Annotated in this window: 47 protein-coding genes, 1 tRNA gene and 2 pseudogenes (1 of these 50 running past the window's edge); 38 read left to right on the top strand and 12 right to left on the bottom strand. The window is 66.4% G+C overall.

Translation table 11 applies throughout. The features are described from left to right. Positions 1-262 precede the first annotated feature (262 nt). The 3 genes from AB4Y98_RS14185 to parE form a co-directional block, all read right to left on the bottom strand. The gene (locus tag AB4Y98_RS14185; protein WP_442244572.1) at positions 263-1,759 is read right to left on the bottom strand and encodes a S10 family peptidase; all 1,497 of its coding nucleotides are present in this window, start codon (positions 1,757-1,759) and stop codon (positions 263-265) included. Between the two features lie 98 nt (positions 1,760-1,857). Further along, a complete protein-coding gene (locus tag AB4Y98_RS14190; RefSeq protein WP_394195698.1) occupies positions 1,858-2,436 on the bottom strand; it encodes a GNAT family N-acetyltransferase in 579 nt (192 codons plus the stop codon). Positions 2,437-2,690: 254 nt separating this feature from the next. Further along, the gene (gene parE / locus AB4Y98_RS14195) at positions 2,691-4,580 is read right to left on the bottom strand and encodes a DNA topoisomerase IV subunit B (RefSeq protein WP_025878894.1); all 1,890 of its coding nucleotides are present in this window, start codon (positions 4,578-4,580) and stop codon (positions 2,691-2,693) included. A gap of 160 nt (positions 4,581-4,740) precedes the next feature. Between parE and AB4Y98_RS14200 the strand changes: the two genes are divergently transcribed. The 10 genes from AB4Y98_RS14200 (at position 4,741) to truD (ending at position 12,635) form a co-directional block, all read left to right on the top strand. Continuing rightward, on the top strand, positions 4,741-4,974 hold the full coding sequence (locus tag AB4Y98_RS14200; RefSeq protein WP_025878895.1) for a hypothetical protein: 234 nt from the start codon (positions 4,741-4,743) through the stop codon (positions 4,972-4,974). A 401-nt stretch (positions 4,975-5,375) separates the two neighbouring features. Then, complete coding sequence (locus tag AB4Y98_RS14205) at positions 5,376-7,040, top strand: CTP synthase (protein ID WP_025878896.1); 1,665 nt, start codon at positions 5,376-5,378, stop codon at positions 7,038-7,040. 88 nt (positions 7,041-7,128) lie between these two features. After that, positions 7,129-7,959: a 3-deoxy-8-phosphooctulonate synthase gene (gene kdsA, locus AB4Y98_RS14210; protein WP_012510652.1), complete on the top strand. Its 831-nt coding sequence runs from the start codon at positions 7,129-7,131 to the stop codon at positions 7,957-7,959. After that, the gene (locus AB4Y98_RS14215) at positions 7,956-8,303 is read left to right on the top strand and encodes a hypothetical protein (RefSeq protein ID WP_442244573.1); all 348 of its coding nucleotides are present in this window, start codon (positions 7,956-7,958) and stop codon (positions 8,301-8,303) included. The genes kdsA and AB4Y98_RS14215 overlap by 4 nt, the downstream gene beginning before the upstream one ends. After that, a complete protein-coding gene (locus AB4Y98_RS14220; RefSeq protein WP_442244574.1) occupies positions 8,303-8,635 on the top strand; it encodes a hypothetical protein in 333 nt (110 codons plus the stop codon). The genes AB4Y98_RS14215 and AB4Y98_RS14220 overlap by 1 nt, the downstream gene beginning before the upstream one ends. A 97-nt stretch (positions 8,636-8,732) precedes the next feature. Next, positions 8,733-10,025 (top strand): phosphopyruvate hydratase, encoded by a 1,293-nt coding sequence (gene eno, locus AB4Y98_RS14225; protein WP_442244575.1) that lies wholly within the window; start codon positions 8,733-8,735, stop codon positions 10,023-10,025. Positions 10,026-10,029: 4 nt separating this feature from the next. Further along, positions 10,030-10,380, top strand: coding sequence for a cell division protein FtsB (gene ftsB, locus AB4Y98_RS14230; RefSeq protein ID WP_025878900.1), 351 nt, complete (start codon positions 10,030-10,032; stop codon positions 10,378-10,380). Beyond that, positions 10,377-11,075, top strand: coding sequence for a 2-C-methyl-D-erythritol 4-phosphate cytidylyltransferase (gene ispD / locus AB4Y98_RS14235; RefSeq protein WP_442244576.1), 699 nt, complete (start codon positions 10,377-10,379; stop codon positions 11,073-11,075). The genes ftsB and ispD overlap by 4 nt, the downstream gene beginning before the upstream one ends. Positions 11,076-11,109: 34 nt before the next feature. Then, positions 11,110-11,607: a 2-C-methyl-D-erythritol 2,4-cyclodiphosphate synthase gene (ispF, locus tag AB4Y98_RS14240; protein WP_442244577.1), complete on the top strand. Its 498-nt coding sequence runs from the start codon at positions 11,110-11,112 to the stop codon at positions 11,605-11,607. Further along, on the top strand, positions 11,604-12,635 hold the full coding sequence (gene truD, locus AB4Y98_RS14245; RefSeq protein ID WP_363731134.1) for a tRNA pseudouridine(13) synthase TruD: 1,032 nt from the start codon (positions 11,604-11,606) through the stop codon (positions 12,633-12,635). The genes ispF and truD overlap by 4 nt, the downstream gene beginning before the upstream one ends. A gap of 172 nt (positions 12,636-12,807) precedes the next feature. Here truD and AB4Y98_RS14250 read toward each other — a convergent pair whose 3' ends face one another. Beyond that, on the bottom strand, positions 12,808-13,347 hold the full coding sequence (locus tag AB4Y98_RS14250) for a Smr/MutS family protein (RefSeq protein ID WP_032976509.1): 540 nt from the start codon (positions 13,345-13,347) through the stop codon (positions 12,808-12,810). A gap of 209 nt (positions 13,348-13,556) precedes the next feature. Between AB4Y98_RS14250 and surE the strand changes: the two genes are divergently transcribed. The 4 genes from surE to AB4Y98_RS14270 are packed head-to-tail and all read left to right on the top strand — an operon-like array spanning position 13,557 to position 16,426. Beyond that, positions 13,557-14,336, top strand: a complete 780-nt coding sequence (gene surE / locus AB4Y98_RS14255; protein ID WP_089240247.1) for a 5'/3'-nucleotidase SurE — start codon at positions 13,557-13,559, stop codon at positions 14,334-14,336. Further along, on the top strand, positions 14,333-15,010 hold the full coding sequence (locus AB4Y98_RS14260; protein ID WP_025878906.1) for a protein-L-isoaspartate(D-aspartate) O-methyltransferase: 678 nt from the start codon (positions 14,333-14,335) through the stop codon (positions 15,008-15,010). Before surE ends, AB4Y98_RS14260 begins: the two co-directional genes overlap by 4 nt. 19 nt (positions 15,011-15,029) lie before the next feature. Then, positions 15,030-15,644: a YqaA family protein gene (locus AB4Y98_RS14265; RefSeq protein WP_100464718.1), complete on the top strand. Its 615-nt coding sequence runs from the start codon at positions 15,030-15,032 to the stop codon at positions 15,642-15,644. Next, positions 15,641-16,426, top strand: a complete 786-nt coding sequence (locus AB4Y98_RS14270) for a peptidoglycan DD-metalloendopeptidase family protein (protein ID WP_032976511.1) — start codon at positions 15,641-15,643, stop codon at positions 16,424-16,426. Before AB4Y98_RS14265 ends, AB4Y98_RS14270 begins: the two co-directional genes overlap by 4 nt. Positions 16,427-16,641: 215 nt before the next feature. Here AB4Y98_RS14270 and AB4Y98_RS14275 read toward each other — a convergent pair whose 3' ends face one another. After that, entirely contained in the window at positions 16,642-17,016 is a 375-nt protein-coding gene (locus AB4Y98_RS14275) for an Mth938-like domain-containing protein (RefSeq protein ID WP_442244578.1), read from the bottom strand. Between the two features lie 12 nt (positions 17,017-17,028). Next, on the bottom strand, positions 17,029-17,334 hold the full coding sequence (gene yhbY / locus AB4Y98_RS14280) for a ribosome assembly RNA-binding protein YhbY (protein WP_025878910.1): 306 nt from the start codon (positions 17,332-17,334) through the stop codon (positions 17,029-17,031). Positions 17,335-17,398: 64 nt separating this feature from the next. On the opposite strand from yhbY, the gene rlmE reads away from it, so the two are divergent. From rlmE to AB4Y98_RS14370, 18 genes and pseudogenes are all read left to right on the top strand, one after another. Next, positions 17,399-18,031 carry a 23S rRNA (uridine(2552)-2'-O)-methyltransferase RlmE gene (gene rlmE / locus AB4Y98_RS14285; RefSeq protein ID WP_312110565.1) on the top strand — a complete coding sequence of 211 codons (633 nt, stop codon included), beginning with the start codon at positions 17,399-17,401 and terminating at the stop codon, positions 18,029-18,031. A 66-nt stretch (positions 18,032-18,097) separates the two neighbouring features. Further along, positions 18,098-20,035: an ATP-dependent zinc metalloprotease FtsH gene (gene ftsH, locus AB4Y98_RS14290; RefSeq protein ID WP_162292006.1), complete on the top strand. Its 1,938-nt coding sequence runs from the start codon at positions 18,098-18,100 to the stop codon at positions 20,033-20,035. A 98-nt stretch (positions 20,036-20,133) separates the two neighbouring features. Then, the gene (locus AB4Y98_RS14295) at positions 20,134-20,319 is read left to right on the top strand and encodes a hypothetical protein (protein ID WP_100464731.1); all 186 of its coding nucleotides are present in this window, start codon (positions 20,134-20,136) and stop codon (positions 20,317-20,319) included. A gap of 576 nt (positions 20,320-20,895) precedes the next feature. Continuing rightward, on the top strand, positions 20,896-21,792 hold the full coding sequence (gene folP, locus AB4Y98_RS14300; protein ID WP_363731148.1) for a dihydropteroate synthase: 897 nt from the start codon (positions 20,896-20,898) through the stop codon (positions 21,790-21,792). Further along, positions 21,792-22,745 (top strand): tRNA (adenosine(37)-N6)-dimethylallyltransferase MiaA, encoded by a 954-nt coding sequence (gene miaA / locus AB4Y98_RS14305; RefSeq protein ID WP_442244579.1) that lies wholly within the window; start codon positions 21,792-21,794, stop codon positions 22,743-22,745. Before folP ends, miaA begins: the two co-directional genes overlap by 1 nt. 95 nt (positions 22,746-22,840) lie before the next feature. Next, on the top strand, positions 22,841-23,116 hold the full coding sequence (gene hfq, locus AB4Y98_RS14310) for an RNA chaperone Hfq (protein ID WP_025878916.1): 276 nt from the start codon (positions 22,841-22,843) through the stop codon (positions 23,114-23,116). A gap of 14 nt (positions 23,117-23,130) precedes the next feature. After that, positions 23,131-24,441 carry a ribosome rescue GTPase HflX gene (hflX, locus tag AB4Y98_RS14315; RefSeq protein WP_312786608.1) on the top strand — a complete coding sequence of 437 codons (1,311 nt, stop codon included), beginning with the start codon at positions 23,131-23,133 and terminating at the stop codon, positions 24,439-24,441. A 96-nt stretch (positions 24,442-24,537) separates the two neighbouring features. After that, positions 24,538-25,032 carry a CinA family protein gene (locus tag AB4Y98_RS14320; protein WP_025878918.1) on the top strand — a complete coding sequence of 165 codons (495 nt, stop codon included), beginning with the start codon at positions 24,538-24,540 and terminating at the stop codon, positions 25,030-25,032. 35 nt (positions 25,033-25,067) lie between these two features. Then, positions 25,068-26,741, top strand: a pseudogene (gene ubiB, locus AB4Y98_RS14325) (2-polyprenylphenol 6-hydroxylase); the annotation flags it as partial. Positions 26,742-26,941: 200 nt separating this feature from the next. After that, a complete protein-coding gene (gene lexA, locus AB4Y98_RS14330) occupies positions 26,942-27,577 on the top strand; it encodes a transcriptional repressor LexA (protein ID WP_025878920.1) in 636 nt (211 codons plus the stop codon). 201 nt (positions 27,578-27,778) lie between these two features. Then, positions 27,779-28,816 (top strand): recombinase RecA, encoded by a 1,038-nt coding sequence (gene recA / locus AB4Y98_RS14335; protein ID WP_025878921.1) that lies wholly within the window; start codon positions 27,779-27,781, stop codon positions 28,814-28,816. Between the two features lie 110 nt (positions 28,817-28,926). Beyond that, positions 28,927-29,418 carry a recombination regulator RecX gene (gene recX / locus AB4Y98_RS14340; RefSeq protein ID WP_223494783.1) on the top strand — a complete coding sequence of 164 codons (492 nt, stop codon included), beginning with the start codon at positions 28,927-28,929 and terminating at the stop codon, positions 29,416-29,418. 105 nt (positions 29,419-29,523) lie between these two features. After that, positions 29,524-32,172, top strand: a complete 2,649-nt coding sequence (gene alaS / locus AB4Y98_RS14345) for an alanine--tRNA ligase (protein WP_223494784.1) — start codon at positions 29,524-29,526, stop codon at positions 32,170-32,172. A 148-nt stretch (positions 32,173-32,320) separates the two neighbouring features. Beyond that, entirely contained in the window at positions 32,321-32,524 is a 204-nt protein-coding gene (gene csrA / locus AB4Y98_RS14350) for a carbon storage regulator CsrA (RefSeq protein ID WP_025878924.1), read from the top strand. A 78-nt stretch (positions 32,525-32,602) separates the two neighbouring features. Next, positions 32,603-32,695 (top strand) — tRNA-Ser (locus AB4Y98_RS14355). A 96-nt stretch (positions 32,696-32,791) separates the two neighbouring features. Continuing rightward, the gene (locus tag AB4Y98_RS14360) at positions 32,792-33,175 is read left to right on the top strand and encodes a nuclear transport factor 2 family protein (protein WP_442244580.1); all 384 of its coding nucleotides are present in this window, start codon (positions 32,792-32,794) and stop codon (positions 33,173-33,175) included. 60 nt (positions 33,176-33,235) lie between these two features. Then, positions 33,236-37,966, top strand: coding sequence for an ATP-dependent helicase (locus AB4Y98_RS14365; RefSeq protein WP_442244581.1), 4,731 nt, complete (start codon positions 33,236-33,238; stop codon positions 37,964-37,966). Positions 37,967-38,136: 170 nt separating this feature from the next. Then, complete coding sequence (locus AB4Y98_RS14370; RefSeq protein WP_223494788.1) at positions 38,137-38,619, top strand: LuxR family transcriptional regulator; 483 nt, start codon at positions 38,137-38,139, stop codon at positions 38,617-38,619. A 57-nt stretch (positions 38,620-38,676) separates the two neighbouring features. Here AB4Y98_RS14370 and aceE read toward each other — a convergent pair whose 3' ends face one another. Continuing rightward, the gene (aceE, locus tag AB4Y98_RS14375; RefSeq protein WP_312787204.1) at positions 38,677-41,349 is read right to left on the bottom strand and encodes a pyruvate dehydrogenase (acetyl-transferring), homodimeric type; all 2,673 of its coding nucleotides are present in this window, start codon (positions 41,347-41,349) and stop codon (positions 38,677-38,679) included. A gap of 272 nt (positions 41,350-41,621) precedes the next feature. On the opposite strand from aceE, the gene AB4Y98_RS14380 reads away from it, so the two are divergent. The 4 genes from AB4Y98_RS14380 (at position 41,622) to AB4Y98_RS14395 (ending at position 47,853) form a co-directional block, all read left to right on the top strand. Continuing rightward, positions 41,622-42,137: an RNA polymerase sigma factor gene (locus AB4Y98_RS14380; RefSeq protein ID WP_312787206.1), complete on the top strand. Its 516-nt coding sequence runs from the start codon at positions 41,622-41,624 to the stop codon at positions 42,135-42,137. After that, positions 42,134-43,171, top strand: a complete 1,038-nt coding sequence (locus AB4Y98_RS14385) for a FecR family protein (RefSeq protein WP_312108653.1) — start codon at positions 42,134-42,136, stop codon at positions 43,169-43,171. Before AB4Y98_RS14380 ends, AB4Y98_RS14385 begins: the two co-directional genes overlap by 4 nt. Before the next feature lie 141 nt (positions 43,172-43,312). Next, complete coding sequence (locus tag AB4Y98_RS14390; protein ID WP_442244582.1) at positions 43,313-46,246, top strand: TonB-dependent receptor; 2,934 nt, start codon at positions 43,313-43,315, stop codon at positions 46,244-46,246. Between the two features lie 11 nt (positions 46,247-46,257). Further along, entirely contained in the window at positions 46,258-47,853 is a 1,596-nt protein-coding gene (locus AB4Y98_RS14395) for an alkaline phosphatase D family protein (protein WP_442244583.1), read from the top strand. 55 nt (positions 47,854-47,908) lie between these two features. Here AB4Y98_RS14395 and AB4Y98_RS14400 read toward each other — a convergent pair whose 3' ends face one another. The 4 genes from AB4Y98_RS14400 to AB4Y98_RS14415 form a co-directional block, all read right to left on the bottom strand. Then, complete coding sequence (locus tag AB4Y98_RS14400; protein ID WP_442244584.1) at positions 47,909-50,017, bottom strand: phosphocholine-specific phospholipase C; 2,109 nt, start codon at positions 50,015-50,017, stop codon at positions 47,909-47,911. Positions 50,018-50,027: 10 nt separating this feature from the next. Next, complete coding sequence (locus AB4Y98_RS14405; RefSeq protein WP_442244585.1) at positions 50,028-52,406, bottom strand: TonB-dependent receptor; 2,379 nt, start codon at positions 52,404-52,406, stop codon at positions 50,028-50,030. Between the two features lie 117 nt (positions 52,407-52,523). Beyond that, positions 52,524-53,450 carry a c-type cytochrome gene (locus AB4Y98_RS14410; RefSeq protein WP_208082816.1) on the bottom strand — a complete coding sequence of 309 codons (927 nt, stop codon included), beginning with the start codon at positions 53,448-53,450 and terminating at the stop codon, positions 52,524-52,526. Continuing rightward, the gene (locus AB4Y98_RS14415; protein ID WP_442244586.1) at positions 53,447-54,793 is read right to left on the bottom strand and encodes a c-type cytochrome; all 1,347 of its coding nucleotides are present in this window, start codon (positions 54,791-54,793) and stop codon (positions 53,447-53,449) included. The genes AB4Y98_RS14410 and AB4Y98_RS14415 overlap by 4 nt, the downstream gene beginning before the upstream one ends. Positions 54,794-54,976: 183 nt before the next feature. On the opposite strand from AB4Y98_RS14415, the gene AB4Y98_RS14420 reads away from it, so the two are divergent. After that, positions 54,977-56,128 carry an alpha/beta fold hydrolase gene (locus AB4Y98_RS14420; protein ID WP_394198270.1) on the top strand — a complete coding sequence of 384 codons (1,152 nt, stop codon included), beginning with the start codon at positions 54,977-54,979 and terminating at the stop codon, positions 56,126-56,128. A gap of 3 nt (positions 56,129-56,131) precedes the next feature. Here AB4Y98_RS14420 and AB4Y98_RS14425 read toward each other — a convergent pair whose 3' ends face one another. After that, complete coding sequence (locus tag AB4Y98_RS14425) at positions 56,132-57,271, bottom strand: MFS transporter (protein ID WP_312108345.1); 1,140 nt, start codon at positions 57,269-57,271, stop codon at positions 56,132-56,134. 187 nt (positions 57,272-57,458) lie between these two features. Here AB4Y98_RS14425 and AB4Y98_RS14430 point away from each other — a divergent pair. Then, positions 57,459-57,671, top strand: a pseudogene (locus AB4Y98_RS14430) (alpha/beta hydrolase) (it continues 483 nt past the right edge of the window).

Raw genomic sequence — 57,671 nt, forward strand, 5'->3', positions numbered from 1 at the left:
CGAAGGCGGGGTGGGTCCGGTTGCGGGGGTGTCCGCGGCATGGATGCCGCGGCCAAGCCCCCAAGGGTGAGGGCGCTTTGCTTGCGAAGCACTGCTTCGCAAGCGCCCGAACGCACAGCCGCCAGCGGCTGGGCCGGTCTGGGGGTTTACGGCGTCCCCCGCAACCGGGCCCACCCCGCCAACCCACGGAAAGCCAGCTTTTGACGTTGCCGTTGCCGTTGCTGTCAGCGGGTGCCGGGCCGCAGGCCCGGCCGACAACCCCTCAGTTGCGCTGGAACAACGCCTGCACGTCCCTGCGGAACGCCGCCTGGCTGTCAGCCCGGCTGTAGAACATGTGCCCACCCGGATAGCTGCGCACCTGCACGCGGTCCGGATTGCTGCCCATTGTCGGCATCTGGTCCACCGTCAGGATCGAGCCCATGAACGGGCACGACAGATCATTCCAACCGTGCACGATCAGCACCTGCAGATGCGGGTCGATAGCAACCGCCTGGCGCAGCTGTGTCACCGCACCCTCGCGCAGGTCGCCATTGCGATCCCACAGACGGTTCACGTCGTAGTTCAGTGCCTGGTAGCGCGCATCCACCTTCCAGCCGACCTCGCGGGTAACGAAGTCGACCATCGCCGTGGTGGTCGGGGCGATGATGCTGTCCAGCAGCGGATCGTTGGCGCGCTGCTCCGGATCGTTCGGGAATGGATCGAATGCAGTGACGTTGGAGTCGTAGCGGCTTCCCAGCGTGCCCTTGTCGCGGAACACCTCGCGCAGGTAGGCCTGGGTTTCCAAGCGACCGCCGGCGCGGCGCACGAACTGCGGGTCCAGGCCGGTCAACTCGGCCACCCGGCGCAGCATCACCTCGGTCGCCTGCGGATCGCTGCGGCCCTTCATCAACGCGGTGGCGTAGTCGCCGCGGGTGTACTCGACCACCTCGCGCATCGCCGCGTCGGTCAGCTTGCCCTGGCGCTCCAGGTGCGCGGCAGCGATCGACGGCAGGGTCTGCATCCACGCCATCGGCGAGACATCGGCGTTGTCTTCCAGCGTCGGGCTCAGGTACGGCGACACCAGCACCAGGCCGTTCATCGCCACGCCCAAGCGCGTCTGCAGGAAGTGGGTGATGCGCGGGCCGCGATAGCCGCCATAGCTCTCGCCGGTCAGGTACTTGCGCGAGGCCATGCGCTGGTTGCGCAGCAGCCAGTCGTAGATCGAACGCGACAGGTACTCGATATCGGCGCTGGGGTTGTACAGCTGCTTCTTCGCTTCGTCATCGCCGATGCGGGCACGGCTGAAGCCGGTTCCCACCGGATCGATGAACACCAGGTCGGTGAAGTCCAGCCAGGTGCCGGGATTGTCGTGCAGCTTCGCTGGCGCCGATGCGCTGTCGCCTTCCGACCCGAAGGTCACCACCTTCGGGCCGATGGCACCCAGGTTGAGGTACACAGAAGAAGCGCCGGGGCCGCCATTGAGAGCGAAGGTCACCGGCCGGTCCTTGCCCGGCATCGTGTAGGCGGTGAACACCACATCGGCTATCACCTTGCCCTTCGCATCGCGTACCGGCAGGGTGCCGACGGTGGCGGTGTAGTCGAGGGTGCGCCCAGCCAGGCGCATGCTCTGGCGAGCCGACGCATCGGCCGGCAGGGGCGCGGCTTCGGTCTTTTCTTCTTTCGTTTCGGAGGCGCCGTCAGCAGCAGGCGCGGCCAGCACGCAGGCAGGGGCGATCAGCAGGCCGACGCAGAGCGCGGCAGAGTGCAGCAGGAACTTCATGGCACCGGAACGGCAGCGGAAGGGACTCCGATGCTAGGGCGGGGTGCCGCGTACCGTATGTGTCCAAAGGCATGGGCCAGCGTTGCGGCCTGATCCGGTCAAGCGGAGGTGGCACCTCGCACAGCGTCGTCGGCCAGCAGCCCATACACGGCCGAGTCCGCCAGCTCACCGCGGATGCGCCAGCGCTGCCGCAGCAGGCCTTCGCGGTGGAAGCCCAGGCGTTCGAGCACGTGTGCCGAGGCGTGGTTGCGTGGATCGATCTCCGCTTCCACCCGGTGCAGTTGCAGGGTGTTGAACAGATAGGCCAGCACCTGCTGCAGCGCTTCATGCATGTAGCCGTGGCCCTGCCTGCCAGGTGCCAGCAGATAGCCGATTTCGGCACGTGCCGCGTCCCGATCCAGCGCAAACACCACGCAGATGCCCAGCAGCGGGCCGTCCACCGATTCGCGCAGGGCCAACTTCAATTGCGTGCCGGTAGCCTGTGCAGCCAGGTCGTCGTCGATCTGCGCGCGTGCTTCGGCGGGGCGCGTCCACGCTGCGTGGTTCCACCAGTGCATCACGTCCGGGTCGGACTGCAGGGCGAACAGGGCCACGGCGTCATCGCGGCGGATGGGGCTCAGCACCAGGCGCGCGCTGTGTAGCGGCAGCCCGGGGAACAGCAGCGAGTTGGCGGGCAATGGGGTCGTCCACGCGAATGAGCGCGCATTATGGACCCGCAGGGTTTGCCGATGGCGGCGGATCCATCGACCCAGCAATGCCGGCCGCTGGCCGGCAGCGTGGAGAGGTCTGGTAGTGCCGGCCGCGGGCCGGCAACCCAGGTATCCCGATGGTTCACAGAAAGCAGCCGGCCAGCGGCCGGCACTACCACACGTGCGGGGATCGCCCAAGGTCGGGGCCGTCGCCACGGCCCCGCGCAATCACGCGCCGGGAATCAGACTTCCAGCGAAGCCAGATCGCCCTTGCTCTCCAGCCAGCCCTTGCGATCAGACGCACGCTTCTTGGCCAGCAGCATGTCCATCAGTGAATGGGTCTGCTCGCCATCGTCGATGGTCAACTGCACCAGGCGACGGGTGTCGGGATGGATGGTGGATTCACGCAGCTGCGGCGGATTCATCTCGCCCAGGCCCTTGAAGCGGGTCACGTTGATGGCGCCCTTGATCTTCTCGCGTTCGATCTTGTCCAGCATCGAGCGCTTTTCTTCCTCATCCAGGGCGTAGAACACCTGCTTGCCCACGTCGATGCGGAACAGCGGCGGCATCGCCACGAACACGTGGCCGGCATCGACCAGCGCCGGGAAGTGCTTCAGGAACAATGCGGTCAGCAGTGTTGCAATATGCAGGCCGTCGGAGTCGGCGTCGGCCAGGATGATCACCTTGCCGTAGCGCAGGCCGCTGATGTCTTCCTTGCCCGGGTCGCAGCCGATGGCCACCGCCAGGTTGTGCACTTCCTCCGAGGCCAGCACGCTGTTGGAGGACACTTCCCAGGTGTTGAGGATCTTGCCGCGCAGCGGCAGGATCGCCTGGAAATCCTTGTCGCGGGCCTGCTTGGCGCTGCCGCCTGCCGAGTCGCCCTCGACCAGGAACAGTTCGGTGCGCGACAGGTCCTGGCTGATGCAGTCGGCCAGCTTGCCGGGCAGGGCGGGGCCCTGGGTGACCTTCTTGCGGACAACCAGCTTCTCGGTTTTCAGGCGCGCGCTGGCGCGCTCGATCGCGATCTGCGCGATCTTCTCGCCCAGCTCCACGTTCTGGTTCAGCAGCAGGCTGAACGCATCGTGCGCGGCACCTTCGACGAAACCGGCGGCCTGGCGCGAGGACAGGCGTTCCTTGGTCTGACCGCTGAACTGCGGGTCGGTCATCTTCAGCGACAGCACGAACGACACGCGGTCCCACACGTCTTCCGGGGCCAGCTTGACGCCGCGTGGCAGCAGGTTGCGGAAGTCGCAGAACTCGCGCAGCGCTTCGGTCAGGCCGGTGCGCAGGCCGTTGGCGTGGGTGCCATGCTGTGCGGTGGGAATCAGGTTGACGTAGCTTTCCTGCACCAGCTCGCCTTCCGGCAGCCAGGCCACGGCCCAGTCCACGATCTCGGTGTCTTTCTTCAGGTTGCCCACGAACAGATCAGCCGGCAGCGACTCGCGATCGCCCAGCTCCAGCTTCAGGTAATCGCGCAGGCCGTCTTCGTAGTACCAGGTGTCGACCTCGCCGGTGGCTTCGTCTGTCAGCTTGACGGTCAGGCCCGGGCACAGCACGGCCTTGGCGCGCAGCAGGTGCTTGAGCGCGCGCACGGCGAACTTGGGCGTATCGAAGTACTTCGGGTCCGGCCAGAAGCGCAGGCGGGTACCGGTGTTCTTCTTGCCGACGGTGCCGACCACTTCCAGCGGCGAGGCGCGGTCGCCGTTGCGGAAGGTGATGCGGTGTTCGGCACCGTCGCGCTTGATGTGGATTTCCACCAGGGTCGACAGCGCATTGACCACGCTGACGCCGACGCCATGCAGGCCGCCGGAGAAGGTGTAGTTGTTGTTGTTGAACTTGCCGCCGGCATGCAGGCGGGTAAGGATCAGCTCGACGCCCGGGATCTTCTCTTCCGGATGGATGTCCACCGGCATGCCGCGGCCGTCATCGCTGACCTCCACACTGCCGTCCTTGAACAGGGTGATCTCGATCGAGCGGGCATGGCCGGCGAGGGCCTCGTCCACCGAGTTGTCGATCACTTCCTGCGCCAAGTGGTTCGGGCGCGCGGTGTCGGTATACATGCCGGGGCGGCGCTTGACCGGGTCAAGGCCGGACAGGACTTCAATATCGGCGGCGTTATAGCGGGCGTTCATCTGTCTTCGAAAGCGTGGAGCGACGGGCAAGTGTGCGGTCTGGACCGGGAATTTGCACGCCTGCGGTTCAGCCTCGTTGGCGGGGAGGGGGTAAAATGGCAACCGCTGGAACCGAACACCGGCGCCCCCCACATCCGAGCCATACCGCGAGGAGGACTCCATGAAGAAGTTGCTGACCATTGCGATCCTGGCTGCCGCCGCTGTTGCAGTGCCGATGGTGCTGGCGCAGAACGCCGGCCAGCCTGCTCCGCAGCAGGGTGACCAGGCCGACAAGGCGCAGTCTGAAGCCGAGGCCAAGGCCAAGCGCCGCGCGCAGGCCAATGCCGAGATGAAGGCCAAGGGCCAGCCGGTGCCGCAGCAGGAAGAAGAGGAAGAGGCACGCAAGAAGAAGTAATTCTTCTGCCCCTCCGAAGCCCTTCCCGCAAGGGTTTCACCCTTGAACGCCCCGCCCAGCGGGGCGTTTCTTTTTGCCGATGGCGTCATCTGCCCCTTGGGTTGGCGGCCATCTATCTGTAAACTATGGCTTTCCGGGAGTAAGTGCGTGTCCACCATTTGCGAATGGGCTGGCACGGCCAAGCGTGGCCTCCAGCAAAGCGGGTCGCAGGTGACGGTCGAAGTGACCGGCACGGCCGCCCCGACCTCGCAGGGTGGTTCCCCGTTGGCGCTCGGCGCCGGCCAGGCCCGCACCTCCCTCGCTGCTCCAGCGAACCGGAAAACCCCCTTTCTGCTCCACGCCCGCCCCCCGGGCAGGCGTGGCGCTGCCGTTTTCCATTTCCAGACAGGATGCTTGCAGCCATGACTCCCTTGATTTTCGTAACCGGCGGCGTGGTGTCCTCGCTCGGCAAAGGTATTGCCGCCGCGTCACTGGCCGCCATTCTCGAAGCGCGTGGCCTGAAGGTCACGATGATGAAGCTCGATCCGTACATCAACGTCGACCCGGGCACCATGAGCCCGTTCCAGCACGGTGAGGTGTATGTCACCGACGACGGCGCCGAAACCGATCTCGACCTGGGCCACTACGAGCGCTTCGTGCGCACCCGCCTGAGTCGCAAGAACTCGGTCACCACCGGTCGCATCTATGAGGAGGTGATCCGCAAGGAGCGCCGCGGCGACTACCTGGGCGCGACCGTACAGGTCATTCCGCACATCACCGACGAGATCCGTCGCTGCATGGACGAAGCCACCGAGGGCTTCGACGTGGCCCTGGTGGAGATCGGCGGCACCGTCGGCGACATCGAGTCGCTGCCGTTCCTGGAGGCGATCCGCCAGGTACGCACCGAGCGTGGCCCGGAAAAGGCACTGTTCATGCACCTCACCCTGGTGCCGTACATCGCCGCCGCGGGTGAGCTGAAGACCAAGCCGACCCAGCACTCGGTGAAGGAGCTGCGCTCGATCGGCATCCAGCCGGACGTGCTGCTGTGCCGTTCGGAACAGCCGGTACCGGATTCGGAGCGTCGCAAGATCGCCCAGTTCACCAACGTCTCCGAGCGCGCGGTGATCAGCGTGCCCGACGTCGATGTGCTGTACCGCATTCCGATGGGCCTGCACGCACAGGGCCTGGACGAGATCGTCATCAACCAGCTGAAGCTGGCCGACAAGGCCGGTCCGGCCGACCTGTCGATGTGGGAAGACGCCGTCGATGCCACCCTGCATCCGCTGGATGCGGTGACCATCGCCGTGGTCGGCAAGTACATCGACCACCAGGACGCCTACAAGTCGGTCGGCGAAGCGCTCAAGCACGGTGGCCTGCGCCAGCGCACCAAGGTCACCCTGAAGTGGCTGGAAGCGCAGGACCTGGAAGGCAGCGACATGTCCGCGCTGGCCGATGTCGACGGCATCCTGGTGCCGGGTGGTTTCGGCGACCGTGGCTTCGAAGGCAAGGTGCTCACCTCGCAGTACGCCCGTGAGCACAAGGTGCCGTACTTCGGCATCTGCTACGGCATGCAGGCTGCGGTGGTCGACTACGCGCGCCACGTGGTGGGCCTGGAAGACGCCAACAGCACCGAGAACGATCGCCAGTCGCCGAACCCGGTGATCGGCCTGATCACCGAATGGCGCACTGCCACCGGCGACGTGGAAAAACGCGACGACAAGAGTGACCTGGGCGGCACCATGCGCCTGGGCCTGCAGGAGCAGCGCCTGAAGCCGGGCACGCTGGCCCGCGAGCTGTACGGCAAGGACGTGGTCGCCGAGCGCCACCGCCACCGTTACGAGTTCAACAACCGCTATCGCACCCAGCTGGAAGACGCCGGCCTGGTGATCGCCGGCAAGTCGATGGACGACACCCTGGTGGAAGTGGTTGAACTGCCGCGCGACCAGCACCCGTGGTTCCTGGCCTGCCAGGCGCACCCGGAATTCCTGTCCACCCCGCGTGATGGCCACCCGCTGTTCATCGGCTTCATCCGTGCCGCGCGCGAGCGCAAGGCCGGTGGCAAGCTGCTGCAGGAAGTGCGCGCCTGACTTGTCATGGGGGCCGCCGGCCCCCATCTTGCTCGCTTCAACCCCAGCGCACCGGCACTGCCGGTGTAGCGGACAACAAGGAAACGCCATGAAACTGTGTGGATTCGAGGTCGGGCTGGACCAGCCCCTGTTCCTGATCGCCGGCCCCTGCGTGATCGAGTCGATGCAGCTGCAGCTGGATACCGCCGGCAAGCTGAAGGAAGTGACCGACAGGCTCGGTGTGAACTTCATCTTCAAGTCCAGCTTCGACAAGGCCAACCGCACCTCCGGTACCGCCTTCCGTGGCCCGGGCATGGAAGAGGGCCTGAAGGTGCTGGCCGAGGTCAAGAAGCAGATTGGCGTGCCGGTGCTGACCGACGTTCATGAATACACCCCGATGGATGAAGTGGCCTCGGTGGTGGACGTGCTGCAGACCCCGGCGTTCCTGGTCCGCCAGACCGACTTCATCCGCAAGGTGTGCTCGGCCGGCAAGCCGGTCAACATCAAGAAGGGCCAGTTCCTGGCGCCGTGGGACATGAAGCCTGTCGTCGAGAAGGCCAAGGCCACCGGCAACGAGCAGATCATGGTCTGCGAGCGTGGCGCCAGCTTCGGCTACAACAACCTGGTCAGCGACATGCGTTCGCTGGCGGTGATGCGCGATACCGGCTGCCCGGTGGTGTTCGACGCCACCCATTCGGTGCAGTTGCCGGGCGGGCAGGGCACCAGTTCCGGTGGCCAGCGCGAGCATGTGCCGGTACTGGCGCGTGCCGCGGTTGCCGTGGGCATCTCCGGCCTGTTCGCCGAAACCCATCCGGACCCGTCCAAGGCGCTGTCCGACGGCCCCAACGCGTGGCCGCTGGACCAGATGGAAGCCCTGCTCGAGACCCTGATGGAGCTCGATGCGGTGACCAAGAAGCACGGCTTCTCGCGCTTCGCGTGAGCCAGCACCCGCAGGCGGCGCTGGAGATCCAGCGTCGTCGCCGGCACTGGCGGCAGTGGCCGTGGGGTCCGATCGCACTTGGCCTGGCTTTGCTGTCGGTGTCGGGTGTATTCGCCATCGGCATGCTGTTCGGTGCCGGCATGCGCCCGTCGAGTGCCGGCGGTCCGGTGGTGAACCTGTTGCCCTTCGTCATCGCCTTGGCGGTGGCTGAAGCGCTGACCATTTCCGCAGGGTTTTTCGCCGCGGTGCTCGGCTGGCGCCTGAACCGGGGCAGGGTTGCCGCTGCACTGGCGATGGTTTTGCTGTCCCTGTGGGCGGGCATCCTGCTGCACGATCTTCTTTGATGAATACGACGCCTGAACCCTCGCGCAGCTGGCCGTGGGGCCTGATCGCCCTGTTGCTGTCGGTGCTCGCCTGGGGCGGCTTGCTCGTGGGCGTGCTGGCCTTCGCCGCCAGCTTCCGTCCGCCGGGGGATGGCAACAACGGCGTGCAGGCCATGCAGTACTGGATGCTGGGCGCGCTGGTCACGCTGGTGCTGTCCTTCGTGGGCAGCCTGGTGGCGATGGTGATGGCCTGGCGACGTCGGCGCGGGCCGGTGTGCGCGGCCATTGCCGGTGGCCTGCTGGTGATGCTGGTATCGCTGGTGATGATCGTAATCGGGTCCAGCTGGGGCTGATGCCCATCACGCCATTTGGCAAGTGAGGGGTAGCCGGGGATAATCACGCGGCATTCGTTTTTGTCGCCCCCTCTCCATACAGGTAACCGGCCCGACCATGAGTACGATCCGCAGCATCCATGCCCGTGAAATCCTCGACAGCCGTGGCAACCCCACGCTGGAAGCCGAAGTCACCCTGGAGGACGGTTCGTTCGGTCGCGCCGCGGTTCCCTCCGGCGCATCGACCGGCACCAAGGAAGCGGTGGAGCTGCGTGACGGCGACAAGACCCGTTACCTCGGCAAGGGCGTGCGCAAGGCCGTCGACAACGTCAACGGCGCCATCGCCAACGCACTGAAGGGTTTGGAGGCTACCGACCAGGCCGGCCTGGACCGTCGCCTGATCGATCTGGATGGCACCGAGAACAAGGGCCGCCTGGGCGCCAACGCGCTGCTGGGTGTTTCCATGGCCGCCGCGCATGCCGCTGCTGCCTCCAGCAAGCAGGCACTGTGGCAGTACCTGGCCGGCAAGACCGGTGCGACCCCGTCGCTGCCGGTGCCGATGATGAACATCATCAACGGCGGCGCGCACGCCGACAACAACGTCGATTTCCAGGAGTTCATGGTGCTGCCGGTCGGCTTCACCTCGTTCTCCGAAGCGCTGCGTGCCGGTACCGAAATCTTCCATTCGCTGAAGTCGGTGCTGAAGGGCCACGGCCTGAGCACGGCGGTGGGCGACGAAGGCGGCTTCGCGCCGGACTTCCGCAGCAACGTCGAAGCGCTGGACACCATCCTCGAAGCCATCGGCAAGGCCGGCTACACAGCCGGTGAAGACGTGCTGCTGGGCCTGGACGTGGCCTCCAGTGAATTCTTCGAGAACGGCAAGTACAACCTGGTCGGCGAGAACAAGCGCCTGACCTCCGAGCAGTTCGTCGACTTCCTGTCTGACTGGGCCGCGCAGTACCCGATCATCACCATCGAAGACGGCCTGGCCGAGAACGACTGGGCGGGCTGGAAGCTGCTGACCGATCGCATCGGCAACAAGGTGCAGCTTGTCGGCGACGATCTGTTCGTCACCAATCCGAAGATCTTCCAGGAAGGCATCGATTCGGGCACCGCCAATGCGATCCTGATCAAGGTCAACCAGATCGGCACCCTCAGCGAAACGCTGGAAGCGATCGCCATGGCCGACCGTGCCGGTTACGCCGCCGTGGTCTCGCACCGTTCGGGTGAAACCGAGGACACCACCATCGCCGACATTGCGGTGGCTACCACCGCTACCCAGATCAAGACCGGCTCGTTGTGCCGCAGCGATCGCGTGGCCAAGTACAACCAGCTGCTGCGCATCGAGGAAGCCCTCGGCGCCGGCGCGCGTTACGCTGGTCGTGACGCGTTCGTGTCGCTGAAGCGCTGAGCCGATGCGCGACTGGCGCTGGCTGCTGTTGTTGCTGGCCCTGCTGCTGGCATGGCTGCAGTACCGTTTCTGGTTCGGCCCGGGCAATTCGGGTGAAGTGATGATGCTCGAAGCCCAGGTCGCCAACCAGGAGCGGGACAATGACGGTCTGCAGCAGCGCAATGACGCGCTTGCTGCCGAAGTGAAGGACCTCAAGGAAGGCCAGTCCGCCATCGAAGAACGCGCGCGCAGCGAGCTGGGCATGATCAAGCCCGGCGAGAAGTTCTATCGCGTCGTGGAAGATGCACCGACGCGTCCGGCGCAGCCTGCGCCGGTTGCGGCCCCGGCCGGTGACCATCCGGCGGACGTGCCATGAGCGCGGCGATCTGGGTGGTTGTTCCGGCCGCAGGGCGCGGCACGCGTTTTGGCGCGCCGTTGCCCAAGCAGTACCTGCAGGCGGGCGGGCAGACCCTGCTCGCCCACACCCTGGACGCACTGCTGGCACACCCGGCCGTGGCCGGGGCGATGGTGGTGATCGGTGCGGACGATGCCGACTGGCCGGGCTGGATCGAATGGGCCGGAAAGCCGGTGCTGACCTGCACCGGTGGCGCCACCCGCGCCGCCTCGGTGCTGGCGGGGCTGCAGGCCCTGCCGGACAGCGTGCGTGCCGATGAATTCGTGCTGGTGCATGATGCGGCGCGTCCGAACCTGTCGCAGGCCGATCTTGGCCGCCTGCTGGAAGTGGGCCGCACCGATCCGGTCGGCGCCATCCTGGCCGCGCCGGTACGCGACACGCTCAAGCGTGCTGGCGACGATGGCGGCATCGATGGCACCGAGCCACGTGAGCGCCTGTGGCGTGCACTGACGCCGCAGCTGTTCCGCCGTCACCAGCTGATCCGCGCACTGTCCGAGGCCGCTACCGCCGGTGTCGATGTGACCGACGATGCCATGGCCATGGAGCGCCAGGGCCAGCGCCCGCTGCTGGTGGAAGGCAGCGAGGACAACTTCAAGGTCACTACGCCGGCCGATCTCGATCGTTTCGAATTCGTACTCTCCCGCCGCGCCGGCTGACCGCCCGCGCGGCCCTGCTGCAAGGGCTGCATCCATGAGCACCTCCCCGTTCCCGCCCGTCCGTATCGGCCAGGGCTACGACGTCCATGCCTTCGCTGAAGGCGACCACATCATGCTCGGTGGCATCGCGGTGCCGCACAGCTGCGGCGTGATCGCCCACAGCGACGGCGACGTCATCCTGCACGCGTTGTGTGACGCCATGCTCGGTGCGATCGCGCTGGGCGACATCGGCCAGCACTTCCCGCCCACTGACGACCGCTGGAAGGGCGCGGACAGCAGCGAGTTCGTGCGCCATTGCGATGGCCTGCTGCGCGAGCGCGGCTGGCGTGTCGGCAACACCGACATCACCGTGATCTGCGAACGGCCCAAGGTCGGCCCGCATGCGCTGGCCATGCGCGAGCGCATCGGTGAACTGTTGCAGCTGCCGTTGGATGCGGTGAGCGTCAAGGCCACCACGTCCGAGAAGCTGGGCTTCACCGGCCGTGGCGAAGGCATCGCTGCGCAGGCGGTCGTGCTGCTGGTGGCCGCATGATCCCGTTGCCGCTCGCGTTTGGTGCGCCGCTGCTGCAGGCGCGCATCCGCACCACGCCGGAAGATTTCCAGGTCGATGAGTTGCCCGCTTTCGAAGCGACCGGTGAAGGCGAGCATCTGCTGCTGCATATCCGCAAGCGTGGCGCCAATACGGTGCACGTGGCCAAGGTCCTGGCCAAGTGGGCGGGCCTGCCGGAAATGGCGGTCAGCTACGCCGGCATGAAGGATCGCAACGCGGTCACCACCCAGCGTTTCAGCGTACATCTGCCCAAGCGCGTCGCGCCCGATCTGGCCGAGCTGGCCAGTGACGAGATCGAGGTGATCGACTCCACCTGGCACAACCGCAAGCTGCAGCGCGGTGCGTTGGCGGGCAACCGCTTCAGGCTGGTGCTGCGCGATGTGCAGGGAGATGCAGCGGCAATCGACGAACGCCTTCAGCAGATCGCCACGCGCGGCCTGCCGAACTGGTTCGGCGAGCAGCGCTTCGGGCGCGATGGCGGCAACGTTCCCGCTGCGTTGGCGATGTTCGGTGGCCGTCGCATGCGCAAGGACCAGCGTTCGCTGCTGTTGTCGGCGGCGCGTTCGGCCTTGTTCAACCGCGTGCTCGCTGCACGCGTGGAGCAGGGCAGCTGGGACCAGCCGCTGCAGGGCGAAGTGTGGATGCTGGACGGCAGCCGCAGCGTGTTCGGCCCCGAGCCCTACAGCGACGTGCTGGCCGAGCGCCTGGCACGTTTCGACATCCACCCCAGTGCTCCGTTGTGGGGCGAGGGTGAACTGCGTAGCAGTGACGCGGCCCGTGAGCTGGAGTTGGCGGCGCTGGATGATGACGAATCCAAGGCGCTGCGCGCCGGCCTGGAAGAGGCTCGGCTGAAGCAGGAGCGGCGCGCGCTGCGGCTGCGTCCGGCGCTGCTGCAGCACCAGTGGCTGGCCGATGATGTACTGGAGTTGTCCTTCGCGCTGCCGCCGGGCTGCTATGCCACCGCGGTCCTGCACGAGCTCGGCCAGGTCGAAGACGCTTCGCAGGCCTGACGGAAATGGTGGCGGAGGCGAAGAGCATCCACGCAGGCGTGGATCCACTTTCCTCCGCCCGCCACAGTAGATCCACGCCATGCGTGGATGGGCCGTCAGTAGATCCACGCCATGCGTGGATGGGCCGTCAGTAGATCCACGCCATGCGTGGATGAATCCCACCGGCAGAACGTCAGCGCCGCGCCAGCAGCACCAGCATGGCGCCGGTGCCGCCTTGCCCGGTCGGGGCGGAATGGAACGCCAGCACGTCGTTGCGCAGGCGCAGCAGCCGGTCCACCAGGTTCTTCAGCACCGGCGCACTGCCATCGGACTGCAGGCCCTTGCCGTGGATGATGCGCACGCAGCCGTACTCGTGGGCGTGCGCCTCCAGCAGGAACTGGCGCAGCATCATCTCGGCCTGCGCGGCGGTGGCGCCGTGCAGGTCCAGTTCGTCCTGCACCGAGTACTGTCCGCGCTTCAGGCGCTGGAACAGGCGTGGCGGCAGGTTGTCGCGCCGGTAGCTGGCAACGTCGCCCGCTTCCAGCGGGGCGTTGTCGCGCAGCAGCCGGGCGAACTCACCGGCGGCTTCTGCGTCGTCGCGCTCGGCCATGCGCGCGCGCGGTCTGGGCCGCGGCGCGGCAGGCGCGGGCTCCACTTCCTTGCGCAGCGGCGTCACTTCGCCGATGGCTGCACGGAACAATGCAGCCGGATCTTCGTCTTCAGGGTGCGACATGCGCACAGGTTAAACCGCCTGCGCGGGTCTGCCTATGACCGTTGGATGTCGCCCGTGACCGCAGACAGGGTAGGACCCAGCGCCCGCTTGCGGCACAATAGTCGGCGCACTTGCGGAGCTGCCGCCTCCCTGGAGGAGACGGGCGGGCTTCGCCCACGTTGCAAGGTGACGGGATCGAATTCTTGGAAAATCAAGCGGTTAAATCGAAGATGCGCATCCTGGTCAGCAATGATGACGGTGTCGACGCGGCGGGCATCCGGATGCTTGCATCCGTGCTGCGCGAGGCCGGGCACGAAGTCACGGTGGTCGCACCCGACCGCGACCGCTCCGGCGCCAGCAATTCGCTGACCCTGGATCTGCCGATCCGGCTCAAGCGCATCGACCACTACACCGTGTCGGTGGCCGGCACGCCCACCGACTGCGTGCACCTTGCGCTGACCGGCCTGCTCGAATTCGAGCCTGACATTGTCGTGTCCGGTATCAACAATGCCGCCAACCTCGGCGACGACGTGATCTATTCCGGCACCGTCTCGGCAGCGATGGAAGGTCGTTTCCTCGGTCTGCCCGCTGTTGCGGTGTCGCTGGTGACCCGCAATCACGACCCCAAGCATTTCGAGACGGCGGCGCGTGCCGCAGTGGAGATTGTTGCCCGCCTCAAGGCCGATCCGCTGCCGGCCGACACCATCCTGAACGTCAATGTGCCGGACCTGCCGTGGAGCGAGGTCAAGGGCTTCGAAGTCACCCGCCTGGGTAACCGCCATCGCGCCGAAGGCTGCATTGCGCAGAAGGACCCGCGCGGCAACGAGGTGTACTGGATCGGTCCGGCCGGCCGCGAGCAGGATTCCGGCCCGGGCACCGATTTCCATGCGGTGCGCACTGGCCATATTTCGATCACGCCGATCCAGGTCGACCTGACCCGCTACCAGGCGCTGGAAAAGGTCGCCAGCTGGGTCGGCGGCCTCACCGCCGCGCTGGACCAGCCGGCATGAGCCCACGCCTGCGCCTGCAGCCGGAAGCGGTCGGCATCGGCATGACATCGCAGCGTGTGCGTGACCGCTTGGTCGACCGCCTGCGCGAAGCCGGCATCGTCGACGAGTCGACGCTGAACGCGATCCGGGTGGTGCCGCGCCATCTGTTCATCGATGAGGCCCTGGCCTCGCGCGCATATGAAGACACCGCGCTGCCGATCGGCCACGGCCAGACCATTTCACAGCCGTGGGTGGTCGCGCGGATGACCGAGGCCGTGTTGCAGGTGGCGCCGAAGAAGGTGCTCGAAGTGGGCACCGGCTCCGGCTATCAGGCCGCAGTGCTTGGTGCGCTGGGGTTGGAGGTCTATACCGTCGAGCGCATCGGTGACCTGCTGCGGCAGGCGCGCAAGCGTTTCCGCGCGCTGGGCATGAATATCCGCACCAAGCACGACGACGGCCGCGTGGGCTGGGCCGAGCATGGCCCGTTCGACGCCATCGTGGTTACCGCCGCCGCACCCGCACTGGTCGATGCCCTGGTCGAGCAGCTGGCCGCAGGTGGTCGCTTGGTAGCCCCGGTCGGTGGCGCGGGCGCACAGTCGCTGGTGCAGCTCGACCGCAAGGACGACGGCAGCATCGAACAACGCGTGCTGGCGCCGGTCACCTTCGTGCCGCTGCTGTCTGGCATGCTCGATTGAATCCACGGAGCAGGGTTGCATGAAGATTTTCGGGCCGCTGTACGAGCGGGCGATGAAGTGGGCCGCGCATGAGCGCGCGCCGACCTATCTGATGGTGCTGAGCTTTTTCGAAGCCATCATCTTCCCGGTGATGCCGGAAGTGATGCTGGCGCCGATGTGCGTGGCCCAGCCCAAGCGCGGCTGGTGGTTCGCCACCCTCAGCCTGGCTGGCTCGATGGTTGGCGCGGTGATCGGTTACGCGCTGGGCCACTACGCGTTCGAAGCGGTCAAGCCGATGTTCGAGGCGCTGGGCATGCTGCCGGCGATCGAGCAGGGCATCGCTACCGTGCAGGCCAAGATGGTGGAATCGCCCTGGGCGGTGTTCACTTTCCTGGTGCTGGGTGGTTTCATGCCGATTCCGATGAAGGTCTTCACGTGGGCATCGGGTATCGTCGGCGTGCCGATGCCGCAGTACCTGTTGAGCATGTTGATCGGTCGTGGCAAGCGCGTGTTCGTGCTGGCTGCGGTCATCCGTATCGGTGGTGCGCGCGCCGAAGCAGCGCTGCGCCGATGGATTGAACCGCTGGGCTGGATCGCCACCGCGTTGGTGGTGGTGCTGATCGCCTGGCTTGTATGGAGGTCGAAGTTCGCATGAGTGCAGATCGTCTGAGCAAGGGAGTGCGCATCGGCGCGCTGGCGTTGCTGGTATCCACCCTGGCCGCCTGTGGCACCGCCACCGTGGTCCGGCCCAGTGGCGGCGGCAGCAGTGGCGTCAGCACGCCGAAGACGTCGGTGCCCAAGCCGGGGCAGACGGTGGTCGTGCGCAAGGGCGACACCATCTATGCGCTGGCCCGCATCCACGACATCACCCCGGCCGACCTGATCGCCTGGAACAACCTGGACAACCCGTCGACCATTTACCCGGGGCAGGTGATCCGCCTGTATCCGGCCGGTTCCGGTGGCGGCCGTGCGCCGACCACCGTGGTCACCGCGCCGCGTCCGGCTGGCAGCACGTCTGGCGGCAGTACCGCGCCGACGCCGGGTCCGGCTGGTCCGGTCAAGAGCAACATCGCCTGGCGCTGGCCGGCCGATGGCGCAGTCGTGGGCCGCTACGTGGCCGGCGATGCGACCAAGCAGGGCGTGGACATCGCCGGCACCAGCGGCGCGCCGGTGAAGGCCACGGCCAATGGCGTGGTGGTGTATTCCGGCGCCGGCCTGGTCGGCTATGGCGAGCTGATCATCATCAAGCACAGTGACCAGTGGCTGTCGGCCTACGGCCACAACCGCAAGCGCCTCGTCAATGAAGGGCAGAGCGTGAAGGCCGGCGAGCAGATCGCCGAGATGGGCCGTACCGGCGCCAACCGGGACATGCTGCACTTCGAGATCCGCTACAACGGCAAGCCGGTCGACCCGCAGCAGTATCTGCCGGCGAAGTAACCGGCCGCTCTTTTTCCGGGCGGATCCCCGGCCCGGCGCAGCGCGCCGGGCGTTCACCGAGGGCGCGTCCCATGGGCCGCAAGCGCCCTCGGCTCACCCGCTACAACGGCAAGCCGGTCGACCCGCAGCAGTATCTGCCGGCGAAGTGACCGGACATTCGCCCGCCTTGCGGGCGGATCACGGGAGCGCCGGGCCATGCCCGGCGGCGTGGGGCCTCAGCCTTCCAGGATGAAGGCGGCCGCTACCTTGCGGCCTTCGCCGGCAAGGATGTTGAAGGTGCGCGCGGCAGCTGGATTGTTCATCACTTCCAGGCCGATACCACGCGACAGGCAGGCGGCAATGACAACCGCCGGCGGAAACGCCTGGCGCTCGCCGGTGCCGAGCAGTATCAACGCCGGCTTCAGTGCCAGGATCGGCTCCAGGTCCGCCACCTGCAGCGCCGCGACGTCGGTCACCGGCCACTGCTCGACCAGCTGGTCCGGGGTCAGGAAGAAGCTGTTGCCCAGAACGCGATCATTCACCCGTGCCGAGCGACCGTCAGCGGCGCGCAGGCTGTAGGCGTAGTCGGGCAGTTCGTGGTTCAGCTGCATGGCAGGGTCCGATCAGCCGCGCGGCAGCACGATCTGGCGGTGTTCCTTGCTCGGGCGATACAGCACGGCCACATGGCCGATACGCTGCACCAGCGCGCTGTCGGTAGCCTGCACGATCTCGCCGATCATCACGTCGCGGGCGTCACGGTCTTCGGCGGCAACCTTCACCTTGACCAGTTCGTGGCGTTCCAGCACTTCGTTCAGCTCGGTCAGGAAGGCCGGAGTGACGCCCTTGCCGCCGGTCTGCAGCAGGGCCTTCAGGTCGTGGGCTTGGCCGCGCAGGAAACGGGTCTGGGAAGGGGTCAAGGCAGTGGGCATGCAGAAAACACGGTTGAATGGGACGATCAGGGTATCATGGCGACCCCATCAGCCCCTATTTCCAATGGCTACCCGCAGCAAAAGCAGCCAGCGCTGGCTCAAGGAACACTTCTCCGATCCCTTCGTGAAGAAGGCCCAAGCCGAAGGCATGCGCTCCCGTGCGGCCTACAAGCTTGAAGAACTGCTCGAACGTGACCGGCTGCTGAAGCCGCACATGGTGGTGGTTGACCTCGGCGCGGCCCCGGGCGGCTGGTCTCAGCAGGTTCGGAGGCAGATCGGCGATACCGGCCGCGTGCTGGCCCTGGACATCCTGGACATGCCGCCGCTGGCCGGCGTCGAGTTCCTTCATGGTGACTTCAGGGAAGAAGCCGTCCTATCGGAGTTTGAAGCCATGCTCGGGGATCAGCCGGTAGACCTTGTGCTGTCGGACATGGCCCCCAATAAGAGTGGTGTGGGCGCGGTCGACCAGCCGCGGATGATGCACCTGGCGGAGCTGGCCATGGATTTTGCCGACAACCACCTCAAGACTGGTGGGGCATTCCTGATCAAGCTGTTCCAGGGCGAAGGCTTTGACGACTACGTGCGCGACATGCGCCGCCGGTACGACAAGGTCTCCATCCGCAAGCCGGAGGCCTCGCGCAAGCGCTCTCCCGAGGTGTATGCCTTGGGTCAGGGAAAACGCGCCCACATGAAGTAAGCTCGACCCCGTAAGTTCGACCCCAACGCAACGCCAGCACTAAGAGGAACACCGGAGCCAATGAGGATGAACGACTTGACCAAGAACCTCCTGCTATGGGTGGTCGTCGCCGTCGTGCTGATGGTGGTCTTCCAGAGCTTCTCGCCCAAGACCTCGGGGGCCGGGGCGCAGGGCGCTTCGTACTCGCAGTTCCTGGACCAGGTGGACACCGGCAACGTGCAGAAGGTCGCCTTCGGCGGCGATACGCGCGGTGGCACGAGCCAGATCACCTACACCACCCGTGGTGGACAGTCGTCCACCATCACCGCGCCGTTCGATCGCGACCTGATCAACGTGCTGCGCACCAAGAATGTCGAGATCGTGCAGGAAGAGCCGTCCAGCGGCATCTCCCTCGGCGCGATCCTGATGAATTTCCTGCCGGTCATCCTGATCATCGGCTTCTGGCTGTTCATCATGCGGCAGATGCAGGGCGGTGGCGGCGGTGCCAAGGGCGCGATGTCCTTCGGCAAGTCGCGCGCCAAGCTGCAGGGCGAAGACCAGATCAAGGTCACCTTCGCCGACGTTGCCGGCTGCGACGAAGCCAAGGAAGAGGTCGGCGAACTGGTCGACTTCCTGCGTGACCCGTCCAAGTTCACCAAGCTCGGCGGCAAGATCCCGCGCGGCGTGCTGATGGTCGGCCCTCCGGGTACCGGCAAGACGCTGCTGGCCAAGGCCATTGCCGGTGAAGCCAAGGTGCCGTTCTTCTCGATCTCCGGTTCGGACTTCGTGGAAATGTTCGTCGGCGTCGGCGCCAGCCGTGTGCGCGACATGTTCGAGCAAGCCAAGAAGCACGCGCCGTGCATCATCTTCATCGATGAAATCGACGCCGTCGGTCGCCACCGTGGTGCCGGCCTGGGCGGCGGTCATGACGAGCGCGAGCAGACCCTGAACCAGCTGCTGGTCGAGATGGACGGTTTCGAAGGCGGCGAAGGCGTGATCGTGATCGCCGCCACCAATCGTCCGGACGTTCTGGACCCGGCGCTGCTGCGTCCGGGCCGCTTCGACCGCCAGGTGGTGGTCGGTCTGCCGGACGTGAAGGGCCGCGAGCACATCCTCAAGGTGCACATGCGCAAGTTGCCGCTGGCCGACGACGTCGTGCCGATGGTGATCGCGCGTGGTACTCCCGGCTTCTCCGGTGCGGACCTTGCCAACCTCTGCAACGAGGCAGCCCTGTTCGCCGCCCGTGGCAACGAGAAGGAGGTCCGCATGGACCACTTCGATCGTGCCCGCGACAAGATCCTGATGGGTGCCGAGCGCCGCTCGATGGCCATGAGCGAGGAGGAGAAGACCCTCACCGCTTACCACGAAGCCGGTCACGCCATCGTCGGTCGTTTGGTGCCCGAGCATGACCCGGTCTACAAGGTCACCATCATCCCGCGCGGCCGTGCGCTGGGTGTGACCATGTACCTGCCGGAAGGCGACAAGTACTCGATCAACCGCGTGGCGATCAACTCGCAGCTGTGCTCGCTGTATGGCGGTCGCGTCGCCGAAGAACTGATCTTCGGGCCGGACAAGGTCACCACCGGCGCCTCCAACGACATCGAGCGTGCCACCAAGATGGCCCGCAACATGGTCACCAAGTGGGGCCTGTCGGAGACCCTTGGCCCGATCGCCTACGGTGAAGAGGACGATGAAGTGTTCCTCGGTCGTTCGGTCACCCAGCACAAGAGCGTATCCAACGACACTGCGCGCCGCATCGATGAGGAAGTGCGCAGCATCCTGGACAAGGCCTATGCCCGGACCACGGAGCTGCTGACCGCCAACGTCGACAAGCTGCATGCGATGACCCAGCTGCTGCTGCAGTACGAAACCATCGACGCGCCGCAGATCGACGCCATCATGGAAGGGCGCGACCCGCCGCCGCCGATGGGTTGGACCAAGTCGAGCAAGGACGATGGCGGCAATGACAAGGGTGGCGACGCCCGTCCGCTGCCGCCGATCGCCGGTCCGGCCGAATCGATCTGACGGCCTGCCGTACGCAATGCAAGACGAGGCCGGGGCAACCCGGCCTTGTTGTTTCCGGGCCCCGGCCCATCCGATCCCGACAGTCCGCTGGAGTCCGCATGTCCGCCCCCAAGCCTGAACCGATTTCCCACACTGCCGAGATGGTGATCGCCACCGTGGTCGGCGTCGCCGTCGGCCTGACCGTGGACAATCTGCTGCTGGGCTGTGGCGTGGGTATCGCAGTGGGCATCCTGCTGAGCATCATCAAGACGCTGTACGTGGACCGGAAGCGTCGGCGCAAGTAGGGTTCTGCGGCCGGGCTGCGCCCGGCACCCACGGTAGTGCCGGCCGCTGGCCGGCAACCTCAACAGCAACAGCAACAGCCGGCATTCCGTGGGATGGCGGGGCGGTGTCGGATTGCGGGGACGCCGTGAACCCATCCTTGGGGGCTTGGCAGCCGCATTCATGCGGCTGACACCCCGCAATCCGACACCGCCCCGCCTTCGACAATTTCCCGCTGCTGTTGGGCCGCTGTTGGTAGGTGTCGAGCTTGGTCGACACGGTAGATCCACGCCATGCGTGGATGCTCTTCGTTCAATTGTCGAGATACTCGATTCCTATGGAGATTCATCCACGCACGGGGTGGATCTACCGGCCACCGGGAAACTGTCGAAGGCGGGATGGGTCAGGTTGCGGGGGTGTCCGCGGCATGGATRCCGCGGCCAAGCCCCCAAGGATGGGTTCACGGCGTCCCCCGCAACCGGACCCACCCCGCCATCCCACGGAAACCCGCTGTTGCTGTGGCTTGCGCCCTGGCCTCTGCGGGTGCAGGGCGCAGCCCTGCCGCCGTAAACTAACCTTCGTTGCCTGCAGGATTGACCATGTTCGACATCTCGCCCCAGCTCGATTGCGCCGGCCGCATCCTGCGCCTGGACCGTGCCCGGGTCATGGGTATCGTCAACGTCACCCCGGATTCGTTCTCCGATGGTGGTGCCCATGACACCAGCGAGGCGGCGGTCGCGCATGGCCTGAAGCTGGTGGAGGAGGGCGCCGACCTGCTCGACATCGGCGGCGAATCGACCCGTCCGGGCGCGGCACCGGTGTCGATCGACGAAGAACTGCGTCGTGTCGTGCCAGTCATCGAGCAGCTGGCAGCGCGCACGGCGGTCCCGATCAGCATCGATACCTTCAAGCCGGAGGTGATGCGTGCCGCGGTTGCTGCAGGCGCCGGGATGATCAACGACATCTTCGGCCTGCGCCAGGACGGTGCGCTGGAGGCGGCGGCGGACGCAGGCGTGCCGGTGGTGCTGATGCACATGCAGGGCGAGCCGGGTCACATGCAGGCCGACCCGCAGTACGACGACGTGGTCGGCGAGGTCCATGGCTTCCTGGTGCAGAGGCTGTTCGCTGCGGAGATGGCCGGCATCGCGAAGAAGAATCTGGTGATCGACCTCGGCTTCGGCTTCGGCAAGACCACGGCCCACAACATGACGCTGCTGGCCCGTTCGGAGCGTTTCCTTGAACTGGGCGTGCCGATGCTGGCCGGGCTGTCGCGCAAGCGCAGCCTGGGCGAGCTGACCGGTCGCCAGTCGCCGGCAGAGCGTGTTGCTGCGTCGGTGGCCGCGCATCTGATCGCCGTGCAGCGCGGCGCCCGTATCGTGCGCGTGCACGATGTGGCAGCGACGGTCGATGCGTTGAAGGTCTGGCTGGCGGTCGAGGCGGTACCCGCCGTGCGGGTGGATGCCAAGCCCACCCTCCGCTGGCCGGACGAAGACTGATGGCAGTGGATCAGCGGCCGCTGGCGATCGCCGTGATGGGGCCGACCGCCAGCGGCAAGACCGCCACCGCGATCGCGCTGGCGCAACAACTGGACGGTGAAATCGTCAGTGTCGATTCGGCGCTGGTCTATCGCGGACTGGATATCGGTTCGGCCAAGCCGGATGCTGCCGAACGCGCACAGGCACCGCACCACCTGCTGGACCTGCGCGATCCCTGGCAGACCTATTCCGCCGCCGAGTTCGCTGCCGACGCCGCCCGCGTGGTGGCCGACATCGTCGCCCGAGGCAAGACGCCGATCCTGGCCGGCGGCACGGGGCTGTACTTCCGCGCGCTGTTGCAGGGTCTGTCGCCGATGCCGGAGGCCGACCCGGCGATGCGTGCCGTGCTGAGCGCCGAGGCCGCCGAGCGAGGCTGGGCTGCGCTGCACGCCGAACTGGCCGCCGTTGACCCCTCCGCCGCCGCACGCATCCATGCCACCGACCCGCAACGTATCCAGCGGGCACTGGAGGTCTACCGGCTGACCGGCACGCCGATCAGTGAATGGCAGCGCCGCCCCGGGGTGGCCCCGTTGCCGGTGCGCACGTTGAAGCTGATTCTGGCGCCGCGCGACCGCGCCGTCCTGCACCAGCGCATCGAGGCCCGCTTCGACGCCATGCTCGCGCAGGGCTTCCTCGACGAAGTGCGCGCCCTGCGTGCATTGCCGGAAATGCGGGCGGTGGCCGCACCGCTGGACCTGCCCGCCGTCCGCGCGGTGGGGTATCGCCAGGCCTGGGAGTACCTGGACGGCGACGGGGACTTGGCCCGCTTCCGTGACAAGTCCATTTTCGCCACCCGCCAACTGGCCAAGCGCCAGCTCACCTGGCTGCGCGGTGAGCTTGATGCGCGCTGGTTCGACCCCCATATGGATGGAGAGCGCCTGGCGGGCGCGGTGTCGACCTTCGTTGCACGCTGAACCGGCGCTGGCCGTGTACCATCATGGGCCGGCAAGCGGCTCGGGGGCCGCGGCAACCGCCGGCTACCAATAAGAACAATAATCAGGAGTGTGCAATGTCCAAGGGGCAATCGCTGCAGGATCCTTTCTTGAATGCACTGCGGCGCGAGCGCGTGCCGGTTTCGGTGTACCTGGTCAACGGCATCAAGCTGCAGGGCACGATCGAATCGTTCGATCAGTTCGTGGTCCTGCTGCGCAACACCGTCAGCCAGATGGTCTACAAGCACGCCATTTCCACCGTGGTGCCGGCGCGCAACGTCAAGGTCGGCCCGGGTGGTGGGTACGTGCAATCAGGTGAGGATGGTCAGGCGGGTGATGAAGCAGACGAATGATGTTGGAGCGGTGAATGTTTGACCGCTCGAAAAAGGGCGAACACGCCCTGTTGATCCAGCCGCATTTCGGCAAGCTGGAAGACGATGTGCTGGAAGAATTCGGCGATCTGGCCCGCTCGGCCGGGGCCAGCATCGCGGTGACCATCACCGCGCGCCTGGATCGCCCCAACCCGTCGACCCTGATCGGCAGCGGCAAGCTGGATGAGATCAAGGCTGCCGCCGAAGCCACCGGCGCGGACCTGATCCTGGTCAACCACGCGTTGAGCCCGGGCCAGGAACGCAATCTGGAGCGTTTCCTCGAGCGCCGGGTGATCGACCGTACCGGTCTGATCCTGGACATCTTTGCCCAGCGTGCGCGCAGCCATGAAGGCAAACTGCAGGTCGAACTGGCCCAGCTGCGCCATATGGCGACACGGCTGGTGCGCGGCTGGACCCATCTGGAGCGCCAGCGTGGTGGTTCGATCGGTCTGCGCGGCCCGGGTGAAACCCAGCTGGAAACCGATCGTCGCCTGCTGCAGAAGCGGGTTGAACAGCTGCAGAAGCGGCTGGAAAAAGTCGAAGTACAGCGCACCCAGATGCGTCGTGCGCGCGTGCGCAGCGAGTTGCCGCGCGTGGCCCTGGTGGGCTACACCAATGCCGGCAAATCGACCTTGTTCAATGCGATGACCGGCGCCGAGGCCTATGCGGCCGACCAGTTGTTCGCCACCCTGGATCCGACCGTACGCCGGATCGCCGTGCCCGGTGGCAACGTCGTGCTGGCCGATACGGTTGGTTTCGTACGCGACCTGCCGCATGACCTGGTGGCGGCCTTCCGCTCCACCCTGTCTGAAGCGCGGGAAGCGGATTTCCTGCTGCACCTTGTCGATGCCGCCGATCCGCACCGCGAGGAGCGCATCGCCCAGGTCGATGAAGTACTGACCGCCGTCGGTGCCGGCGACCTTCCGCAGTTGCTGGTGTTCAACAAGATCGACCGCATCGAGGGTGCCGACGTGCGCCACGACGGTCAGGACGGCGTGCCGGATGAATCGCGGCGTGAGCGGGTGTGGATTTCCGCACGCGACGGGCAGGGCATCGAACTGTTGCAGGCCGTGCTCGGCAAGCGGTTGGGTCTGCAGCACGTCACCGGCGAGCTGCGCCTGCCGCCAAGTGCCGGCCGCCTTCGCGCGCGCCTGCACCAGTTGGAAGTGGTGCGCAGTGAAGAGGCTGATGAAGAAGGCTGGCTGTTGCAGGTCGATCTTCCCATCGCCGAGGCCGAGAAGCTGGCGGCCAGCGCCGATGGCGAGCCGATCCGGGCCCTGCTGCCGGAGAAGCTGCCCGAATGGTGAGGGAGTGCCGGCCGTTGGCCGGCATGTCCTGCGGCCGCGACACCACCCTGCCATCTGCGGTACAACGTGCAGGTTCTTCACTTTTCAGCTACCCCGATGGCCTTCCCGACCGACGCCGAACTCAATGCCCAGGCCGCTGCGCTGGGCCAGCGCCTGCAACAGGCTTCGCTGCAACTGGTGACTGCTGAAAGCTGCAGCGGTGGCTGGATCGCCAAGTGCATGACCGACATCGCCGGTTCCTCGGCGTTCTTCGACTGCGGCATGGTGGTTTACAGCTACGAAGCCAAGCAGCGCCTGCTCGGCGTGCGCGCGCAGACGCTGGAACAGTTCGGTGCGGTCAGCCGCGAAGCCGTGCTGGAAATGGTGTCCGGGGCGCTGGTCAATTCCGGTGCCGGCATCGCGGTGGCGGTGACCGGTATCGCAGGTCCGGGCGGTGGCAGCCCGGACAAGCCGGTCGGCAGTGTCTGGATCGGCTGGAAGCGTCGCGGCGGTTATGCCCGTGCCGAGCTGTTCCAGTTCGATGGTGACCGTGAAGCCATCCGTCGGCAAACCGTAGCGGCGGCATTGCACGGTATCGACGCCCAGCTGTGACATGCTGCTCCGGCAATCAACCGGAGTAGGCAACGATGTGGGAGACGCTGGGCACCGTCCGTGACCTTGGTCGGCTGCAGGAAATCGCCGCCGTCCTGATCCGCTATGGCTTCGGCGACGTCGTGCGGCGCATCGGCCTGGCCACGGTACTGGAACGTGCCGGCCGCCTGCTGCACTGGAACGAGGAGCGGCAGGAAATGCTGCGGATGACCGCGCCGGTGCGCGTGCGCAGCGCCCTGCAGGATCTCGGGCCGACGTTCGTGAAGCTGGGCCAGGTGCTCGCCACCCGCGTCGACCTGCTGCCACCGGACTGGATCGCCGAACTCTCCGAGTTGCAGAACGCGGTCCCCGCATTGCCCTACGAGAAGATCCGCGAACAGCTGGAGGCCGACCTCGGTGCGTCTCCGTCGCAGGTGTTCGCCTTCCTTGATGAAACCCCGATGGCCGCTGCTTCATTGGCCCAGGCCCACCGTGCGCGACTGCGCGATGGCCGGGAAGTGGTGCTGAAGGTGCGTCGCCCCGGTATCCGTGACGTCGTTGAAGCCGATCTGCGATTGCTGGCACGGCTGGCCGAGATCGTTGAGGCGCGCCTGCCCGATCTGCGCCGCTACCGCCCCGCCGAGGTGGTGCAGCAGTTCACCGTGTCGCTGCGCCGCGAGCTGGATTTCGCTGCGGAGTGCCGCAATGCCGAGCGCATCGCGCGCAACTTCGAAGGGCGTGACGACATCCTGATTCCGGCGGTGCACTGGCAATGGACCTGCGAAAGCCTGAATGTCCAGGATTTCGTCGACGGCATTGCCGGACGCGATCTGGCCGGTGTCGATGCGGCCGGCATCGACCGCCGTGAACTGGCCCGGCGTGGCGCCGACATCGTATTGAAGATGGTGCTGGAGGACGGCAGTTTCCATGCCGATCCGCACCCGGGCAACATCATCTACCTGCGCGACGGCCGCATCGGCGTGATCGATTTCGGCATGGTCGGCGCGTTGTCGGAGGTGCGTCGCTTCCAGGTCGCGCAGCTGCTGCATGGTCTGGTTGAACAGGATCCGCAGGGCGTGGCCGATGTGTTGCTGGACTGGGCCGGTGGCGTGGAAGTGGACGAGAACCGGTTGCAGCATGACATAAGCCTGTTCGTCGACCAGTACCGCGGCGTGCCGCTGAAGGACCTGCGCATCGGCCTGATGCTGGGCGACATCACCCAGCTGCTGCGCAGCTACAACCTGACCCTGCCGGCAGACTTGGCGCTGATGATCAAGGCCTTCCTGACCCTTGAGGGCATGGGCCGCCAGCTCGACCCGGATTTCGACATGGCCAGCGCCGCGCGCCCGTTCCTGGAGCGGGTGGTGCTGCAGCGCTATGCGCCGCGGGCGCTGTTCAAGCGTGGCCGACGCAGCTTGCTCGGCATGATCGACTTTGCCGGTGAACTGCCGCGGGACCTGCGCAAGCTGGTCCAGGCGGCGCGCCGTGGCCGCCTGCAGCTCAAGGTGGAGACCAGCGCGCTGCAGGGCTTCGGCGACCAGGTCAATCGTGCGGCGAACCGCTTGGTGATGGGGATCGTCACCGCAGCCTTGATCATCGGCTCCTCGATCGTGATGCACAGCGTAGGGGGCGTCTCCAGCCGCTGGCTGCTGGCGCTGGGCGTGTGCGGTTTCATCGGCGCAGGGTTCTGCGGGGTGTGGATCCTGTTCTCGATCTGGCGCAGCGCCAAACCCAACAAATGTGGATTGGGGCGGAATCGCGCAGCGATTCCTGCAGAGCCGACCGCTGGCCGGCTGCTTTTGCGTTTGCCGCCCGGCTATTCGCCCGATAACCGAGCATGGCCCTGCACTACAGGTCGGTTTCGGCCCGCATTGCGCCTTGACGCACCCGGCACTTGCAGCGCTGGGTATTAGTAGTAATACTACTAACCATGGACCTGACCGACACCCAGCAGGCGATCCTGCAGTTGATCGCCGAGCGTATCGAGAGCGAAGGCGCACCTCCTTCGCAGACTGAAATCGCGCGTGCCTTCGGCTTCAAGGGCGTACGCGCAGCGCAGTATCACCTGGAGGCGCTGGAGCAGGCCGGGGCGATCCGTCGCGTGCCGGGCCAGGCCCGCGGCATCCGTCTGGTGCAGGCACCGCCGGTGGAGAAGCTTGCCGAGCCGGGTCTGCCCGACAGCGTCCTGCGTCTGCCGATCCTGGGTCGGGTTGCTGCGGGTCTGCCGATCGGCGCCGACATCGGCTCGGATGATTTCGTGGTGCTGGACCGCGTGTTCTTCTCGCCGGCACCGGATTACCTGCTGAAGGTGCAGGGCGATTCGATGATCGACGAAGGCATCTTCGATGGCGACCTGATCGGTGTGCACCGCACGCGCGATGCCCATTCCGGGCAGATCGTGGTGGCCCGCATCGATGACGAGATCACCGTCAAGCTGCTGAAGATCGCCAAGGATCGCATCCGCCTGCTGCCGCGCAATCCCGATTACAAGCCGATTGACGTGCTTCCGGACCAGGATTTCTCGATCGAGGGCCTGTACTGCGGGCTGCTACGACCGAACCGTTGACGATTCACCCTGCATTTCCCGCGGTCTTTTGTGGCGATTCTCTGGTTCTGCTGAGGTTGGTACGGATGTCCGATAATTTTTTTCCGAACGCCGGGCAGAATCTCAGCCTGTGCGATACGCCAGCCTTAAAGTGAACCCATGGCCAAGAAGACTTCCAAAGACAGCACCTCCAACGACGTGACCTCTGCAAGGACCAATCCGATGGACGAGAACAAGAAGCGCGCCCTCGCTGCAGCTCTGGGCCAGATCGAAAAGCAGTTCGGCAAGGGCTCGGTGATGCGCATGGGCGACCGCGTGGTCGAGCCCGTCGAGGCGATCCCGACCGGTTCTCTGATGCTGGATATCGCATTGGGCATTGGTGGCCTGCCCAAGGGCCGCGTGGTGGAGATCTACGGTCCGGAATCCTCCGGCAAGACCACGTTGACCCTGCAGGCCATCGCCGAGTGCCAGAAGCTGGGTGGTACCGCCGCCTTCATCGATGCCGAGCACGCGCTGGACCCGATCTACGCAGGCAAGCTGGGCGTCAATGTTGACGATCTGCTGCTGTCGCAGCCGGATACCGGTGAGCAGGCGCTTGAAATCGCCGACATGCTGGTGCGTTCCGGTTCGGTGGACATCCTGGTGGTCGACTCGGTCGCCGCGTTGACCCCCAAGGCTGAAATCGAAGGCGAGATGGGCGACCAGTTGCCGGGTCTGCAGGCGCGTCTGATGAGCCAGGCGCTGCGCAAGCTGACCGGCAACATCAAGCGCTCGAACACCCTGGTGGTGTTCATCAACCAGCTGCGCATGAAGATCGGCGTGATGATGCCGGGCCAGAGCCCGGAAGTGACCACCGGCGGCAACGCGCTGAAGTTCTATGCCTCGGTGCGCCTGGACATCCGCCGTATCGGCGCGATCAAGAAGGGCGACGAGATCATCGGCAACCAGACCAAGATCAAGGTCGTCAAGAACAAGCTGGCGCCCCCGTTCAAGCAGGTCATCACCGAGATCCTGTACGGCGAAGGCATCAGCCGCGAAGGCGAGCTGATCGATATGGGTGTCGAAGCCAAGCTGGTCGAGAAGGCCGGTGCCTGGTACAGCTACGGTGAAGAGCGCATCGGCCAGGGCAAGGACAACGCCCGTGGCTATCTGCGCGACAACCCGCAGGTTGCCGCCAAGCTTGAGGCTGAGCTGCGCGAGAAGTTCCAGCCGACCGAAGCCGTCCGTGAGGAAGGCGAAGACGAAGGCGACGACGAGTAAAGGCTTGCTGTGGGGCAGGGCGGCGCCGTCAGTGACGTCGTCCTGTCCTGCAGATTCGGTTTCCCCGACGGGGGACGCGCCAGGGACGGCGCATTTGATTGAAGGCGAGAATGAACGATTCCGACGCCCCGGCACCCGGCCGCAAGCGCCGCGTACGCGAACAGACGCCTGTCCAGCGCGCCCTGGGCCTGCTGGTCCGTCGTGAGCACTCGCGCAAGGAGCTGACCCGCAAGCTGACGTCCCGGGGCATCGAGGACGAGGCCGCGAAGGCGGCGGTCGACAAGCTGACCGAGGCCGGTTGGCAGGACGACACCCGGTTTGCCGAGAATCTGGTGCGCATGCGCGCCAATACGGGCTATGGCCCCATCCATGTACGTGCCGAGCTGGGAACCCACGGGCTGGACAGCGAGCAGATCACTGCCGCGATGGATACCTTCGAAGGCGACTGGACGGAGAACGCCCGGGATCTGGTCCGTCGCCGCTTCGGTGAGGCCGGTCCGCAGGACCTCGCGCAGCGCCGCAAGGCTGCCGATCTGCTGGCCCGCCGGGGCTTTGATGGCGACAGCATCCGCCGCGCGACCCGCTACGATCCGGACGACTGAGACTGATGGCGCCGGGCCTGATACCCTTTGGGGTTTCGGCGGTCCGTTCGACCCTGGCCACTGCGGCCGGCGGCACGGGCCCCGGCCCGCAGACTGCCAGCCCCCATGAACGCATCCGCCAAATTCACGACATCCCAGATCCGCAGCGACTTCCTTGAATTCTTCAAGGGCAAAGGCCACACCATCGTGCCGTCGGCGCCGCTGGTGCCGGGCAACGATCCGACCCTGCTGTTCACCAACTCCGGCATGGTGCAGTTCAAGGACGTGTTCCTGGGCGCGGAAAAGCGCAGCTACGTGCGCGCGGCCGACGTCCAGCGCTGCCTGCGTGCCGGTGGCAAGCACAACGATCTCGACCAGGTGGGCTACACCGCCCGCCATCACACCTTCTTCGAAATGCTGGGCAACTGGTCCTTCGGCGATTACTTCAAGAAGGATGCGATCGCCTGGGCCTGGGAGCTGCTGACCCAGGTCTGGAAGCTGCCGGCCGAGCGCCTGCTGGTAACGGTCTACCAGACCGACGACGAGGCCTACGCACTGTGGCGCGACATGATCGGCATTCCGGAAGACCGGATCGTCCGCATCGGCGACAACAAGGGCGCGCCGTTCGCCTCGGACAACTTCTGGCAGATGGCCGATACCGGTCCCTGCGGTCCGTGCACCGAGATCTTCTACGATCACGGTGACCATATCGCCGGTGGCCCGCCGGGCTCGCCGGACGAGGACGGTGATCGTTTCATCGAGATCTGGAACCTGGTCTTCATGCAGTTCGATCGCCAGCAGGACGGCACGCTGATGCCGTTGCCGGCGCCGTGCGTGGACACGGGCATGGGCCTGGAACGCCTGGCTGCGATCCTGCAGCACGTGCATACCAACTACGAAATCGACCTGTTCCAGGCGCTGATCCGCAAGGCATCGGAGCTGACCGGCACCGCTGATCTGGAAAACAAGTCGCTGCGCGTGATCGCCGACCACATCCGCGCCTGTTCGTTCCTGATCGTCGATGGCGTGCTGCCGTCCAATGAAGGCCGCGGCTACGTGCTGCGCCGGATCATCCGCCGCGCACTGCGGCACGGCTGGATGCTGGGCGTGCGCCAGCCGTTCTTCAGCAAGCTGGTGCCGACCCTGGTCGAGCAGATGGGCGAGGCCTACCCGGAACTGCCGGCGCAGGCCGATACCGTGGTGCGTGCCCTGCAGGCAGAAGAAGAGCGTTTCGCCGAGACCCTCGACTCGGGAATGAAGATCTTCGACGACGTTGCGGCCAAGGTCAGCAATGGCGTGATCCCGGGCGTGGACGCGTTCCGCCTGTACGACACCTACGGCTTCCCGCTCGACCTGACCCAGGACATCGCCCGCGAGCGTGACCTGACCGTGGACATCGACGGCTTCAACGCCGCGATGGAGACGCAGCGCGAGACCGCGCGTGCCGCCGGCAAGTTCGGCGGTGGCGTGACGCTGTCGGCCGATCTGGTCGCCACGCTCAAGCCGACTGTCTTCCTGGGCTATGACCGCCTGCAGGCCGACGGCCTCGGCGTGGTCGCGATCCTCAAGGATGGCCGCCCGGTGGAAACTGCCCAGGCCGGCGACGAGGTCATCGTGCTGACCAACCAGACTCCGTTCTACGCCGAGTCCGGCGGCCAGGTCGGCGACACCGGCACCTTGTCCGCTGCCGGCGTACAGCTGCAGGTGAGCGATACCCAGAAGTTCGCGGGCCAGTTCCATGGCCACGTCGGCAAGCTCACCCAGGGCAGCCTGAAGATCGGTGACGTGCTGTCCGGCCAGGTCGATGGCGAGCGCCGTGGCGCCACCATCCTCAACCACTCGGCGACCCACCTGCTGCATGCTGCCCTGCGCGAAGTGCTTGGCACCCACGTGCAGCAGAAGGGCTCGCTGGTGGCGCCGGACCGCCTGCGCTTCGACTTCTCGCATTTCCAGCCGATCAGCGCCGAGGAACTGGCGATCATCGAGCGCAAGGTCAACCAGCAGGTGCGCGCCAACAACGCCGCCGAAGTGCACAACATGGGCATGCAGGAAGCGCTGGACTTCGGCGCGATGGCCCTGTTCGGCGAGAAGTACGGCGAGAACGTGCGCGTGCTGAAGATGGGGGACTACTCCACCGAGCTGTGTGGTGGTACCCACGTCAACCGGACCGGTGACATCGGTCTGTTCAAGATCACCTCCGAAGGCGGTGTCTCGGCCGGTGTGCGTCGTATCGAGGCCGTCACCGGCCAGGGTGCGCTGGACTACGTGGATGCCGAGGAGGCCCGTCTGGCCGAGGCTGCCGAGTTGCTGGGTGGCAGTGCTGCCGACGTGGTCGAAAAGATCCGGGCCCTGGGCCTGCGCCAGAAGCAGCTGGAGCGCGAGCTGGAGGCCGTGAAGGCCAAGGTCGCCGCCGGTGCAACCGCCGACCTGTCCGGCCAGGCCGTCGAGGTCGCCGGTGTGAAGGTTCTGGCTGTCCGCCTGGAAGGCTTCGACGCCAAGGCCCTGCGCGATGCCATGGACCGCCTGAAGCAGCAGCTGGGCGACGCGGTGATCGTGCTGGCCGGTGCCCAGGACGGCAAGGCCGCCCTGGTCGCGGGCGTGAACGGCAGTGCAATGGGCAAGGTCAAGGCCGGGGAACTGTTGTCCCATATCGCCGGTCAGATCGGGGGCAAGGGCGGCGGACGCCCGGACCTCGCCCAGGGTGGTGGCGAGGACGGGCCCGCCCTTGCCACCGCGCTGGCTGCGGTCGTCGAATGGGTCAGCCCCCGCCTGTGATGAACCCCTGCCGTCCCCCTCCTTGTAGGAGCGGGACGGCTGACGGTACCATTGCGAATCTTTTCCCTTTGTCGTGGGCGCGCTTCTTGACGGAGCGTCAAGCCGGTGGGGGATACCCTTCCACACGGTTCCATGGAGACTTAAAAAAATGTTGATCCTGACTCGCCGCGTCGGCGAAACCCTGATGATCGGTGACTCGGTGAGCGTCACCGTGCTTGGCGTCAAGGGTAACCAGGTGCGTATCGGCATCACTGCGCCGAAGGACGTCGCTGTGCATCGCGAAGAGATCTACCAGCGCATCCAGCGTGGTGACGAAGCCGGCAGCACCGGTGGTGAAAATTCTGCGGAATAAGGCTTTACCTTCGCGCGTGATTAACGTTATGATTCACGCCCCGCTGAGGTGCAACGCACCAGACGCGGAGAAAACCCCGGAGCGATGCCCGAGCGGCTGAAGGGGCTCCCCTGCTAAGGGAGTATAGGGTCAAAAGCTCTATCGAGGGTTCGAATCCCTCTCGCTCCGCCAGATGCAAAAGAACGCCCGCAGATCCAGGATCTGCGGGCGTTTTCTTTGTGCGTCGCGTTGACCTGCGGCCGACGATCGCGGTGCTAGGTTCGCAGCATGACCGCCGAGCGGACCCCGCCGATGACCAGTGCGAACAAGGCCACCCTGCTGGCTGCGAATGCTGCGATTTCCGTATTGGATATCGAAGGGTCCCTGCAGCACTGCACCGATGACATCGAGTGGAACGCGATCGGTGACACGGTCATCAGTGGCAAGGCGGCCCTTCGCCAATGGATGAAAGCGAACTACCAGGAACCTCCCGAGTTCACCGTGATCGAACTGGTGGCCGAAGATGACATGGTGGTGGCTGTGGGCACGATCGTGACCACGGACACCGATGGCCGACGGACCACGCGTCTTTACAGCGACGTCTGGCGTTTCCGTGACGGCAGGATGGCTACGCTCCGGGCCTTTGTTGTCGACCCCGGATCAGCTGCCTGATGCAGCCAGCGCCTGCGAAGGTCCGGCCAACGGGCCGCAGCTGGGTATGATCGAGGCATCATGACGCCGCCTGATTCCCCGCAGGACCCGCTGCAGCGCTTCCGTCCGGCGACGCAGGCGTGGTTCCGTGCCGCGTTCGACGCCTCCACGCCGGTGCAGGATCAGGCCTGGTCGTCGATCGGTGCCGGTCAACATACCCTGGTCATCGCGCCAACCGGATCGGGCAAGACACTTGCCGCATTCCTGCATGCCATCGACCAGCTGTTCGCCGAGCGTGATCGGCAAGCGCGTGCAGCGCCGTCGGCCAAGCCGGTGCGGCGCACCCGCGTGCTTTACCTGTCCCCGATCAAGGCGCTGGGCAGCGACGTGCAGCGCAACCTGCAGGTGCCGCTGCAGGGCATCATCGACGAGCGCGCCCGACGCGGCGAGCCGGCGGTGCAGCTGACCGTCGCATTGCGTACCGGCGATACCTCCAGCAGTGAACGTGCAGGCCTGGTGCGGCGGCCGCCGGACATCCTGATCACTACGCCCGAGTCGCTGTACCTGATGTTGACCTCGCAGGCACGCGAGATCCTGCGCGATGTGCATACCGTCATTCTCGATGAAATCCATGCAGTGGCCGGTGGCAAACGCGGTTCGCATCTGGCGCTGAGCCTGGAACGGCTGGATGCGCTGCTGCACGAGCCGGCGCAGCGCATCGGCCTGTCGGCCACGGTGCGGCCGGTCGACGAGGTGGCGGCGTTCCTGGGCGGCGACCGCCCGGTGAGCGTGGTCCAACCCGGCTCGGCGCGGCAGCTGCAGATGCGCATCGTAGTGCCGGTGGAAGACATGTCCAGCCTGACTACGCAGGGCACGCCCGGGGAGCGCGACGGCGGCGCGCGGATCGGCTCGATCTGGCCGCACGTGGAGGCAAGCATTCTCGACAATGTGCTGCGCCATCGCTCGACGATTGTCTTTGCCAATTCGCGTGGCGTAGCCGAAAAGCTGACCGCGCGCCTGAACGAGCTGCACGCCGGACGCAGTGGCGAAGACGGCGCAATCCGTGGCGATTCGGGTAACGGGTTGGCCTATGGCTCTTTCACCGGCGGTACGGTCAACCGGGTCTCCGCTGCGCCGGCACTGATTGCACGCGCGCATCACGGATCGGTCTCCAAGGAGCAGCGCGGCGAGATCGAGCAGGCGCTGAAATCGGGTGCACTGCGCTGCGTGGTGGCCACGTCCAGCCTGGAGCTGGGGATCGACATGGGGCTGGTTGACCTGGTGATACAGGTGGCCGCGCCGCCGTCGGTGGCCAGCGCCCTGCAGCGCGTTGGTCGCGCCGGCCACCAGGTGGGCGGCATGTCCCGCGGTCTGGTGTATCCGCGTACGCGGCGCGACCTGATCGATGCCGCCGTGGTGGTGGACAGCATGCTGGCCGGACGCATCGAGGCCATCGCTCCGCCGCGCAACCCGCTTGATGTGCTGGCCCAGCAGACGGTGGCGGCGGTGGCGATGGAGCCGTGGCAGGCCGATGCCTGGTATGCCCGGGTACGCCGAGCCGCGCCGTACCGCTCACTCCCGCGCAGTGCTTTCGACGCCGTCCTGGACATGCTTTCCGGCCGCTATCCGTCCGAGGATTTCGCCGGCTTCCGGCCGCGGCTGGTATGGAACCGGCAGAGCGGTGAGCTCAGCGCTCGCCCTGGTGCGAAGCAACTGGCGGTTACCAGCGGCGGCACCATTCCCGACCGTGGCATGTACAGCGTGGTGCTGCCTGAAGGAGAAGAGCGGGCCGGATCGCGTCGCGTCGGTGAGCTGGACGAGGAGATGGTCCACGAGTCGCGGGTGAATGATGTGATCACGCTGGGCGCGACCTCATGGCGGATCGACCAGATCACCCACGATCAGGTGGTGGTGACGCCCGCACCCGGACGTTCGGCGCGCCTGCCGTTCTGGCGTGGCGAAGGTGTCGGCCGCCCTGCCGAACTGGGACAGGCCATCGGCGCGTTTCTCGCCGTGATCGAGGCTGACATCGATGGCGGTGACACCCCTTCGAAGGCGCTGCACGCACGCCTGCAGGCTAGTGGCCTGGACGCCAACGCGATCAGCAACATGCTCGGCCTGGTCGCCGAGCAGCGGCAGGCCACGGGCGTGCTGCCCACCGATCTGCGTCTGGTGGTGGAACGCTGCCGCGACGAGCTGGGCGACTGGCGGGTGATGCTGCATTCGCCGTATGGCCGCCGCGTGCATGATCCGTGGGCATTGGCGGTGGCAGCACGATTGCGCGAACGCTGGGGCATCGACCCGGCAGTGGTCGCCAGCGACGATGGCATCATCGCGCGGATTCCCGACAGTACCGGGCGCGTTCCGGGGGCGGACATGTTCGTGTTCGAACCGGAGCGGTTGCGCCGCACGATCACCGCGGCGGTCGGTCATTCGGCACTGTTCGCGGCGCGCTTCCGCGAGTGTGCCTCGCGCGCACTGCTGTTGCCGCGTCGCACGCCGGGGCGTCGATCGCCGCTGTGGCAGCAGCGCCTGCGCGCCGGCCAGTTGCTGGAAATCGCGCAGGCCCATGCGGAGTTCCCGATCCTGATCGAGACCGCCCGCGAGTGCCTGCAGGATGTCTACGACCTGGATGCGCTGGACGCGCTGATGCAACGCGTTCAACGCGGCCAGGTGCAGTTGCTGGACGTCGCGACCGAGGTGCCTTCGCCGTTTGCGGCCAATCTGCTGTTCGGCTATGTCGCCGAGTTCATGTACGAGGCGGACGTGCCGCTGGCCGAGCGCCGCGCCTCGGTGCTGTCACTGGACAGTGGCCTGCTCGCCGAGCTGCTGGGCCAGGTAGACCTGGGCGAACTGCTGGATGCGGGGGTGGTCGATCAGGTTGAACGTGAACTGCAGCGGCTGGAACCTGCGCGCAGGGCCCATGGCATGGAAGGCGTGTCCGACCTGCTGCGCGAGCTGGGACCGTTGCCTGCATTGGACCTGGCGCTGCGCCTGTCCGATCCGGAATGCGTGGAAGTGCACCTGGCAGCGCTGCAGGCGCAGCAGCGCGCCATCCCGGCTTCAATTGCCGGCCACACGCAGTGGGTCGCCGTGGAGGACGCCGCACGTGTGCGCGATGCGTTGGGTACGGCGCTGCCGGGCGGGCTGCCCGAGGTGTTTCTTGCAGGCATGCCCGATCCCCTCGGCGATCTGCTGGCCCGCCACGCACGTACGCATGCGCCCTTCACCAGCAGGGCGCTGGCCACGCGGTTCGGGCTGGGTGTGGCGGTGGTCGACGGCGCGCTGAAAAGGCTGCAGGAGCAGGGGCGGGTGCTGCGTGGCAATTTCGGCGCAGCGCGGCGACAGCAGGGAAATGAGGGGGGGCATCCGTCGCCGGATGTAGTGCACGAATGGGTCAGCGAAGATGTGTTGCAGCGTCTGCGCCTGCGTTCGCTGCAGGCCGCACGTGAAGCCACCCGGCCGGTGCCACCGGCAGCCTATGTGCGCCTGCTGCTGGAGGGGCAGGGGGTGTTGCTGGAAGGCGGCGCCGGGCATGCCCGCAATGGTGCCGTAGCGGCCATGCTTGAGGGCAGCGACGGCGTTGCCCGTGTGGTCGAGCAGCTGGCGGGGTTGCCGCTGCCGGTTTCGGTGTGGGAACACCAGGTCCTGCCGGCCCGGGTGCGCGACTACGCACCGGCCCTGCTTGATGAGCTGCTGGCCACCGGCAGGGTGCTGTGGGCCGGGCACGGGCGGCTGGGTGACGACGACGGCCTGGTGTCGCTGCACCTGCAGGAACATGCCGCCGAAACGTTGCCGCTGCTGCCGGAAGCGGATCCGGCGCTACGTACACCGATGCAGGACGCCATCGTGCAGGTCCTGGCCGATGGCGGCGCCTACTTCGCGCGGCAGCTGGCCACGCAGGTGCAGTCACGCCTGGCCGGTAGTGCGGCGGCGGCCGAGGACTTCCAGCTGGCGCTATGGCAGCTGGCCTGGAGGGGCGAAGTGAGCAGCGACCTGTGGTCGCCGTTGCGAGCCCTGGCCGGTGTGCGCCAGCAGCGGGCGCGCGTTGCGTCGGCCTCGCGGCGCACGCGGGGTTTCCGCTTCATGCCGACGCTGGACGCGCGGGCCACGGCGCTGGACCCGGCCATTGCCAGCGGGCCGACCCTGGCGGGGCGATGGTCGTTGCTGCCCCGCGAGCGCAGCAACGACACCGTGCGCGCGCTGGCGCTGGGCGAAGGCCTGCTTGATCGCTACCGGGTGGTGACACGGGCGGCGGCAATGACCGAAGCGGTAACCGGTGGGTTCCCTGCACTGCAGCCTGTCTATCGAGGCATGGAAGATGCCGGGCAGGTCCTGCGCGGCCGCTTCGTGGCGGGGCTGGGCGGAGCACAGTTTGCAGAGCGCGGCACCATCGACCATCTGCGCGAGCTGTCCGAGCGTGTGCCGCGTGAGCTGTCGGTCGTCGCGCTGTCAGCGCTGGATCCGGCCAATCCCTTCGGCAGCCTGCTGCCGTGGCCGCAGCCGGTGGCCGGTGCACGTCCGCTGCGGCGTTCCGGTGCGATGGTGGTGATCGGCAACGGCCGGTTGCTGCTGTACCTGGCGCAGGGCGGGCGGCAACTGTCCAGCTGGATCGAGGGCGGAGCAGGGGATGCGGCCAACACTCTGGTTGCCGCTGCACAGGCCCTGGCCGTGGCATTGCGCCGGGGGCGGCGCCTGTCCTTCACCCTGGAACGGATCAATGATGTGCCGGTGCATCGCGGCGCGCTGGTGGACGCGCTGCGGGCCGCAGGCTTCAGCAACGAGCCGCGCGGGCTGGGATGGAACGGCTGAGCGCGGCGGAATCACCTCGATGAATGCTCACCCCGTGGGGCCTGGCCCCGGATCGGACTGCCGGACTGTGATGCAGTTCGTTACGCGCCTGCCCCGGTGGCTGCAGAGTCCGGGTAGTGTGGCCATCGTGCACGTTGCGCAGACGGTTCTTCACTCGACAGGAGACTCACATGAAGCTGTTTTCTGCTGTGCTGCTGTCCCTTCTTTCGCTGCAGGCATCGACGGCGCAGGCAGCCGACGCTCCGCCTTCGCCCCTGCTCGGCCGCTGGTCGCTGGAGATCGCCACTTCCGCACTCCCTGAGGCACAGCGGCCGCAACAGGTCGTACTGGAATTCAAGGATGCCGGTGCGGGCAGGTGGAGCTCGCACGTGGATATCGTCCTGCATGACGGCAAAACCATGAAATCCGACGGTACGCTGGCGCTGGACGGTACGCCTGCGGCGCTGACCGGCAGCTACGGCGCCAACCAGGCAACGCTGAAACTGCCGGCGCCGAACACGCTGGTGATGCAGCTGGTCGATCATGGCGCGCCGGCGTCCACCCGCGTGTACACGGTGGCCGCCGATCGTTCAACGATGACCGAAACCAAGGCCTTCTTCGGCCATGACGGCACGCCGATCCTGCAGACCAACCTGTTCAAGCGGTTGCCGTAGTGATGTGATGCAACGGCACCCACAGAAGCGTGCTCTGCGGGTGCCGTTGCTGTTCTGTCATGCCGCGGCGGGATCGCGCTTGCCGGTGTCGATGCCGTACCGGTCGATCGCCTGCTGCAGCAGGCCCCGTTCCACATGCCCGTCATCGGCCAGGGCCTTCAGTGCCGCCAGTACGATGAAGTGGCGATCGACTTCGAAGAACGTGCGCAGCGATTCGCGAGTATCCGAGCGGCCAAAGCCATCGGTGCCGAGTGCGATGAAGCGCCGGTCGTTGATGAAGGGGCGGATCTGGTCGCCTACGATCTTCATGTAGTCGGTTGCCACCACCACCGGCCCGGCATGGTCCTGCAGGCACTGCTGCACGTAGGGAGCGCGCGGCTCGTCGGCCGGATGCAGCAGGTTCCAGCGCTCGGCAGCCAGGCCATCACGGCGCAGTTCGGTCAGGCTGGTGGCACTCCAGACATCGCTTGCGATGGCGAAATCCTGCTGCAGCAGATCGGCGGCGGCCAGCACCTCGCGCAGGATCGAGCCACTGCCCATCAGCTGCACGCGAGGCTGTGCCGTGCTGTCGGCAGCAGCGGGACGCAGCAGATGGAGCCCCTTCAGGATGCCGGCTTCGGCGCCGTCAGGCAGGGCCGGGTGCGGGTAGTTCTCGTTGAGCAGGGTGATGTAGTAGTAGATGTCTTCCTGGTCCACATACATGCGGCGCAGGCCGTCGTGGATGATCACTGCCAGTTCGAAGTTGTAGGTCGGGTCGTAGGACACGCAGCTTGGAATCACCGAGGACAGCACGTGGCTGTGGCCATCGTCGTGCTGCAGGCCTTCGCCCATCAGGGTAGTGCGGCCGGAGGTGGCGCCAAGCAGGAAGCCACGGGTGCGCGCGTCGGCCGCTGCCCAGGCCAGGTCGCCGACGCGCTGCAGGCCGAACATCGAATAGAAGATGTAGAACGGAATCGTGGCCAGGCCGTGGTTGCTGTACGCGGTGCCCGCTGCGATCCACGAACAGATTGCGCCGGATTCGTTGATGCCTTCCTGCAGGATCTGGCCGTCCTTGGACTCCTTGTAATAGCTCAGCTGGCCGGCGTCCTGCGGGGTGTACAGCTGGCCCAGGAAGGAATGGATGCCGATCTGGCGGAACAGCCCTTCCATGCCGAAGGTACGCGATTCATCGGGCACGATCGGGATCACCAGCCTGCCCAGTTCGGGATCCTTGAGCAGGGTGGTGAGGATGCGTACGAAGCCCATGGTGGTGGATTGGCCACGATCACCGCTGCCCTGCAACTGCCCGTTGAACGTGGACAGCGACGGCAGCGGCAACGGATCGACCTGGGTCAGCCGTGCCGGCAGCTGGCCGCCCTGCGCCTGGCGACGCTGCGCGAAGTAGAGCGCCTCGGCGCTGCCCGGTTGCGGGCGCAGGTAGGGCATCTCTTCCAGCTGCCCGTCGCTGACCGGCAGGTCGAAGCGGTCACGGAACGCACGCACCGCGTCGGCGCTCATCTTCTTCAGCTGGTGGTTGATGTTCTGGCCTTCGCCGGCCTCGCCCATGCCGAAGCCCTTCACCGTCTTGGCCAGCACCACGCTCGGGCGACCGCTGGTGTTCACCGCCTGCTGGTAGGCGGCGAATACCTTCTGCGGATCGTGGCCGCCGCGTGCCAGTGCCCAGATCTCGTCGTCGCTCATGTCCGCCACCAGCGCCAGCAGTTCCGGGTAGCGCCCGAAGAAGTGCTCGCGCACGTAGGCGCCGCTCTGCGACTTGAAGGTCTGGTAGTCACCATCCACGCACTCCATCATGCGCTGGCGCAGCAGCCCGCTGTGATCGCGTGCCAGCAGCTCGTCCCAACCGCTGCCCCAGATCACCTTGATCACGTTCCAGCCGGCGGCGCGGAAGGTGCCTTCCAGTTCCTGGATCACCTTGGCGTTGCCACGCACCGGTCCGTCCAGACGTTGCAGGTTGCAGTTGACCACGAACACCAGGTTGTCCAGGCGCTCGCGCCCAGCCAGCGAAATGGCCGCCAGCGATTCGGGCTGGTCCATTTCGCCATCACCGAGGAAGGCCCAGACCTTGCGACCCTGGTGCTGCTTCAGCCCCCGGTATTCCAGGTAGCGCATGTAGCGGGCCTGATAGGCCGCCGTCAGCGGGCCCAGGCCCATCGACACGGTGGGAAACTGCCAGAACCCTGGCATCAGCCGCGGGTGCGGATACGAGGACAGGCCCTCGCGTCCGGCTTCGCGGCGGAAGTTGTCCATCTGCTCGGCACTGAAGCGGCCTTCCACGTACGCCCGGCCGTAGATGCCCGGGGCCGAATGACCCTGGATGTAGATCATGTCGCCGTCGAAGGTTTCGGTCCGTCCACGGAAGAAGTGATCGAAGCCCACGTCATACATGACTGCTGCGGATTGGTAGGTGGCGATGTGGCCGCCGACATTGGAATGCCTGCCGGCACGCAGCACCATCACCATGGCGTTCCAGCGGATCATCGCGTTCAACCGCCGCTCGATTGCCAGGTCACCCGGGTACGCGGGCTGGCGTTCGAGCGGGATGGTGTTGGTGTAGGCGGTCCACGCGCGGGTGTGCAGGTCGCCATGCTGCTGCACATCGAGTGCATCGAGCTGGTCCAGCAGATAGTGCGCGCGGGGGCGGCCGCCGGCCTCGATCACCGCCTGCAGGGACTCGCGCCATTCGCGGGTTTCCTGCGGATCGGCGTCGAGAGGGAAGTGTGCCTGGTTCATGCTGCGTCTCCAGAGAGCGCCGGTTCTGCACCTGCACGGCACCGCCGGCAGGGCGACAGCTCTGGAGCGGAGTCGCGCCGGCAGGTCCGTGGCGCGGGGGCGGCCGTGGTGGCTGCCGAGGAGACAAGCGTAGGCGCCGTATCGGCTGGCGGGTAGACGGGCGACGATTGGGTCTGCGCGAACCTTCGCTTGGCCATGCGGCGCTGCAATGCGGATGTCATCGTTGGTGTGCACCCTGCTGGGTTTTCCAGCCTCGGGGTGGTTGGTCGGTTGTGAACAGCGTCAGGATCTGGGAGAAGAGCTACGCCTTGCGGCGCCGCCTGCTGCGTGGCTTCTTCCTTCGGCGTGGTTCACAGGCTGCCGATGCCGAGGACCTGGCCCAGGAGGTCTACCTGCGGCTGCTGCGCAGTACCGGCGAAGATGCCCAGGCGATCGAGAACCCCGAAGCCTATCTGTTCGCGGTGGCGGCCAACCTGGCGCGTGAACAGGCACGCTCGCGCTCCGGCCTGCCGCAGATCGAGGACGTCGACCTGCTGGCCGAGGTGCTCCGCAGCGAGGAGGACATCGAAGCTGATTTCGAGCGGGCGCAGCGCTGGAGCGGAATCCGCGGCGCCATCGCGCAACTGCCGCCGACGACGCGGCAGGTGATGGAGCTGCACTATCGCGATGGGCTGGATTGCCGGCAGGTGGGGGCACAGCTGGATGTGTCGGTGCACATGGTGCGCAAGCACATCGGCAAGGGACTGGATGCCTGCAGGAAGGCGCTCGGCGCCGGGAAGGATGGATGAACCGGCAGGAGCCTGCAGCGATGGATGACGAGGTGGCCGAGCAGGCCGCGCACTGGTTCCTGTGCAACCGCGAGGGTGACCTGAGCGCCGCTCAGCGCATCGAGTTCATGGCATGGATGAAGCGCTCTCCCGAGCACATACGCGCGTACCTGCATGTACTGCACGTGCACCGGCAGGTAGGCGCGGTGATGGTGGCGTACGGACAGGAGCAGGGGGACAGGGCCGCGCTGCCGGAGCTGCCGGCAACGGCGAAAGTCGTGCCGTTGTTTGCCGTACCGGTGCCCGTGCCGCGCGCCGTGGTTGCATCGCGATCACGCCGACCACTCTGGAGGCGGGTGGCTGCGGTGGCCTGCTGCCTGTTGCTGGTGGCCGGACTGGTGCCGTGGCTGATGCCTCGCGAACAGATGCTGATCGCCGGCCACGGGCAACTGCGTGAGGTGGTGCTGGCTGACCGGACGCAGGTGCGCCTGAACGCAGACAGCCGTCTGCGGGTGAACATCGGCTGGTTCAGCCGTCGGGTTGAACTGCTGAGCGGCGAGGCCACGTTTGATATCGCAGCGGATCGCCGGCCGTTCGAGGTGCAGGTTGGCGATCTGCAGATCCTCGACATCGGCACCGTGTTCGATGTGTCGCGCCGTTTGCAGAGTACGCGCATCGGCGTGGTGTCCGGCGAGGTGGAGGTCTGGACCGCCGGTAGCGGGCAACGACGGCTGGCGCAGCTGCCTGCCGGGAAGGTGGTCCAGGTCGATCACCGCAGCCATGCGGTGCAGCCATTGGAAATACCGGTGTCGATGCTGCTGGACTGGCAACAGCGCCGGGTGTCGTTCCGCGATGAGCGGCTGGACGAGGTGGCGGCAGCGTTCAACCGCCACAACCAGATACAGGTGCGGCTGACCGACGACGCGGCGCGGGCGGCGCGCCTGTCAGGCAGCCTGGAAGCGCATCGGGTCGCCGCGCTGCAGGCATTCCTGCAGCGGGACGCACGCTTCGTCATCCGCCGCGAAGCGGACACGGTATGGGTGTCCAGCCGTTGATCGGGGTTCGGCGAAGGGCTGTCAGAAAAAATTCATCGAATCGGCGTTCTTCACTTCCGCCGATGCCGGCTCTTACTTGGGAGAAGCCGCCGTCGCATGCCGACGCGGTACCAGCAGTCCTCTCTCCTCCAAGGAACCGTGATGCGCAAGAAGCTCTATCTGTCGGTGGTACTGGCCTTGTCTCCCTGTCTGGGTGCGCATGCACAGGCGGCGTCGGCCAATGGGCTTGAGACCCGGGTCACCGCAGCGATCGCCGCGCAGCCGCTGAGCCAGGCGCTGGAGCAGCTTTCACGCAGTTCAGGCGTGCAGTTCCTGTATGCCGGCGCGGGTTCTGCACCCATGGCGGGCGCGGTACCGCGAGGGGCCACCGTCAAGCAGGCGCTGGACACGCTTCTGGCCGGCACCGGCCTGCGCTACACGGTGGTGGACGGCAACGTGATCGCCATCGACGCGGCACCGGTCTCGCGGGAAAGCCGGCCGGCCGCACCTGCATCGCGCCCACCGGAAGAGGTGGTGGCCCCGACCCTGGGCACGATCAAGGTAATCGCCGCCCATGAGGTCATCGACCAGAAGAAGACCTCGCCGGTGATCAAGGATTCTGTGATCTACGACGAGATGGACAGCTACGGCGATGAGACGCTGGCCGAGAGCCTGATGGCCGCGCCCGGCCTGAGTGCGGTGGAAGATGCGGGCGAACCGCGTTACGTGACGGTGCGCGGCGTGCAGGCCAATCTCAACTACACGACCATCGACGGCATCGCGATCGCAAGCGTGGGCGGCAGTGGCTCCGGCGAGCGCATGAACAACCTGCAGCTGATTCCCAGCGACATCGGCACCCGCACCGACATCTACAAGAGCTTCAGCGCCGAGCAGGCACCGGATGCCATCGGTGGTGTGATCGACATCATCAGCCGCAGCGCCTTTGACCGCTCCGGCAAGTACGTGTTCGCCGACGTGGCCGGCATCCATTCCACGGCCGAGACCAATGTGGGGCGCAGCGCGGGTGGCGACCACAAGACCCTGGGCCACTTCGGCAAGAGCGCCAAGGCAGTGTTCTCCAACCAGTTCGGCGGCGACGATCAGTTCGGCATCGTCGCGGTCGCGCGCTACGAACAGCGCTCGCGCAACAGCGTCAAGCGCTGGGTGGAATCGAACTACTACTACAACGATGCCGGCAAGTACCTCACCGATGGAACCACCGGCCCCGACGAGGCGAAAGGCTGGAACGGTCTGCGCGCGCCGGGCAACTTCAGCACCGGCACCTACACCAACTACATCACCAACTTCGGTGGCTCGGCCAAGCTGGAATGGAAGCCATCGGACGACCCGTTCTATGCCTCTCTGCTGCTGTACTCGTACCGGTTCTACGAGAACTCGACGATGAACAAGACCGATCTGTATGGCAATGCCAAGTTCCCGATACGCAACCAGACCGAGGACGGCGGCACCACCCAGATCAACAGCATCTACATCAAGAATCGCCATGACCGCTGGGACCGCAGCAACCGCGGTGCGATCGCCAGCTTCAACTGGGATATCGGCGACCTTTCGCGGCTGACCCTGCGCGCCGGCCACACCGAAGAGACCTTCCACAACACCCAGGTCTACTGGGGCGTACGCGCGTACCCGAGCAACCTGTTCGTCGACTACGCCAACGACAGCCATGGCTTTCCAAACGCGGTGGGCGTCTCGGACTCCAGTCTGCTGACCAGCTCGTCGTTCAAGCTCAATCCCGCGCAGGCCTACATCTCGCCGCGTGACGCCAAGGAGAGCATCGACAACCTGCGTGCCGACTTCAGCTACAACATCGATGCCGATGCGCGCGGCTTCGGTCTCGCTGCTGGTGCCGAGTATCGCCACCTGAAGATCTGGCAGGACATCGATTTCGACTACTACAAGACCAGCGCGACCCTGAACGACTATCTGTATCCCGGTTCGACGCTGCTTGGCAGCGTCCCCGGCTTCCCGCTGATCGACAACCGCAAGTGGCATGACGAGCTGTACCCGAAGCTGGGCAACAATGATGCGGCCTACCCGAATGCCGATTTCACCAGYGACTACAAGTACGTGGAAGACATCGCCAACGCCTACGTTTCGGCGCATTACGCCTGGGACCGGCTACTGCTGATCGGCGGCCTGCGCTATGACCACACCTCCTTCGATGCGTTCAGCCCGTTCAGTGATGATGGCGGTACCACCTACACCTCGGCATTCCGCAAGAGCAGTGGCGGCTACAACAACCTGCTGCCGTCATTGAATGCGACCTTCAAGCTGAGCGAGAACCAGCGCCTGCGCTTCTCCGCCAGCCGCACGCTGGGCCGGCCGACACCCAGCAACATCGCCCAGGCCACCAGCACCAGCTGTGGCGATGACGAACTGGGCGGAGGCTTCTGCACCATCAAGCAGGGCAATGCCTCGCTGCAGCCGCGCCGCGCCACCAACCTCGACCTGGCCTGGGATCTGTACTTCAACGGCAACAACGGCGTTGTGTCGCTCGCGTTGTTCGACAAGGTCATCAAGGACGACATCTATACCCTGACCACGTTCGAGAACATCGGTGATGTCCGCTACCGCGTCACCCAGCCCATGAACACCGATGAGTCCACGCTGCGCGGTGTCGAGTTCGCGGTGGCAAACCGCAACCTGCAGTGGGGCCGCCACCGCTTCGACATGTACCTCAATGCCACCCGACTGGACGGGCAGACCAACTACCGCATCAGCGATGGCAGCCAGCGCCGCCTGGACCGCCTGCTGTACCAGCCGGACTGGTCGGTGAACGGCTCGGTGATCTGGCGCATGCCGTGGAAGAGCTCGCAGCTGCGCGTGTCCGGTACCTACCGCAGCCGCATGCTGGTCGACTTCGGCGATACCCAGTGGCTGGACTCGTACTACGACCCGTACATGACCTTCAACCTGGCCTTCAGCCACAAGGTCAGCAAGCACGTGACGCTGAAGTACGAGGCGAAGAACCTGTTCAATACCCAGCCCACCTACAGCACCGGTCCGAACGGACGCTTCCGCACCGAGGTCGACGACTACGGTCGCTTCTTCTACTTCCACATCATCTACAACTGAAGGCGACCGTCGTGGATACGATCAATCGCAGGCGTTTCCTTGCCCTGTCCGGACTTTCCGCATTGGGTGCGTGGGCCGGCACTGCCCGCGCGCTGGCTGCGCAGAGCGATGCGGCAGCACTGAATCCACGCAATCTGTTGGCCTCGCCGCGCTTTGCCAGTACGCCGTTCACCCTCGGCGTGGCGTCGGGTGATCCGTCGGCCGACGGCATGGTGCTGTGGACGCGGCTGGCCACCGAGCCCCTGGTGTTCGGTGGCGGCATGCCCACCCGGCCGATGGTGGTGGGATGGCAGGTGGCTGATGACGAGGGCATGCGCACCGTGGTGCGACAGGGTACCTCGCTGGCCCACCCCGAACTGGGCCATGCGCTGCACGTGGAACTGGACGGCCTGTTGCCTGGGCGGCCGTACTGGTACCGCTTCACCGTGGGAGGCCATGCCAGTGCGATCGGACGCACCCACACCCTGCCTGCGGCGAACGCGCCGATCAAGCGCGTGCGCTTCGCGGTGGCCGGATGCCAGCATTTCGAGGAAGGGCACTACACGGCCTGGCGGCACATTGCCGAGGAACCACTCGATTTCGTGTTCCATTACGGCGACTACATCTATGAGGGTGAAAGCCAGCCCGGCATGCGGAAGATGAACGGTCAGCCGTTCACCAACCTGCGCAACCACGTTGGCCCACAGACCTATACGCTCGACGACTATCGCCGCCGCTACGCGCAGTACAAGACCGATACGGACCTGCAGGCGGCGCACGCTGCGTCACCGTGGTTCGTCACGTTCGATGACCACGAAGTGGACAACAACTGGGCGGGTGCCGAAGACCAGGACGGTACGCCCAGCGAGCTGTTCCTGCTGCGCCGCGCACAGGCTTTCCAGGCGTATTACGAAAACATGCCGTTGCGCGCTTCGTCGTTCCCGCGCGATGGTCATATGCAGATGTTCCGTCGCGCGCGCTACGGCACGTTGCTGGACCTGCACCTGCTCGATACCCGCCAGTACCGCAGCAAGCAGGTGGACATGGCGCAGCGCGGACAGGTGGAATCTTCCGAGCGCAGCATTGTGGGCGCGAAGCAGGAGCAATGGCTGTTCGATGGCCTGGCCGATGCCGCGCCGCGCTGGCACGCGATCGCGCACCAGGTCTCACTGGGCAACTACATGCGCGAGAAGGACGGCGTCGTGCAGTCCTCCGATGACCAGTGGTCCGGCTATCTGTCCAGCCGCCGGCGCCTGCTCGATCACATCCAGAAGGTGGGCTTCGGCAACGTGGTGACCGCCTGTGGCGATGCGCACCGCCACTATGCCAGCGACCTGGTGCAGGACAACGCCGATTCCGGGGTGATCTCCAGCGAGTTCCTGGCGACCTCGATCAGCTCGGGCGCCGACGGGCAGGGCATGGATGCGTATGCAGAGAACCAGCTGCGGCACAGTCCCCACCTGAAAGCGACGACGGACAAGCGCGGTTACGTGCTGTGTGATGTCACCCGCGATACCTGGATCGGTGACATGAAGACGCTCGATACGGTCATGCGGCCGAACGGCACGCTGCAGAGCTGGAAGCGCTATGCAGTGGAGCACGGCCGGCCGGGGTTGCAGGAGGCCTGAGCGGGATGTTCCACCCTGTGGAGCCGAGCACGCGCCCGGCTCCACAGAATCACTTTCAGCCGTGATCGAAGCGCAGCGGTTCGCTGCCCATGGCAGGGTCGCTGGTGCCAGGCCGGCCGTCTTCGGCACGTCCGGCGAGGCGTTGCTCGACGCCCTGCGAGCGCACGATCAGGTCGTACCAGCCTGCGGTTGGTGCGGGATCCCAGGCCAGTACGGTTTCCGCGCCGGCCACCAGCTGCAGTTCGCGGGTGGGCATGTGGCCGGCGTAGGCGCCGGCCTGCACCTGGACCTTCCGCGCTGAAGGGGATGAATTGCGCAGCACCAGCCGCATCTGGCCATCCGCGCGCTCCACGTGCGCGTGCAACGGCGCGAGCGTGCCAGCGCCGCGATAGTGGCGATGGAATCCATTCGGCCCCAGCAGCCAGAGGTCGTAACGACCCTGTGCATCCAGTGGCCAACGATCCCGCAACGGAGTACCCGGTACCACGGTGTAACGGCGCGGGATGGCGTCCAGCTGCAAGCGGTCGTAGACATGCAGCACGGCCGTGGCGCCATCGCTGGCCAGCTGCAGGCTGAGGCCCTCGCCATCCACCGACGTGGCCTGCACCTGCGGCCGATAGGGCAGTGCCCGCGCCGGACGCACGCCCGGCGCCTGGCGAGCCGGATGCAGGCCATCGGGCAGCGCAGGCACGGTACGGCCGGGCAGGGCGGCGGCGCGCGCTGCGACGGCGGTGACATCCGGCAGCGCCTTGACGAAGGGGCGCGTGTCGCGCTGGGCGAAGTCGAAGGCGTTGCTCAGGTCACCGCAGACCGCACGCCGCCACGGCGAGATGTCCGGCGCGGCCACGCCGAAGCGGCGCTCGATCAGACGCAGCACCGAGGTGTGGTCGTACACCTGCGAGTCGACCCAGCCGCCACGGCTCCACGGCGAAATCACATACAACGGTACGCGCGGGCCGAGACCGTAGGGACGACCGCGCAGCTCGGCGGCATCGTATTTCTCGTCGCCCGGTGCCCGGTTGCGGTGGTATTCGCCCTCGGTGCTGACCGCCGACGCACCGGCCCAGCCATCGCCAAGCGGGGAGGGCGGTGCCGGTGGCGGCACATGGTCGAAGAAGCCATCGTTCTCATCGAACATCAACAGCAGGGCGGTGCGGCTCCAGACGTCCGGGTCGGCGGTCAGCGCATCCAGCACGCGTGCGGTATAGGCCGCCCCCTGCGCGGGGCTGGACGGCCCCGGATGCTCGCTGCCGGCTGCATCGGCGATAATGAAACTGACCTGCGGCAGGCGGCCGCTGATCGCGTCCTCGCGCAGCTGCGCCAGGCCACGGGTACTGACGCCGCGTGCACGCAGCTCGGGGTCATGCCCCGGGTCGCCGCGGTGCGCCTGGCGGAAGGCCTCGAACCCGGCCAGCGGGTTGTCGGTGAAGTTGTCGGCCATGTCCTGGTAGATCTGCCAGGACACGCCGGCCTGCTGCAGTCGCTCGACATAGCTGGTCCAGCGATAAGACTCCGGATAGCCGCCCTGCTCGGGGAAATTGTCGTGCGAATTGGCGATCACCGGGCCGCCTGCGCGGGCCTGGGCATCGTTGTGGCCGGTCCACAGGAACACGCGGTTCGGGTTGGTGCCGGCCTGCATCGCGCAGTGGTAGGCATCGCAGAGGGTGAACGCATCGGCCAGGGCGAACTGGAACGGCATGTCGCTGCGCTGGAAGTAGCCCATCGAATGGTTCTGCTTGGCCTTGGGCCAGTGCGCCATGCGTCCGTGGTCCCACGCCTGCTGTGCGTCAGGCCAGGTGTGGGGCGTACCCTCCACCCGCATGTAGCCGAAGTGCGCGGCGGTATCCAACGGGAAAGGAGCGATCGCGCGTTGCCCGCTGGCATCGGGCTGCAGCCACAGGCTGCGTGGGCGGTCGCTACCAGGCAGGGGCGACGCTGGGGCCACGAAGCGGTCGCCGAAACCACGTACGCCCGGCAGGGTGCCGAAGTAGTGGTCGAACGAACGGTTCTCCTGCATGAACACCACGATGTGCTGCAGGTCCTGCAGGCTGCGCGTGCGCGAAGCAGGGGCGATCGCTGCTGCCCGGGCGATGCTGGGCAGCAGCGGCGAAAGGCCGGCGGCGACGCCGGCCTGCAACAGTCGGCGTCGGCCGGTATCGGTCACAGGGTCACACTCACAAGTCCACGCGGAAGGAGATGCCGACGGTGCGCGGGGCGCCGATGAAGGCGTTGTCGCGGCCGTCCACCCCTGCAAGATAACGCTTGTCGGTCAGGTTGCTCACCACCAGGTTGGCGCCCATGCCCTTCAGGCGCGGCGACAGGCCCTGCAGGTCAAAGCCGATGTTGGCGTTGAACACGGTGGCCGAAGGCAGCTTGTTGACGTTGGCCGCATCCAGGTAGCGTTCGCCCAGGTAGCGGCCGGACAGGCCGAAGTTCCAGTTCTCGCCCTGCCAGTCGGCCGACACCACCAGGATCTGCTCCGGCTGGCCGATCACCTTGGCGCCATCGACGATGCCCAGCTGCGTGTCGCGCGCGTCGTTGCCGCTGCCCAGGTACTTGGAACGGTTGTAGGTGTAGGCCGCATTGATGCGCCAGCCATTGTCCCAGCCGTAGCCGAAGGCCGCTTCCAGGCCGTTGCTCTCCACGCCGCCGAAGTTCTCGTAGACGCCATCGGTCTCGCCGAGGTAGTCGATGCCGCTGACCAGGCCGGCCGGCAGGTAGACGATGCGGTTGTCGAACTTGATGTTGTACAGGGTGACCGAGGCGGTCAGCGGCCAGCGGCTGATGCGCATGCCCAGTTCGATGTTGTCGGCGGTCTCCGGTTCGACGTTGCGGAAGCGCTGCGGATCGGTTTCACCCAGCACGCCGGACGGGATCGCGGCGAAGTTCTGCGAGTAGCCGGCGAACAGTTCCATGCCCTCCACGCCGGGGGCCCAGGTGAAGCCGGTGGACAGCAGCGGATCGGACTTCGAGTCGGACTTCACATTCTCGGCGGCGCCGATCACGCGGCGGCGGGACTGGTCGACGAAGAACTGCTTTACGCCCAGGCGCGCGCTGAACGGGCCGAAGCGGGCCACGTCCTCGACGTAGTACATCTGCTCATCGACCTTGTACTTGTCCTCGAACTGCACCCAGTAGGGCTGGTGGTCGAAGGCGATGTCCTGGCCGACGTTGAGCAGGCGGTGCCAATCGCGGCGCACGGAACGGTCCAGCTTCTCCACCCACAACCCGCCGCGTACGGTGTTGTCGATGGCGCCGAAGGTCTGCCGCCATTCAACGTCGGCGGTCACGCCCACGCGATCGTTGTCGTAGTGGGAGTGGCGGTAGGACTGCGCGCCCTGCACGTTGCCGGCGTAGCAGTTGGGGTCGTACTCGGCGCTGAAGCCGAGTCGCGGCGTGCAGCTGGCCAGGCGCTGGGCGGAACTGCCGTCGGGGTTCACGAAGTAGATCTGGCCGCGATTGCTGCCACCGTAGACCGTCCTGCCGCCGAGGTACTCCGACTGCGGGCGACCGGCACCGTCGTCGTTGACGTCGGCCAGGTACGGCGGCAGCCAGTCACCGCGGCCCTGCATGCGGTGCCCGTAGGCGGCCATCGAGGCCTTGAAACCGTTGCCGCCATCGAAGGCTGCGCGCAGGTAGCCGAACGTGTTCTCGCGCAGTGCGCGCGAACCGGAGCGATAGTTCTGGTCCAGATACGGAATGCCGGTCAGGGTGCCCACCAGGCCGTCGCGGTCGGGGTTGGTGGCGAACCCCTTCGGCGAAACACTGGTGTACTCCGGCTCGTCGGCATCGTTGTAGGACAGGTAGCCGGTCAGGGTCCAGCGGTCCAGCTCGGTGATGAACTTGCCGGCGATGTTGTCGTTGCTGGTGTGGCCGGTGCCATCGATCCAGTCGTGCACGCGCGCCGACGATGCGCTGATCCACGCGCGGGTGTGTCCTGCAAGCAGGCCGGTGTCGTAGCGTACGTAGTACTTGTGCGCTTCATTGTCACCGGCACCCACCACCATGCGCAGTCGCTGTTCCTGCAGTGGGTCGCTGGTGAGGAAGTTCAGGGTGCCACCGAGTGCTTCGTTCGAGCGCGAGGAGATATCGGCCGTACCCTGGCTCACTTCCACCGTTTCCAGGTCGAGCGTGTCGATGTAGCGGTTGGCCAGCGAGCCGCCGCCATAACCGGAACCACCATTGGGCAGGCCATCGATGGTGGTGCCGATCTGCTGGGTGTCGCGGTTGGTGACAAAGCCGCGCATGCTGATCTGCGTGCCCCACACCGACGAACCGGTGGCATCGGCTTCGCTGACGACCACGCCGGGCACTTCGTTGAGCGCGCCATTGACGCTGCTCAACACGGTCTGCCGGTTCAACGTTTCCTGGCGCACCGAGGTCTTGGCATAGCTGGTGGCTTGGCCGATCACCTGCACCTGGTCCAGGGTCCGCGCGTCGGCGCTTCGCGTATCGGCCACATCGCCCTGCGGTGCTTCAGCCAGGGCATCCAGTGCGGGAGCAATCAGCAGGGCAAGCAGCGAGATACGGGGAAAGCGCGCAATCGTTCGCATCGAAACCGGACCTTCAAGGGAGGAAAGTCCGGGAGTGTCGGCAGCGCCGATGACATGGCGGTGACGCGCAGATGCAGGGAGTGTGTTGTGTGACGGCCGGCAAGACCGGGGCATTGCTCAGTAGCGCGCGTCCTTGGGTTTCGGATCGCGCGGCCAGTCCTTGGCCTTGCCGGCGAAGTCCGGGCGCGGCTGGTTGATGAAGTAGCTGGCGATATCCACCGCGTCCTGGTCGGGCATCACCTGCTGGCCCAGTGGCGGTTCACGGGTCATTGCCGGCGGCATGTTGTGCTTGACGAAGCCTGCGGCCTTGTACAGCCGCGCCATGCCGGCACCGATGTTGAAGCTGCGCTCGCCCCACAGCGGCGGGAACGCGATATCGCCGCTGGCATCGCGCCGGCCTTCGCCGTTGTCGCCGTGGCAGGCGGCGCACTGCGCGGCATACAGCGCCTGTCCACGTATCGGGTCCGGTGTCAGCGTGCTGTCGATCGGCCCTTCGCTGGGCGCGGCCACGCGCGCACCCTCCGGTACCGGGCGGCTCAGCCACGCCATGTATTCCAGCATCGCACGCATCTCCGGCGCGTCCTTGGCCAGCGGTTTGCCGTTCATCGATCGCTGCAGGCAACCGTTGATGCGCTCGGCCAGGCCGATTTCCCTGCCCGGTCGCGGCATGTAGCGCGGGTAGCTGCCGCCTCCGGTGTTCAAGTAGTGGTTGCCGAACGGTCGCTTGCCCTCGGCCATGTGGCACGAATTGCAGTTCAGATCGTTGCCGACGTTGTCCGGCAGAAGGCGTGCGGTCTCGTTGAGCAGGCGACGGCCGAACATCACCGCGTCGGCGTTGCCGAGGCTGGCGATCTCCTCGGCACTGGGCACGTGGTACTGGCCCACCACCTGGCCGTGGCTGTCGAGGATGTCCAGGGTCCTCGCGACTTCCGCGTCCAGGTCCGGGTACAGGTGCTGGTACAGCAGCGTGCCAGCACCGGCCAGCAACACCGCAACGACCGCGCTGGCGATCAACGCTGTCGAACGCTTCTTCGAACGCCTCATTGCGCCGTCTCCTGCGGGACCACATGCGCCGGCTTGTCACGCACCACCCGGCGCATGCGCGCTACGTCCAGTTCAGTGACCGCGCTGGCCTGGTTGCCCCAGCTGTTGCGGATGAAGGTGAGGATGTCGGCGAGCTGCGCATTGGGCAGCTGCTCGAAGCCCGGCATGGTGAATGCCATGCGGTCATGCGCGGTATGTGGCGTGCGCCCGCCGGTCAGGGTTACCTGCACCAGCGAGCTGGGATCATCGGCGAAGACGATGGAGTTGCCGGCCAGGGCAGGGTAGACCCGTGGCATGCCGCGGCCATCTGCGCGATGGCAGGCCTGGCAGTGTTCCGCGTAGGCCAGCGAACCGGCCACCCGGTAGTCGCCGCCGCGCAGTGCGGCGGTGGTGGTGTCGGTGCCCGGCGTCCACTGCGCGCTACGCCCTTCGCGGGCCGGCAGCTGCTTCAGGTACCGCGCCATCGCCAGCAGATCGGCGTCGGACAGGTACTGCGTGCTGTGCTCGACCACATCGGCCATGCCGCCGAAAGCCGCGGAGCGATCGGTGCGGCCGGTACGCAGGAACTCGACGATTTCGGCTTCGCTCCAGCTGGCCAGGCCGGTCTGTTCATTGCGCAGGTTCTTCGCGTACCAGCCTTCCAGCACCGAGCCGGACAGGAACTGGCGGCTGCCATCGTCGGCCATCGCCTTTTCCTGGAAGGCCAGCCCGCGCGGGGTATGGCACGCGCCGCAATGGGCCAGGCCTTCAACCAGTTCGGCGCCGCGCTGCTGGCCGGTATCCAGGGTGGGATCAGGGCTGAAGCTGCGCGGACGTGCGAACAACAGCTGCCACCAGGCAAGCGGCCAGCGCATGTTTGCCGGCCACGGAATCGTGCTGTCGGCGTTGTCCTGCCGGACCGGCTGCACCGCACCCATGAAGTAGGCGTACAGCGCCTTGATCTCGGCATCGCTGGCGATCACGTACGAGGCGTAGGGCATGGCCGGATACAGCGGCTGGCCGTCATGGCGGATGCCACGCCGCACCGCGCGCTCGAAATCGGCGTAGTCGTATGCGCCGATGCCGGTCTCCGTGTCCGGTGTGATGTTGGTCGAGTACAGCGTGCCCATCGGGGTCTGCATGCCAAGGCCGCCGGCGAACGGCCTGCCGCCCGGTGCGGTATGGCAGGCGGCGCAGTCGGCAGCACGCGACAGGTACCGGCCCTGTTCGATCAGGGCCGGGTCGTGGATGTCGACCTCGGCCTGTTGCGGTGGGGCGAACCAGTACGGTGTACTGCGGGCGATGCCGTAAGCGGCGGCCAAGGTGGCGGCCAGGGCAATGGCGAGCTTGAACGGGGTGCGCATGCCGGCACTGTGGCCATTCGTGCGATGGCGTTCATTGATCCGGATCAATGCTTTCGCCGGTCGCGACATTGTGACAAGCTGAATCGATCCTGCGCTGTCATCAACCCGTCATCCAGCTGCGATAGATGGCGCCGGGCGTGGCCGCTAACCTGCCACGCTGTCGCACTTTTCCCCTGACTGCCCATGAAGCGCCTGCTGCTGCTTTTGCTGGCGTGCGCCGGCCTGTGGCTGGCTGCATGCTCTTCCTCGATGACGGCCTCGTCCACCTCGCTCAGCGACCGCCTGATCGCGCCCGGTGGCGTTTCGACCCTGCTTGATCAACCGCGTATCGCCGCAGCTGTGGCCGCGCTGCCGAACCGGCATGGCTTTGCCCCGGGCCGTGATGGCGTGCCGATCTTCTGGCGTGCTTTCGATCCGGGCGACTACGGTGCGCGCTACCACTACCTGCCGCAGCAGCACCAGAACGGCCTGCCGCTGGATACCGGGTTGAGCCTGTCCGTACCGCAGCCGTTCCGCGCGCAGGCGCCGCGCGGCACCGTAGTGCTGCTGCACGGCTGGATGATGAACGGTGATTCGATGCTGCCATGGTCGCTGCAGCTGGCCGAGTCGGGCTACCGCGTGATCACCCTGGACCTGCGCAACCATGGCCAGTCCGGCGCCGGTCCCTCCGGCTACGGCACCTACGAGTCGGACGATGTTGTGGATGTCATCGCCGAACTGCGCGCGCGCGGCGAAGTGACCGGCCCGCTGTACCTGTTCGGTGTTTCCTACGGCGCTGCCACCGCATTGTTCACCGCCGACAAGCTGGGCGACCAGGTCGCCGGCGTGGTGGCGATGGAATCGTTCGCCAATGCAGGGGTTGCGATCCGCACCATGATTCCGCATCTGATGGCCCTGCAGCCGGAAGGACTGAAGGCACAGGCCATCGCTTCGTATGCACGCTGGCGCTACGGCAGCCAGGACATCAACCAGGTGGTGGCCGCCGCCAGCCGCCGCATCGACGTGGATCTGGACAAGGTGGATGTTGCCCGCGCGCTGGCCGATACCCGCGCCTGCGTGCTGCTGCTGCACGGGCAGGGCGACCAGCACATTCCGGTCAGCCAAGGCCGCGCGTTGGCGCAGGCCAATCCGCGTGCGCACTACATCGAGATGCGCGGCGAAGATCACATCACCCTGCCGCTGCGGCTGGACCTGCTGGCCGGGGTGGTCGATGACTGGATGGCGCGCGACGAGCACCATCCGAAAGCCGCGTGTCCGGCACCGCAGTTGCCGGCCCAGGCCGAATGGCTGGTGCATGGCGTCGACATACCCGCAAAAACCCCAGCACGCGGCTGAGCTTCAGGGCAGGCGGCGGGCCAGCGAACGTGCAGATGCCGCTACACCCAGCAGCATCGCTGCCACGCACAGGAAGGCAAAGCCCAGGCTGGTGGCATGGGCGAGCGCGCCGATCGCTGCGGGGCCTGCAAGAATGCCGGCATAGCCCAGCGTGGTGACTGCGGTGATCGCAATGCTCTCCGGCATCGCGCGCTGCTGGCCCGCCATCGAGAACAGGGCGGGCACGATGTTGGCGCAGCCCAGGCCCACCAGCACGTAGCCGACCAGCGCCATGGCGAAGGAGGGCACCAGCGTGGCCAGCGCGAAACCGGCCGCAGCGGTGGTGCCGCCAATGACGATGGTACGGGTGCGGCCAAGGCGCTCGACGATGCCATCGCCGAACAGGCGCATCGCCGTCATCGCCAGCGTGAACACGGCAAAACCGGCACCGGCCTGGTCGCGTGGCACGTGGCGTATTTCGGCCAGGAACACCGCGCTCCAGTCCAGCATCGAACCCTCGGCCAGGAACACCACGAAGGCGAGCACGCTGATGAACAGCACCACGCCGTGCGGCAGGGCCAGCATCGGGCCGTCATGCAGAATGCGCTGCGGGCGCCAGTGCGGTGCCGACAACAGGGCCACCAGCAGCATCGCCGCCACGGCAACCAATGACGCCAGCCACAGGGGCGTGCCGAGAACCAGCAGCCCGGTCATGCAGCCGGCGCCGATGAAGCCGCCGATGCTGTAGAACGCGTGGAAGCCGGACATCATCGGCCGCCCTGCATCGCGCTCGACGGCCACCGCTTGCATGTTCATCGTGCAGTCCATCGCCCCCACACCCGCGCCGAACACGAACAGCGTTGCTCCCAGTGCCAGCGGCGTGGGGGCGAGCGTCAGCAGTGGCAGGGCGAGCAGGATCAAGGCCGTGGTCGCAATCATCAAGCGGCGCGAGCCCAGGCGCGCGGTCAACGCACCGGCCAGTGGCATCGCCAGCAGCGAGCCGAGGCCAAGGCACAGCAGCAGCCCGCCCAGGCTGGCGTCGGACAACCCAGCCTTGGCCTTGGCGAAGGGCACCATCGGTGCCCAGGCAGCGGTGGCAAAGCCGGGAATGAAGAACGCAGCGCGGGTCGCGTGCTGCTGGGCGCGGGGAGAAGAGGGCGTCATGCGCGAGGAAGGCTCCAGAAGATCCTCTTCATGAAAACGTTTTCAGAAGCCATCGGCAAGTGCCATGGATGACATCGGGCGACGCATACGAATGCAGTGGTCCGGATGCGTCACCGTTGATTAACGTCGCCAGCGCAAAGTAGCCCGACGGTCGGCATTCCGCCCGGCCGCCGCCGGAGATCAGCGCATGAGCACCACACCGACCATCCTCCTCGTCCATGGGTTCTGGGGCGGGGCCGCACACTGGGGCAAGGTCATCCTGGAGCTGCACCGCAAGGGCCACGACCAGGTGAAGGCGGTCGAACTGCCGCTGACCTCGCTGGTCAACGACGCCGAGCGGACGCGCAGGATGATCCGCCAGATCGATGGCCCGGTCGTACTGGTCGGGCACTCCTACGGA

This window comes from Stenotrophomonas sp. 2YAF26 (assembly GCF_052114625.1).
GTDB lineage: Bacteria > Pseudomonadota > Gammaproteobacteria > Xanthomonadales > Xanthomonadaceae > Stenotrophomonas > Stenotrophomonas indicatrix.

Excerpts from the sequence above, each read along its gene's own strand:
- AB4Y98_RS14185 (WP_442244572.1), bottom strand. The coding sequence starts at position 1,759 with ATGAAGTTCCTGCTGCACTCTGCCGCGCTCTGCGTCGGCCTGCTGATC.
- parE (WP_025878894.1), bottom strand. The coding sequence starts at position 4,580 with ATGAACGCCCGCTATAACGCCGCCGATATTGAAGTCCTGTCCGGCCTT.
- AB4Y98_RS14200 (WP_025878895.1), top strand. The coding sequence starts at position 4,741 with ATGAAGAAGTTGCTGACCATTGCGATCCTGGCTGCCGCCGCTGTTGCA.
- AB4Y98_RS14205 (WP_025878896.1), top strand. The coding sequence starts at position 5,376 with ATGACTCCCTTGATTTTCGTAACCGGCGGCGTGGTGTCCTCGCTCGGC.
- kdsA (WP_012510652.1), top strand. The coding sequence starts at position 7,129 with ATGAAACTGTGTGGATTCGAGGTCGGGCTGGACCAGCCCCTGTTCCTG.
- AB4Y98_RS14220 (WP_442244574.1), top strand. The coding sequence starts at position 8,303 with ATGAATACGACGCCTGAACCCTCGCGCAGCTGGCCGTGGGGCCTGATC.
- eno (WP_442244575.1), top strand. The coding sequence starts at position 8,733 with ATGAGTACGATCCGCAGCATCCATGCCCGTGAAATCCTCGACAGCCGT.
- ftsB (WP_025878900.1), top strand. The coding sequence starts at position 10,030 with ATGCGCGACTGGCGCTGGCTGCTGTTGTTGCTGGCCCTGCTGCTGGCA.
- ispD (WP_442244576.1), top strand. The coding sequence starts at position 10,377 with ATGAGCGCGGCGATCTGGGTGGTTGTTCCGGCCGCAGGGCGCGGCACG.
- ispF (WP_442244577.1), top strand. The coding sequence starts at position 11,110 with ATGAGCACCTCCCCGTTCCCGCCCGTCCGTATCGGCCAGGGCTACGAC.
- truD (WP_363731134.1), top strand. The coding sequence starts at position 11,604 with ATGATCCCGTTGCCGCTCGCGTTTGGTGCGCCGCTGCTGCAGGCGCGC.
- AB4Y98_RS14250 (WP_032976509.1), bottom strand. The coding sequence starts at position 13,347 with ATGTCGCACCCTGAAGACGAAGATCCGGCTGCATTGTTCCGTGCAGCC.
- surE (WP_089240247.1), top strand. The coding sequence starts at position 13,557 with ATGCGCATCCTGGTCAGCAATGATGACGGTGTCGACGCGGCGGGCATC.
- AB4Y98_RS14260 (WP_025878906.1), top strand. The coding sequence starts at position 14,333 with ATGAGCCCACGCCTGCGCCTGCAGCCGGAAGCGGTCGGCATCGGCATG.
- AB4Y98_RS14265 (WP_100464718.1), top strand. The coding sequence starts at position 15,030 with ATGAAGATTTTCGGGCCGCTGTACGAGCGGGCGATGAAGTGGGCCGCG.
- AB4Y98_RS14270 (WP_032976511.1), top strand. The coding sequence starts at position 15,641 with ATGAGTGCAGATCGTCTGAGCAAGGGAGTGCGCATCGGCGCGCTGGCG.
- AB4Y98_RS14275 (WP_442244578.1), bottom strand. The coding sequence starts at position 17,016 with ATGCAGCTGAACCACGAACTGCCCGACTACGCCTACAGCCTGCGCGCC.
- yhbY (WP_025878910.1), bottom strand. The coding sequence starts at position 17,334 with ATGCCCACTGCCTTGACCCCTTCCCAGACCCGTTTCCTGCGCGGCCAA.
- rlmE (WP_312110565.1), top strand. The coding sequence starts at position 17,399 with ATGGCTACCCGCAGCAAAAGCAGCCAGCGCTGGCTCAAGGAACACTTC.
- ftsH (WP_162292006.1), top strand. The coding sequence starts at position 18,098 with ATGAACGACTTGACCAAGAACCTCCTGCTATGGGTGGTCGTCGCCGTC.
- AB4Y98_RS14295 (WP_100464731.1), top strand. The coding sequence starts at position 20,134 with ATGTCCGCCCCCAAGCCTGAACCGATTTCCCACACTGCCGAGATGGTG.
- folP (WP_363731148.1), top strand. The coding sequence starts at position 20,896 with ATGTTCGACATCTCGCCCCAGCTCGATTGCGCCGGCCGCATCCTGCGC.
- miaA (WP_442244579.1), top strand. The coding sequence starts at position 21,792 with ATGGCAGTGGATCAGCGGCCGCTGGCGATCGCCGTGATGGGGCCGACC.
- hfq (WP_025878916.1), top strand. The coding sequence starts at position 22,841 with ATGTCCAAGGGGCAATCGCTGCAGGATCCTTTCTTGAATGCACTGCGG.
- hflX (WP_312786608.1), top strand. The coding sequence starts at position 23,131 with ATGTTTGACCGCTCGAAAAAGGGCGAACACGCCCTGTTGATCCAGCCG.
- AB4Y98_RS14320 (WP_025878918.1), top strand. The coding sequence starts at position 24,538 with ATGGCCTTCCCGACCGACGCCGAACTCAATGCCCAGGCCGCTGCGCTG.
- lexA (WP_025878920.1), top strand. The coding sequence starts at position 26,942 with ATGGACCTGACCGACACCCAGCAGGCGATCCTGCAGTTGATCGCCGAG.
- recA (WP_025878921.1), top strand. The coding sequence starts at position 27,779 with ATGGACGAGAACAAGAAGCGCGCCCTCGCTGCAGCTCTGGGCCAGATC.
- recX (WP_223494783.1), top strand. The coding sequence starts at position 28,927 with ATGAACGATTCCGACGCCCCGGCACCCGGCCGCAAGCGCCGCGTACGC.
- alaS (WP_223494784.1), top strand. The coding sequence starts at position 29,524 with ATGAACGCATCCGCCAAATTCACGACATCCCAGATCCGCAGCGACTTC.
- csrA (WP_025878924.1), top strand. The coding sequence starts at position 32,321 with ATGTTGATCCTGACTCGCCGCGTCGGCGAAACCCTGATGATCGGTGAC.
- AB4Y98_RS14360 (WP_442244580.1), top strand. The coding sequence starts at position 32,792 with ATGACCGCCGAGCGGACCCCGCCGATGACCAGTGCGAACAAGGCCACC.
- AB4Y98_RS14365 (WP_442244581.1), top strand. The coding sequence starts at position 33,236 with ATGACGCCGCCTGATTCCCCGCAGGACCCGCTGCAGCGCTTCCGTCCG.
- AB4Y98_RS14370 (WP_223494788.1), top strand. The coding sequence starts at position 38,137 with ATGAAGCTGTTTTCTGCTGTGCTGCTGTCCCTTCTTTCGCTGCAGGCA.
- aceE (WP_312787204.1), bottom strand. The coding sequence starts at position 41,349 with ATGAACCAGGCACACTTCCCTCTCGACGCCGATCCGCAGGAAACCCGC.
- AB4Y98_RS14385 (WP_312108653.1), top strand. The coding sequence starts at position 42,134 with ATGAACCGGCAGGAGCCTGCAGCGATGGATGACGAGGTGGCCGAGCAG.
- AB4Y98_RS14405 (WP_442244585.1), bottom strand. The coding sequence starts at position 52,406 with ATGCGAACGATTGCGCGCTTTCCCCGTATCTCGCTGCTTGCCCTGCTG.
- AB4Y98_RS14410 (WP_208082816.1), bottom strand. The coding sequence starts at position 53,450 with ATGAGGCGTTCGAAGAAGCGTTCGACAGCGTTGATCGCCAGCGCGGTC.
- AB4Y98_RS14415 (WP_442244586.1), bottom strand. The coding sequence starts at position 54,793 with ATGCGCACCCCGTTCAAGCTCGCCATTGCCCTGGCCGCCACCTTGGCC.
- AB4Y98_RS14420 (WP_394198270.1), top strand. The coding sequence starts at position 54,977 with ATGAAGCGCCTGCTGCTGCTTTTGCTGGCGTGCGCCGGCCTGTGGCTG.
- AB4Y98_RS14425 (WP_312108345.1), bottom strand. The coding sequence starts at position 57,271 with ATGACGCCCTCTTCTCCCCGCGCCCAGCAGCACGCGACCCGCGCTGCG.